57 protein-coding genes, 1 tRNA gene and 1 pseudogene (2 of these 59 only partly in view) are annotated in these 53,685 nt (G+C 72.6%); 23 read left to right on the top strand and 36 right to left on the bottom strand.

Features of this window, described 5'->3' with window-relative positions; all coding sequences use genetic code 11:
- From ACZ7D7_RS31480 to ACZ7D7_RS31455, 6 genes are all read right to left on the bottom strand, one after another.
- Positions 1-595, bottom strand: the 5' portion of a protein-coding gene (locus tag ACZ7D7_RS31480; RefSeq protein WP_470828812.1) for a hypothetical protein. 164 nt of this gene lie to the left of the window's left edge; 595 of the gene's 759 nt are visible here — the first part of the coding sequence; it begins with the start codon at positions 593-595; the stop codon falls past the left edge of the window.
- A 284-nt stretch (positions 596-879) separates the two neighbouring features.
- Positions 880-1,677 (bottom strand): type III pantothenate kinase, encoded by a 798-nt coding sequence (locus ACZ7D7_RS31475; protein ID WP_470828757.1) that lies wholly within the window; start codon positions 1,675-1,677, stop codon positions 880-882.
- Positions 1,678-1,689: 12 nt separating this feature from the next.
- Entirely contained in the window at positions 1,690-2,667 is a 978-nt protein-coding gene (gene nadC, locus ACZ7D7_RS31470; protein WP_470828756.1) for a carboxylating nicotinate-nucleotide diphosphorylase, read from the bottom strand.
- A 5-nt stretch (positions 2,668-2,672) separates the two neighbouring features.
- Positions 2,673-4,394, bottom strand: coding sequence for an L-aspartate oxidase (locus tag ACZ7D7_RS31465; protein ID WP_470828755.1), 1,722 nt, complete (start codon positions 4,392-4,394; stop codon positions 2,673-2,675).
- Positions 4,391-5,383 (bottom strand): pantoate--beta-alanine ligase, encoded by a 993-nt coding sequence (panC, locus tag ACZ7D7_RS31460; RefSeq protein WP_470828754.1) that lies wholly within the window; start codon positions 5,381-5,383, stop codon positions 4,391-4,393. Before panC ends, ACZ7D7_RS31465 begins: the two co-directional genes overlap by 4 nt.
- Positions 5,380-6,357 (bottom strand): Rossmann-like and DUF2520 domain-containing protein, encoded by a 978-nt coding sequence (locus ACZ7D7_RS31455; RefSeq protein ID WP_470828753.1) that lies wholly within the window; start codon positions 6,355-6,357, stop codon positions 5,380-5,382. The genes panC and ACZ7D7_RS31455 overlap by 4 nt, the downstream gene beginning before the upstream one ends.
- A 182-nt stretch (positions 6,358-6,539) precedes the next feature.
- Between ACZ7D7_RS31455 and ACZ7D7_RS31450 the strand changes: the two genes are divergently transcribed.
- On the top strand, positions 6,540-7,781 hold the full coding sequence (locus ACZ7D7_RS31450) for a threonine aldolase family protein (RefSeq protein ID WP_470828752.1): 1,242 nt from the start codon (positions 6,540-6,542) through the stop codon (positions 7,779-7,781).
- Between the two features lie 10 nt (positions 7,782-7,791).
- On the opposite strand, the gene ACZ7D7_RS31445 is transcribed toward ACZ7D7_RS31450, so the two are convergent.
- Entirely contained in the window at positions 7,792-8,016 is a 225-nt protein-coding gene (locus tag ACZ7D7_RS31445; RefSeq protein WP_470828751.1) for a hypothetical protein, read from the bottom strand.
- 245 nt (positions 8,017-8,261) lie between these two features.
- Here ACZ7D7_RS31445 and ACZ7D7_RS31440 point away from each other — a divergent pair, with 245 nt between their 5' ends.
- Positions 8,262-9,368, top strand: a complete 1,107-nt coding sequence (locus ACZ7D7_RS31440) for a DUF5937 family protein (RefSeq protein WP_470828750.1) — start codon at positions 8,262-8,264, stop codon at positions 9,366-9,368.
- 12 nt (positions 9,369-9,380) lie between these two features.
- Here the strand turns inward: ACZ7D7_RS31440 and ACZ7D7_RS31435 are convergent, their stop codons facing one another.
- The 3 genes from ACZ7D7_RS31435 to ACZ7D7_RS31425 form a co-directional block, all read right to left on the bottom strand.
- A complete protein-coding gene (locus tag ACZ7D7_RS31435; protein WP_470828749.1) occupies positions 9,381-10,013 on the bottom strand; it encodes an AAA family ATPase in 633 nt (210 codons plus the stop codon).
- Positions 10,014-10,044: 31 nt separating this feature from the next.
- Positions 10,045-10,716, bottom strand: a complete 672-nt coding sequence (locus ACZ7D7_RS31430) for a response regulator (protein ID WP_470828747.1) — start codon at positions 10,714-10,716, stop codon at positions 10,045-10,047.
- 150 nt (positions 10,717-10,866) lie between these two features.
- Positions 10,867-12,069, bottom strand: a complete 1,203-nt coding sequence (locus tag ACZ7D7_RS31425; protein ID WP_470828746.1) for a sensor histidine kinase — start codon at positions 12,067-12,069, stop codon at positions 10,867-10,869.
- Between the two features lie 175 nt (positions 12,070-12,244).
- Here ACZ7D7_RS31425 and ACZ7D7_RS31420 point away from each other — a divergent pair, with 175 nt between their 5' ends.
- Positions 12,245-13,294 (top strand): SAM-dependent methyltransferase, encoded by a 1,050-nt coding sequence (locus tag ACZ7D7_RS31420; RefSeq protein WP_470828744.1) that lies wholly within the window; start codon positions 12,245-12,247, stop codon positions 13,292-13,294.
- Here ACZ7D7_RS31420 and ACZ7D7_RS31415 read toward each other — a convergent pair.
- Positions 13,259-14,410: an NADH-quinone oxidoreductase subunit D gene (locus ACZ7D7_RS31415; protein WP_470828743.1), complete on the bottom strand. Its 1,152-nt coding sequence runs from the start codon at positions 14,408-14,410 to the stop codon at positions 13,259-13,261. The two genes, ACZ7D7_RS31420 and ACZ7D7_RS31415, sit on opposite strands and share 36 nt — an antisense overlap.
- Positions 14,411-14,441: 31 nt before the next feature.
- Between ACZ7D7_RS31415 and ACZ7D7_RS31410 the strand changes: the two genes are divergently transcribed.
- Positions 14,442-14,963, top strand: coding sequence for a PH domain-containing protein (locus tag ACZ7D7_RS31410; RefSeq protein WP_470828742.1), 522 nt, complete (start codon positions 14,442-14,444; stop codon positions 14,961-14,963).
- A 59-nt stretch (positions 14,964-15,022) separates the two neighbouring features.
- Positions 15,023-16,351 carry a PH domain-containing protein gene (locus ACZ7D7_RS31405; protein ID WP_470828811.1) on the top strand — a complete coding sequence of 443 codons (1,329 nt, stop codon included), beginning with the start codon at positions 15,023-15,025 and terminating at the stop codon, positions 16,349-16,351.
- A gap of 30 nt (positions 16,352-16,381) precedes the next feature.
- Here ACZ7D7_RS31405 and ACZ7D7_RS31400 read toward each other — a convergent pair whose 3' ends face one another.
- Positions 16,382-17,563: a hypothetical protein gene (locus tag ACZ7D7_RS31400; RefSeq protein WP_470828741.1), complete on the bottom strand. Its 1,182-nt coding sequence runs from the start codon at positions 17,561-17,563 to the stop codon at positions 16,382-16,384.
- Between the two features lie 344 nt (positions 17,564-17,907).
- Between ACZ7D7_RS31400 and ACZ7D7_RS31395 the strand changes: the two are divergent.
- The 6 genes and pseudogenes from ACZ7D7_RS31395 to ACZ7D7_RS31370 form a co-directional block, all read left to right on the top strand.
- Positions 17,908-18,975 (top strand): annotated as a pseudogene (locus ACZ7D7_RS31395) (phosphatidylglycerol lysyltransferase domain-containing protein); the annotation flags it as partial.
- 235 nt (positions 18,976-19,210) lie between these two features.
- Entirely contained in the window at positions 19,211-20,128 is a 918-nt protein-coding gene (folP, locus tag ACZ7D7_RS31390; protein ID WP_470828739.1) for a dihydropteroate synthase, read from the top strand.
- Positions 20,125-20,625 (top strand): nuclear transport factor 2 family protein, encoded by a 501-nt coding sequence (locus ACZ7D7_RS31385; RefSeq protein WP_470828738.1) that lies wholly within the window; start codon positions 20,125-20,127, stop codon positions 20,623-20,625. Before folP ends, ACZ7D7_RS31385 begins: the two co-directional genes overlap by 4 nt.
- A gap of 265 nt (positions 20,626-20,890) precedes the next feature.
- The gene (gene folB, locus ACZ7D7_RS31380) at positions 20,891-21,250 is read left to right on the top strand and encodes a dihydroneopterin aldolase (RefSeq protein WP_470828736.1); all 360 of its coding nucleotides are present in this window, start codon (positions 20,891-20,893) and stop codon (positions 21,248-21,250) included.
- On the top strand, positions 21,247-21,858 hold the full coding sequence (folK, locus tag ACZ7D7_RS31375) for a 2-amino-4-hydroxy-6-hydroxymethyldihydropteridine diphosphokinase (RefSeq protein ID WP_470828734.1): 612 nt from the start codon (positions 21,247-21,249) through the stop codon (positions 21,856-21,858). The genes folB and folK overlap by 4 nt, the downstream gene beginning before the upstream one ends.
- 58 nt (positions 21,859-21,916) lie before the next feature.
- Complete coding sequence (locus tag ACZ7D7_RS31370; protein ID WP_470828732.1) at positions 21,917-22,405, top strand: DUF3180 domain-containing protein; 489 nt, start codon at positions 21,917-21,919, stop codon at positions 22,403-22,405.
- A 1-nt stretch (position 22,406) separates the two neighbouring features.
- Here ACZ7D7_RS31370 and ACZ7D7_RS31365 read toward each other — a convergent pair whose 3' ends face one another.
- From ACZ7D7_RS31365 to dacB, 7 genes are all read right to left on the bottom strand, one after another.
- The gene (locus ACZ7D7_RS31365; protein ID WP_470828731.1) at positions 22,407-23,267 is read right to left on the bottom strand and encodes a hypothetical protein; all 861 of its coding nucleotides are present in this window, start codon (positions 23,265-23,267) and stop codon (positions 22,407-22,409) included.
- A 198-nt stretch (positions 23,268-23,465) separates the two neighbouring features.
- Complete coding sequence (gene folE, locus ACZ7D7_RS31360; protein ID WP_470828730.1) at positions 23,466-24,071, bottom strand: GTP cyclohydrolase I FolE; 606 nt, start codon at positions 24,069-24,071, stop codon at positions 23,466-23,468.
- A 98-nt stretch (positions 24,072-24,169) separates the two neighbouring features.
- Positions 24,170-26,206 (bottom strand): ATP-dependent zinc metalloprotease FtsH, encoded by a 2,037-nt coding sequence (ftsH, locus tag ACZ7D7_RS31355; RefSeq protein WP_470828728.1) that lies wholly within the window; start codon positions 26,204-26,206, stop codon positions 24,170-24,172.
- 183 nt (positions 26,207-26,389) lie between these two features.
- Entirely contained in the window at positions 26,390-26,950 is a 561-nt protein-coding gene (gene hpt / locus ACZ7D7_RS31350; RefSeq protein ID WP_470828810.1) for a hypoxanthine phosphoribosyltransferase, read from the bottom strand.
- A 105-nt stretch (positions 26,951-27,055) separates the two neighbouring features.
- Positions 27,056-28,132: a tRNA lysidine(34) synthetase TilS gene (gene tilS, locus ACZ7D7_RS31345; RefSeq protein ID WP_470828727.1), complete on the bottom strand. Its 1,077-nt coding sequence runs from the start codon at positions 28,130-28,132 to the stop codon at positions 27,056-27,058.
- 192 nt (positions 28,133-28,324) lie between these two features.
- Positions 28,325-29,449: a zinc-dependent metalloprotease gene (locus ACZ7D7_RS31340; protein ID WP_470828726.1), complete on the bottom strand. Its 1,125-nt coding sequence runs from the start codon at positions 29,447-29,449 to the stop codon at positions 28,325-28,327.
- 76 nt (positions 29,450-29,525) lie between these two features.
- Positions 29,526-30,953 carry a D-alanyl-D-alanine carboxypeptidase/D-alanyl-D-alanine endopeptidase gene (dacB, locus tag ACZ7D7_RS31335; RefSeq protein WP_470828724.1) on the bottom strand — a complete coding sequence of 476 codons (1,428 nt, stop codon included), beginning with the start codon at positions 30,951-30,953 and terminating at the stop codon, positions 29,526-29,528.
- Positions 30,954-31,184: 231 nt separating this feature from the next.
- Between dacB and ACZ7D7_RS31330 the strand changes: the two genes are divergently transcribed.
- Positions 31,185-31,676: an inorganic diphosphatase gene (locus ACZ7D7_RS31330; RefSeq protein WP_003991985.1), complete on the top strand. Its 492-nt coding sequence runs from the start codon at positions 31,185-31,187 to the stop codon at positions 31,674-31,676.
- A 108-nt stretch (positions 31,677-31,784) separates the two neighbouring features.
- Positions 31,785-33,482: a threonine/serine exporter family protein gene (locus ACZ7D7_RS31325; RefSeq protein ID WP_470828723.1), complete on the top strand. Its 1,698-nt coding sequence runs from the start codon at positions 31,785-31,787 to the stop codon at positions 33,480-33,482.
- Between the two features lie 54 nt (positions 33,483-33,536).
- Here ACZ7D7_RS31325 and ACZ7D7_RS31320 read toward each other — a convergent pair whose 3' ends face one another.
- The 8 genes from ACZ7D7_RS31320 to ACZ7D7_RS31285 all read right to left on the bottom strand — a co-directional run bounded on the left by ACZ7D7_RS31320 (position 33,537) and on the right by ACZ7D7_RS31285 (position 41,134).
- Positions 33,537-34,496 carry a DedA family protein gene (locus ACZ7D7_RS31320; protein WP_470828722.1) on the bottom strand — a complete coding sequence of 320 codons (960 nt, stop codon included), beginning with the start codon at positions 34,494-34,496 and terminating at the stop codon, positions 33,537-33,539.
- A 178-nt stretch (positions 34,497-34,674) separates the two neighbouring features.
- Positions 34,675-35,436 (bottom strand): MerR family transcriptional regulator, encoded by a 762-nt coding sequence (locus ACZ7D7_RS31315; RefSeq protein WP_470828721.1) that lies wholly within the window; start codon positions 35,434-35,436, stop codon positions 34,675-34,677.
- Positions 35,437-35,526: 90 nt separating this feature from the next.
- Positions 35,527-36,288, bottom strand: a complete 762-nt coding sequence (locus ACZ7D7_RS31310) for an ABC transporter permease (RefSeq protein WP_470828719.1) — start codon at positions 36,286-36,288, stop codon at positions 35,527-35,529.
- Positions 36,285-37,310, bottom strand: a complete 1,026-nt coding sequence (locus ACZ7D7_RS31305) for an ATP-binding cassette domain-containing protein (protein ID WP_470828718.1) — start codon at positions 37,308-37,310, stop codon at positions 36,285-36,287. The genes ACZ7D7_RS31310 and ACZ7D7_RS31305 overlap by 4 nt, the downstream gene beginning before the upstream one ends.
- Positions 37,311-37,384: 74 nt before the next feature.
- Positions 37,385-38,026 carry a PadR family transcriptional regulator gene (locus ACZ7D7_RS31300; RefSeq protein ID WP_470828717.1) on the bottom strand — a complete coding sequence of 214 codons (642 nt, stop codon included), beginning with the start codon at positions 38,024-38,026 and terminating at the stop codon, positions 37,385-37,387.
- 57 nt (positions 38,027-38,083) lie between these two features.
- Complete coding sequence (locus ACZ7D7_RS31295) at positions 38,084-38,623, bottom strand: DinB family protein (RefSeq protein ID WP_470828716.1); 540 nt, start codon at positions 38,621-38,623, stop codon at positions 38,084-38,086.
- Between the two features lie 137 nt (positions 38,624-38,760).
- On the bottom strand, positions 38,761-40,221 hold the full coding sequence (locus ACZ7D7_RS31290) for an aldehyde dehydrogenase family protein (protein ID WP_470828715.1): 1,461 nt from the start codon (positions 40,219-40,221) through the stop codon (positions 38,761-38,763).
- Positions 40,222-40,309: 88 nt separating this feature from the next.
- Positions 40,310-41,134, bottom strand: a complete 825-nt coding sequence (locus ACZ7D7_RS31285; protein WP_470828809.1) for a helix-turn-helix domain-containing protein — start codon at positions 41,132-41,134, stop codon at positions 40,310-40,312.
- A 206-nt stretch (positions 41,135-41,340) separates the two neighbouring features.
- Between ACZ7D7_RS31285 and ACZ7D7_RS31280 the strand changes: the two genes are divergently transcribed.
- Positions 41,341-41,475 (top strand): hypothetical protein, encoded by a 135-nt coding sequence (locus ACZ7D7_RS31280; protein WP_470828714.1) that lies wholly within the window; start codon positions 41,341-41,343, stop codon positions 41,473-41,475.
- A gap of 48 nt (positions 41,476-41,523) precedes the next feature.
- Complete coding sequence (locus tag ACZ7D7_RS31275; RefSeq protein ID WP_470828712.1) at positions 41,524-42,003, top strand: ATP-binding protein; 480 nt, start codon at positions 41,524-41,526, stop codon at positions 42,001-42,003.
- A 22-nt stretch (positions 42,004-42,025) separates the two neighbouring features.
- Here the strand turns inward: ACZ7D7_RS31275 and ACZ7D7_RS31270 are convergent, their stop codons facing one another.
- The 5 genes from ACZ7D7_RS31270 to rpmG form a co-directional block, all read right to left on the bottom strand.
- A complete protein-coding gene (locus ACZ7D7_RS31270) occupies positions 42,026-42,295 on the bottom strand; it encodes a DUF397 domain-containing protein (RefSeq protein ID WP_470828711.1) in 270 nt (89 codons plus the stop codon).
- Positions 42,296-42,661: 366 nt separating this feature from the next.
- Positions 42,662-42,895 carry a 30S ribosomal protein S18 gene (rpsR, locus tag ACZ7D7_RS31265; RefSeq protein ID WP_470828710.1) on the bottom strand — a complete coding sequence of 78 codons (234 nt, stop codon included), beginning with the start codon at positions 42,893-42,895 and terminating at the stop codon, positions 42,662-42,664.
- Between the two features lie 7 nt (positions 42,896-42,902).
- Positions 42,903-44,054, bottom strand: coding sequence for a CobW family GTP-binding protein (locus tag ACZ7D7_RS31260; protein WP_470828709.1), 1,152 nt, complete (start codon positions 44,052-44,054; stop codon positions 42,903-42,905).
- Between the two features lie 4 nt (positions 44,055-44,058).
- A complete protein-coding gene (locus tag ACZ7D7_RS31255; protein WP_470828707.1) occupies positions 44,059-44,307 on the bottom strand; it encodes a type B 50S ribosomal protein L31 in 249 nt (82 codons plus the stop codon).
- Positions 44,308-44,316: 9 nt separating this feature from the next.
- Positions 44,317-44,481: a 50S ribosomal protein L33 gene (gene rpmG, locus ACZ7D7_RS31250; protein WP_333932256.1), complete on the bottom strand. Its 165-nt coding sequence runs from the start codon at positions 44,479-44,481 to the stop codon at positions 44,317-44,319.
- Positions 44,482-44,544: 63 nt separating this feature from the next.
- Here rpmG and rpmB point away from each other — a divergent pair, with 63 nt between their 5' ends.
- The 4 genes from rpmB to ACZ7D7_RS31230 all read left to right on the top strand — a co-directional run bounded on the left by rpmB (position 44,545) and on the right by ACZ7D7_RS31230 (position 46,592).
- Positions 44,545-44,781, top strand: coding sequence for a 50S ribosomal protein L28 (gene rpmB / locus ACZ7D7_RS31245; protein ID WP_470828706.1), 237 nt, complete (start codon positions 44,545-44,547; stop codon positions 44,779-44,781).
- Positions 44,781-45,086, top strand: coding sequence for a 30S ribosomal protein S14 (rpsN, locus tag ACZ7D7_RS31240; RefSeq protein WP_470828704.1), 306 nt, complete (start codon positions 44,781-44,783; stop codon positions 45,084-45,086). Before rpmB ends, rpsN begins: the two co-directional genes overlap by 1 nt.
- Positions 45,087-45,384: 298 nt before the next feature.
- Positions 45,385-45,858 (top strand): hypothetical protein, encoded by a 474-nt coding sequence (locus ACZ7D7_RS31235; RefSeq protein WP_470828807.1) that lies wholly within the window; start codon positions 45,385-45,387, stop codon positions 45,856-45,858.
- A gap of 179 nt (positions 45,859-46,037) precedes the next feature.
- Positions 46,038-46,592 carry a DUF4232 domain-containing protein gene (locus ACZ7D7_RS31230; protein ID WP_470828703.1) on the top strand — a complete coding sequence of 185 codons (555 nt, stop codon included), beginning with the start codon at positions 46,038-46,040 and terminating at the stop codon, positions 46,590-46,592.
- A gap of 136 nt (positions 46,593-46,728) precedes the next feature.
- Here the strand turns inward: ACZ7D7_RS31230 and ACZ7D7_RS31225 are convergent, their stop codons facing one another.
- Positions 46,729-47,904 (bottom strand): DUF2786 domain-containing protein, encoded by a 1,176-nt coding sequence (locus ACZ7D7_RS31225; protein WP_470828701.1) that lies wholly within the window; start codon positions 47,902-47,904, stop codon positions 46,729-46,731.
- Between the two features lie 98 nt (positions 47,905-48,002).
- On the opposite strand from ACZ7D7_RS31225, the gene ACZ7D7_RS31220 reads away from it, so the two are divergent.
- A complete protein-coding gene (locus ACZ7D7_RS31220; protein WP_470828699.1) occupies positions 48,003-48,755 on the top strand; it encodes a Clp protease N-terminal domain-containing protein in 753 nt (250 codons plus the stop codon).
- A gap of 186 nt (positions 48,756-48,941) precedes the next feature.
- On the top strand, positions 48,942-50,642 hold the full coding sequence (locus ACZ7D7_RS31215; protein ID WP_470828697.1) for a bifunctional 3'-5' exonuclease/DNA polymerase: 1,701 nt from the start codon (positions 48,942-48,944) through the stop codon (positions 50,640-50,642).
- A gap of 21 nt (positions 50,643-50,663) precedes the next feature.
- On the opposite strand, the gene ACZ7D7_RS31210 is transcribed toward ACZ7D7_RS31215, so the two are convergent.
- Positions 50,664-51,107, bottom strand: a complete 444-nt coding sequence (locus ACZ7D7_RS31210; protein ID WP_470828696.1) for a DUF6223 family protein — start codon at positions 51,105-51,107, stop codon at positions 50,664-50,666.
- A 207-nt stretch (positions 51,108-51,314) separates the two neighbouring features.
- Between ACZ7D7_RS31210 and ACZ7D7_RS31205 the strand changes: the two genes are divergently transcribed.
- Both ACZ7D7_RS31205 and ACZ7D7_RS31200 read left to right on the top strand, forming a co-directional pair.
- Positions 51,315-52,442, top strand: coding sequence for a sensor histidine kinase (locus ACZ7D7_RS31205; protein WP_470828694.1), 1,128 nt, complete (start codon positions 51,315-51,317; stop codon positions 52,440-52,442).
- The gene (locus ACZ7D7_RS31200) at positions 52,439-53,101 is read left to right on the top strand and encodes a response regulator (protein ID WP_470828693.1); all 663 of its coding nucleotides are present in this window, start codon (positions 52,439-52,441) and stop codon (positions 53,099-53,101) included. Before ACZ7D7_RS31205 ends, ACZ7D7_RS31200 begins: the two co-directional genes overlap by 4 nt.
- A 59-nt stretch (positions 53,102-53,160) precedes the next feature.
- On the opposite strand, the gene ACZ7D7_RS31195 is transcribed toward ACZ7D7_RS31200, so the two are convergent.
- Together ACZ7D7_RS31195 and ACZ7D7_RS31190 are read right to left on the bottom strand one after the other, a co-directional pair.
- A tRNA-Thr gene (locus tag ACZ7D7_RS31195) sits at positions 53,161-53,234 on the bottom strand.
- 142 nt (positions 53,235-53,376) lie between these two features.
- On the bottom strand, positions 53,377-53,685 hold the end of the coding sequence (locus ACZ7D7_RS31190; protein ID WP_470828692.1) for an alpha/beta hydrolase. The gene runs 1,281 nt beyond the window's last position; the window shows 309 of its 1,590 coding nt (coding positions 1,282-1,590); the start codon falls outside the window, past its right edge; its stop codon occupies positions 53,377-53,379.

Here is a 53,685-nt window from a genome sequence, read left to right as displayed (position 1 = left end):
TGGCGGGCTCCTGGGCGTCGTCCTGACTCGTGGCGACGGCGACGGCCGGGGCCGGGGCGGGGCCGACGGGCGGAGCCTGCGGGGCGGCGGTCCGTCCGCTCTCCGCCGTGGCGCTCTCCGGGCGGGGCTGGGACAGCCCGCCGGGAATGGCGTGCAGACGGGTGCGGGAGGCGGGCACGACCGCGTCGGAGGCGTCGGCAGCGGCGCCCTCGGCGTCCGCCGCGCGGGCGGCGAGGCGGGCCCGTACGTCCTGCTCGGCGAGGCTCTCGCAGTGGGCGAGGAGGGCGGCCGCGGTGGGGTTGCCGCGCAGGGCGCGCAGGGCGGCGAGGTCGTCGGGGTTCGGGCGGTAGCCGGAGCCCAGGGCCTCCTCCAGGAGGGCGAGGTAGCCGACGGCGGTGCCGGGGAGGGCGGCGCGGTACCGGGCGAGGTCGGCCACCAGGAAGGCGCGCAGCCTGACGCCCTCCCGCATCGCCTCGTCGAGCGAATCGGCGAGCCGGAGGCAGTCCTTGACGTCCTCGGCCGAGGCGGGGGTGGGGTGAACGGCGAGAGCGAGGGCGCGGCGGAGCACACGCAGCTCCTCCACACCGAACGCCATGCCGCCGCGGGATCCGTATGGCGTGGGCATGCTGCGACAATACGCGCTAATCAGACAAACCGGGCGACCGACGCCGGTGTGGCGATCCCTCACTCCCCCAGATGCTGCTCACCGCCGGCCGCGGGCACCGTCCCAGCCGCGGGCAGTCGCGCCGCAGGACGGCACGGGTGGGCGCGGCGGCACCTCACGACGCCGGGCCGCGTGAACGCCGTGAGGCCCACCGCAGCGCCGGGTCACGACCGACCCACCTGCCACCGGCCCACCTGCCCCGGCCGGCGGAGCAGTCACATGCGCGCCACGTTCCGCTCGTACACCAGCCGCAGCCCGATCAACGTCAGCCACGGTTCGTGTTCGTCGATCACCGTCGACTCCCCCAGCACCATCGGCGCAAGCCCGCCCGTCGCGATCACCGTCACGTCGTCCGGGTCGTCGGACAGCTCCCGCACCATGCGGCTCACGACCCCGTCGACCTGCCCGGCGAAGCCGTAGATGATGCCGGCCTGCATCGCCTCCACGGTGTTCTTGCCGATCACGCTGCGCGGCCGGGCCACCTCGATCTTGCGCAGCTGCGCGCCCTTCACGCCGAGCGCCTCGACGGAGATCTCGATGCCGGGCGCGATGACGCCGCCGATGTACTCCCCGCGCGCGGACACCGCGTCGAACGTCGTCGCCGTACCGAAGTCGACGACGATCGCGGGACCGCCGTAGAGGTCGACCGCCGCGACCGCGTTGATGATGCGGTCCGCGCCGACCTCCTTGGGGTTGTCGGTGAGGATCGGCACGCCCGTCTTGACGCCCGGTTCCACCAGGACCGCGGGGACGTCGCCGTAGTAGCGGCGGGTGACCTCGCGCAGCTCGTGCAGCACCGACGGCACGGTCGCGCAGATGGCGATGCCGTCGATGCCGTCGCCCAGCTCGTCGCCGAGCAGGGGGTGCATGCCCATCAGGCCCTGCAGCAGCACCGCCAGCTCGTCGGCGGTGCGGCGCGCGTCCGTGGAGATCCGCCAGTGTTCGACGATGTCGTCGCCGTCGAACAGGCCCAGGACGGTGTGCGTGTTTCCCACGTCGATCGTCAGCAGCACGGCCGTCTCCCCCTACTCCGCCGCTCGCAGGTCCAGGCCGATGTCCAGGATCGGGGAGCTGTGCGTGAGCGCGCCCACCGCCAGGTAGTCGACGCCGGTGTCCGCGTACGCCTTCGCGTTGGCCAGGGTCAGGCGGCCCGACGCCTCCAGCTTGGCGCGGCCGTCGACGAGGGCCACCGCCTCCTCGCACTCGCCGGGCGTGAAGTTGTCCAGCAGGATCAGGTCCGCGCCCGCGTCCAGGACCTCGCGCAGCTGGTGCAGGGTGTCGACCTCGACCTCGATCGGCACGTCCGGGAAGCGTTCGCGCACCGCCTGGAAGGCCTGCGCGACGCCACCCGCGGCGACCACGTGGTTGTCCTTGACCAGGGCCGCGTCGGACAGGGACATGCGGTGGTTCGCGCCCCCGCCGCAGCGGACCGCGAACTTCTCCAGCGAGCGCAGGCCCGGCGTCGTCTTGCGGGTGTCGCGGACCTTCGCCTTGGTGTCCGCGAGGACGTCCGCCCACGCGCGCGTGGCCGTCGCGATGCCCGACAGGCGGCACAGCAGGTTCAGCGCGCTGCGCTCGGCGGTGAGGAGGTCGCGGGTGAGGGTCGTGACGGACAGGAGCTTCTGGCCGGCCTCGACGCGGTCGCCGTCCTCGACGTGGCGCTCCACCTCGAACTCGTCCGTGCAGACGATCGACATCACCGCCTCGGCGACCCTGAGGCCCGCGACCACGCCGGCCTCCCGCGCGGTGAAGTCGGCGGTGGCCACCGCGTCCTCGGGGATGGTCGCCACGGTCGTCACGTCGACGCCGTGCGCGAGGTCCTCCTGGATGGCGACGTTGGCGATGTCCTCGACCTCCACGGGGTCGAGTCCGGCCTCGGTCAGGAGCTGGGCGAGCGCCGGGTCGAGCCCGCACTCCAGGTACTCCTCGCCGGTGCCGGCACCGCAGGCACAGCCGTCACCGCAGCCGTCGGACGGGGCGAGGGGAAGGTCGGGTGAGGTCACTGCTGTCACTGCTCCTGAGGACGTCGCGCGGGGAGGGTCGGGGGGAAGTCTGCGGTGTCGGTGGTGTGCACGGCGAGGGTGCGGTCCGGATTCAGGCGTACGACGATGTGGCGGCGCCAGTTCGCGTCGTCGCGTTCGGCGTGGTCCTCGCGCCAGTGGCAGCCGCGGGTCTCCTCGCGCATCCGGGCCGCCGCCACCAGGACGCGGGCCACGCACAGCAGGTTGGTGGACTCCCACGTGTCGACGCCGGGCTCGGCCGTCTTGCCGTTCTCGGCCAGGGCGTCGCGGGCCTCGCCGTGCAGCCGCTGGAGGTGATCGGCGGCCTTCGCGAGGGAGTCGGCGGAGCGCAGCACGCCCGCGCCCTCGGTCATGATCCGCTGGATCGCGAACCGGGCCTCCGGCGGCAGCAACGGGTACGCCGGTGTCTCCGGGTGCGGGACCGGTGCGGGCACGCGCGCGTGGAGGACGTCGCGGGCGTGGCCCTCGGCGATGTCGGCGGCGATGCGCTCGGCGTAGACCAGGCCCTCCAGGAGGGAGTTGGACGCCAGGCGGTTGGCGCCGTGCACGCCCGTGCAGGCGACCTCGCCGCACGCGTACAGGCCCGGCACCGAGGTGCGGCCCCTGTCGTCGGTGCGGACGCCGCCGGACGCGTAGTGCGCGGCCGGGGCGACCGGGACGGGCTGCGTGACGGGGTCGATGCCGTGCGCGCGGCAGGCGGCGAGGATCGTCGGGAAGCGGTGCTCCCACATGTCGGCGCCGAAGTGCCGGGCGTCCAGGAACATGTGCTCGGCACCCCGCTCCTGCATGCGGCGCATGATGCCCTTGGCGACGATGTCCCGCGGCGCCAGCTCCGCCAGTTCGTGCTGCCCCACCATGAAGCGCACGCCGTCCGCGTCGACCAGGTGGGCGCCCTCGCCGCGTACGGCCTCGGAGACCAGGGGCTGCTGGCCCTCGGCGTCCGGGCCGAGGAACAGCACGGTGGGGTGGAACTGCACGAACTCCAGGTCGCTGACCTCGGCGCCCGCGCGCAGCGCCAGGGCCACGCCGTCGCCGGTCGACACGGACGGGTTGGTGGTCGCCGAGAAGACCTGGCCCATGCCGCCCGTGGCCAGGACCACCGCGGGGGCGTGGACCGCGCCCACGCCGTCGTGCTGGCCCTCGCCCATGACGTGCAGGGTGACGCCGGCGGTGCGGCCGTCGGCGTCCGTGAGGAGGTCCAGGACGAGCGCGTTCTCGATGGTGCGCACCCCACGCGCGCGGACCGCCTCGACGAGAGCCCGGGAGATCTCCGCCCCCGTGGCGTCGCCGCCCGCGTGCGCGATGCGGCGCCGGTGGTGGCCGCCCTCGCGGGTGAGCTCCAGGCCGCCCTCGGCGGACTCGTCGAACTGCGCGCCGGTCTCTATCAGGCGGCGTACGGCGCCCGGTCCCTCGGTGACGAGGAGCCGGACCGCCTCCTCGTCGCACAGGCCGGCGCCCGCGACCAGGGTGTCGTCCAAGTGCTGCTCGGGGCTGTCGCCCTCGCCGAGCGCCGCCGCGATGCCGCCCTGTGCCCAGCGCGTGGAGCCGTCGTCCAGCCGGGCCTTGGTGACGACGACGGTGCGCAGTCCGGCGGCCTCGCAGCGCAGCGCCGCGGTGAGCCCCGCGACGCCGGAGCCGACGACCACGACGTCGGCCGGGATCGACCACCCGGGCGCGGGCGCGTGCAGTCGTATGCCTGTGCTGGTCACGAGGCGGCTCCGAAGGTGAGGGGGATGTTGTCGATCAGCCGCGTGGTGCCCACCCGGGCGGCGACGGCGAGTACGGCCTCGCCCGTGTGGTCGTCGTCGATCTCGGTGAAGTCGGACGGGTCCACCAGGGCCAGGTAGTCCAGGGTGAGCGGCGGGTCGAGGCGGGCGGCGTCGTCCAGGATCAGACGGGCCGCGGCGCGGACGGCCGCCGGGGCGCACGGGGCGGCCTTGGAGACGGCGTGCGCGTCGGCGGCGGCGCGGGACTCGCCTATGGCGCTGAGGGCCTCGGCACGGGCACGCGTGGCGGGCCATTCGCGGGCGCGGGCGCGCAGCGCCTCCTGCGCGGCGTGCCGGTCGCGGCCCGCGAACAGGGCGCGCGACAGGGCGAGCGCGGTGCGCCGCTCCTGGGGCGAGAGGTAGCGGTTGCGGCTGGACAGGGCCAGGCCGTCGTCCTCGCGGACCGTGGGGACGCCGACGATCTCGACGCCGAAGTTCAGGTCGCGCACCATGCGCCGGATCAGGGCGAGCTGCTGGGCGTCCTTCTGCCCGTACAGGGCGACGTCGGGCCGGGTGAGGTGCAGCAGCTTGGCGACGACGGTGAGCATGCCGTCGAAGTGTCCGGGGCGCGAGGCGCCCTCCAGCCGTTCGCCCATGGGGCCCGCGGTGACGCGGACCTGGGGTTCGCCGCCGGGGTAGACCTCGTCGACGGACGGGGCGAACACGACGTCCGCGCCCGCCTCCTCGGCGATCTTGACGTCGGCGTCCAGGGTGCGCGGATAGCGGTCGAGGTCCTCGCCCGCGCCGAACTGGAGCGGGTTGACGAAGACGGTGACGACGACTTCGCCGTCCGGGCCGGCGATGCCGCGCGCCGTGCGGATCAGCGTGCCGTGGCCCTCGTGCAGGGCGCCCATGGTCATCACGACGGCGCGGCGGCCGGTACGCGTGCGTGCGTGCAGTTCGTCGGCGGTGCGCAGCAGGGTGGTGGTCATCGGGCGTCCCCTTCGGTGCCTTCCGTGCCGTCGGTCCCGTCCGGTCGGTGCGTTCCGTGCGTGCCGCGGGCTCCGCCGTTGGCGAGTACCCCGAGGAGGTCCTCGGCGAGCTCCGGCTTGAGCAGGCCGGACGCGAGCGCCCGGCCTGCGGTGGCGCGGGCCATCGCGAGGTAGCCGTCGACGGTGTCCGGGGCGTGCCTGCGCAGCTCCGTCACGTGCGCCGCGACGGTGCCCGCGTCACCGCGCGCCACGGGGCCCGTGAGCGCCGCGTCGCCGGAGCGCAGGGCGTTGTCCAGGGCGGCGCCGAGCAGCGGGCCGAGCATCCGGTCGGGCGCCCCGACGCCGGCCGTGCGCAGCAGTTCCAGCGACTGGGCGACGAGCGTGACGAGGTGGTTGGCACCCAGGGCGAGCGCCGCGTGGTACAGCGGGCGGTTCTGCTCGGCGATCCACTCGGGCTCGCCGCCCATCTCGATGACCAGCGCCTCGGCGGCGAGGCGCAGTTCGTCGGGCGCGGTGACGCCGAAGGAGCAGCCGGCCAGCCGCTGGACGTCGACGGGGGTGCCGGTGAACGTCATCGCGGGGTGCAGCGCCAGCGGCAGCGCGCCCGCGCGCAGGGCGGGGTCGAGGACCTTCGCGCCGTACCGTCCCGAGGTGTGCACCAGCAGCTGGCCCGGCCGTACGGCACCGGTCTCGGCGAGGCCCGCGACCAGGCCGGGCAGCGCGTCGTCGGGCACGGTCAGCAGGACCAGGTCGGCACGCCGGAGGACCTCAGCGGGCGGCACGAGCGGCACGTCCGGGAGCAGTTGTGCGGCGCGCCGGCGGGAGGCGTCGGAGACTCCCGAGGCGGCGACCGGGCGGTGCCCGGCGAGTTGCAGGGACGCGGCGAGCGCCGGGCCCACGCGTCCGGCGCCGACGACGCCGACGGTGAGCCGCGCGGGGCGGTCCCGGGGATCTGGCTGTTGGCTTGTACTCACGCGACGGCGGCCTTCCCGTTCCAGTCCGCTCTGGGTACCGGACGATTTCTCGTCATGTTAACGCGATCGGTTCGAGGGGCGTCCGGTTGTCCACAGGCTGTGGGTTTCTGTGGACGGCTGAGCCGTGCGGCGTGGGGAATTGGGGGTGCCCGTCCAGCGCGGCGCACGGGATGATCCGCTCCATGGAAGCACCTCTCCAGCACCCGCCCGTCCACGACGACACCCACGAGGACGAGCCCGGCGACCACGACGACCACGGCGGCCCCGACACCATCGACGGCCACGACGGCCACGACGACCGCGCGAAGCGCCTGAGGGAGCGCCGCACCGCCGCCCACCGGGGCGCGCGCCGCACCCTCGCGCGCCCCGGTTTTCTCGGCACCCTGAGGGACCGCCTCGCGCTTCTGGAGTCCGCGTCCGGCCTGTACGACCTGGACGAGCCGTCCGACATGTACGGCAACGGCATCGTGGAGGCCCTGGAGGAGCGCGTCGCCGGGCTGCTCGGCACGGAGGCCGCCGCGTTCTTCCCGACGGGCACGATGGCGCAGCAGGTCGCCCTGCGCTGCTGGGCCGGCCGCACCGGCGACCCCACCGTCGCCCTGCACGCCCTGAGCCACCCCGAGGTGCACGAGCGCAACGCGTTCAGCCGGGTCAGCGGCCTGCGGCCGGTCCGCGTGACGGGCGAGCCCCGGCTGCCGACGGCCGCCGAGGTGCGCGACTTCGAGGAGCCCTTCGGCGCGCTGATGCTGGAACTGCCCCTCAGGGACGCCGGTTTCGTGCTGCCGTCCTGGGAGGAGCTCACCGAGGTCGTGGACGCGGCGCGGGAGCGCGACGCGGTGGTGCACTTCGACGGCGCGCGCCTGTGGGAGTCGACCGTCCACTTCGGCCGCCCGCTGGACGAGATCGCGGGCCTCGCCGACAGCGTCTACGTGTCGTTCTACAAGTCCCTCGACGGCTACGGCGGCGCCGCGCTCGCGGGCCCGCAGACGCTCGTGACCGAGGCGAAGGCGTGGCGCCACCGCTACGGCGGGATGCTGTTCCAGCAGTTCCCGACCGTGCTGTCGGCCCTCGCGGGCCTGGAGCGCGAACTGCCCCGGCTGCCGGAGTACGTGCGGCACGCGCGCGTGGTGGCCGCGGCGCTGCGCGAGGGGCTCGCGGCGGCCGGGCTGCCGTGGGCGCGCGTGCACCCCGAGGTGCCGCACACCCACGACTTCCAGGTGTGGCTGCCGTACGACGCCGAGACCTTGTCGGAGACCGCGATCCGCACCGCCGAGGAGACCGGGACGATGCTCTTCGCACACGCCTGGGACCAGAGGGGGCCGGGCCTGGCCTGCACGGAGGTGTACGTCCGCGCGGCCGGCCTGGACTGGACGCCGGACGACGTGACCGAGGCGGTCGCCGAGTTCGCCGCCCGGCTCCCGTAGGACGCGGGAGTCAGCAGGCCGAGCGCGAGCGCGGACGCAGGAGGCGCAGCAGGCGTCCGCGGGTCCACCGCCCCCGGCAAGGGAGGGCGCGCCCCGTGAGAACGGCGTGGAACTCCCGCCGGTCGCGCAGTTCGCGCACGACCTGCCAGTCGTGGGCGCCGGGCGCGGGCGGTACGGGCTCGCCGTGCTGCCGGGCGCGGTAGGTGTCGAGGAGGTACTGCTCGGTGATGCTCATGACGGATCGCCCTCTCGGGACGCAGGAGACGTCGGAGACGTGGGTCGGAGACGTTGTTCGGAGACGTGGGAAAGGTGGGAGACGTGCCGGCCCACCGCGTCCACGACGCGTGTGACCTGTGGTTTCGGGCTCCGCGGCTGCCCCGGTGCCTCCAGGTTGCGCCGTCGTCGCGGCGAAGTCCCGTCGATTGACGGCGGCCGTCAAACGGGGGCCGCGTTGTCAGTGGCGGGGTGCACCATGAGGACATGGGCGTCGACATCGACATCACGGGGCTGCGGCCGGAGAGCGTCACGGTCGCGCCCTCGCCGCTGGCCGAGCTCGGCATGGCGCTGCACGCGCTGTCCGAGCCGGCCCACCATCCCGGCCTGCAGGGCTGGGTCACCGGCGTCACCGCGCGGCTCGACTCGCACCTGGCGGACCGCATGTGCGAGGCGGACTTCCTGTGGCGGACGACGCACTCGGACCTGTTCCTGCCGTGCGCGGGCCTTCCGGGCGGCCACACCCTGCCGGGCACCACGCTCACCGAAGAGCTGGACATACTGGACAAGCTGTCGGACGAGCAATTCGTGGACGCGGCCCTGGAGTTCACGTGCGCGCTGCCCTACAGCTCGCGCGGGCCCGCCGCGCTGGCCGACGCCGAGGTGCGCCGGCGCGCCCTCGACCTCGCGGCGGCGCGCGGTCCGCAGCAGCTGCGCTTCAGCGAGCGGCTGATGGCCGACCCGCCCCGCATCCGGTCCTGGCTGCGGCAGTTCCTGCGGGACTGCGACGAGGCGTTCTTCGCGGAGACCTGGGCGCGGCTGAAGCACCAGCTCGCGGCGGACGCCCGCCTCAAGACGGACCTGCTGCGGCACAAGGGCCTGGCCGGGGCGCTGACCGCGGTGTCCCCGGCGGTGACGGTGGACGAGTCGGCCGACAGGATCACGGTCGACAAACTGGGCGACGGCCACACCGCCACCCGCGGCGTCGGCCTGCTGCTGGTCCCGACGAGCCTCGGCTGGCCGCACCTGATGGTCCTGCACCGGTACGCCTGGCGGCCCGTGCTCCACTACCCGGTCGGCTCACCGGAGCTGGCCGCCCCGCCCTCCGTCGAGCAGCTGGCCCTGCGGATGACGGCCCTGTCCCACCCGGTCCGCATGCGCATGTGCCGCCACCTCGCGCGCAGCGCGTACACCACGGGCGAGCTGGCCCAGGTGCACGGCATGACGGCGCCGGAGATATCCCGGCACCTCGGGGTGCTGAAGAAGGCGGGCCTGATCACGACGCGCCGCCGCGGACGGTACGTGCTGCACCAGCTCGACGTGACGGTGGTGGCCCGGCTCGGCAGCGACTTCCTGGAGGGCATCCTCCGGTAGCTCGGCGGCCGTTCAGTCGAGGCGGATGTGCCGCAGCCCGACCCGGGCCTGCCGCAGCCTGGTGCGCAGCGCGCCCTCCTTGTTGGGCCGCAGCCGCAGCCCGGCCAGGACGGCTATGCGGTCGGCGGTCTTCGGCACGGTCGACTGGTCGGTCCACAGATGCTCGGCGAACTCGTCCCGGCTCAGCCGCTCCAGACAGTGGTCGAGCTGCCGCACGGCCCAATTCTCCTCGCGCGCCCCGGCGTTGCGGCCCGTGACGTGGCGCAGGGCGCGCCCGAGGCCGCGCTCGCGCAGCCGCCGCAGCACGGTCTCACGCTCGGCGAGGAGCGTGAAGTGCCGTACGTCGTGGCCGAGTTCGCGCAGCGCGCCGACCGTCTCGGCGAAGTAGCCGGAGTCGGTGACCGTCATCGGCACGATCACCACACCGTCGTGCTTGGTGAGCGCGAGGTCGAGCACCTCCACGACCCCCTGCCGCCAGGCGGTCAAGTCCTGGAAGTCGCCGCGCAGTTCGGGAGGGAGCATGCGTCGCAGACCGAACCCGGCGTGCTCGGGATCGCAGATGACGCTGCCCGTCAGGCGGCGCTGGATCTCGTGTGCGGTCTGTGTCTTGCCGCCCCCGAAGGGGCCGTTGATCCACAGGAGCATGCGCAGACCCTACCGACGCCCGCGCACCCCGTCAGCCCAGCCCTCCGGCCCGTACGAGACCCGTCTCGTAGGCCAGCACCACGACCTGCACGCGGTCCCGCAGGCCGAGCTTGGTCAGGATGCGGCCGACGTGCGTCTTCACGGTCGCCTCGGACAGCACGAGCCGCGCCGCGATCTCCCCGTTGGACAGGCCCTGCGCCACCAGCACCATCACCTCGCGCTCCCGCTCGGTGAGCCGTTCCAGCTCCTTGTGCCGGGGCCGGCCCCCGGCGCCCGGCAGCATCGGCGCGAACCGGTCCAGCAGGCGGCGGGTGGTGGACGGCGCGACGACCGCGTCGCCGCTGTGCACGGCGCGGATCGCGGTGAGCAGTTCGCCGGGCGGCACGTCCTTGAGCATGAAGCCGGAGGCGCCCGCCTTCAGCCCGGAGAAGGCGTACTCGTCGAGGTCGAAGGTGGTCAGGATCAGCACCTTCGGCGGGTTCGGCCCGGCGCAGATGCGGCGGGTGGCCTCCACGCCGTCCAGCTTCGGCATGCGGACGTCCATCAGCACGACGTCGGCCTCGGCCGAGGCCAGCACCTGGAGGGCCTCGACGCCGTCGCCCGCCTCCGCGACGACCTCCATGTCCGGCTGGGCGTCGAGCACCATCCGGAACCCGGTGCGCAGCAGCACCTGGTCGTCGACGAGCATCACGCGGATCGCCATCGGGGCCTCTTCCGTTTCTCTCTGGGGGTCTCTCGGTCGGTCTGGCTGGTCATCCGGTCGGCTGATTTCCGCCGCTCGGCCGGTAGCCGCTCGGCCGGTCGCTGGTCGGCCGGGGTCGTGACAGGTGTCAACGGAGGGCGTGCGAGAGCGTCAATGCGCGGGTTTGAGCGGGAGCAGCGCACTGATGCGGAATCCTCCGCCTGGACGCGGGCCCGCGTCCAGGGTTCCGCCGACCATGCCGACCCGCTCCCGCATGCCGATCAGCCCGTGGCCCCGGCCGTCGAGGCCGCCGTCCTCGTACAGCTCGTGCGGGGCGCCCTTGCCGTCGTCCTCGACGAGCAGGCCGAGACCGTCGTCGAAGTAGACCAGACGCACGCTCGCGCCCGCGTCGGGACCGCCGTGCTTGCGGGTGTTGGTCAGCGCCTCCTGCACGATCCGGTACGCCGTGAGCTCGACGCCGCTGGGCAGCGGGCGCGGCGTGCCCTCGACCTTGAAGTCGACGGGCAGCCCGGCCCCGCGGCACTGCTCGACCAGGTCCTCTATCTGCTCGACGTCGGGCTGCGGCACGTACTCGCCGGCCTCCTGGTGCTCGCCGGTGCGCAGCACCCCGAGCAGCCGGCGCATCTCGGCGAGGGCCTGGCGGCCGGTGGACGAGATGGTCTCCAGGGCCTTCTTCGCCTGGTCGGGCGCGGCGTCCAGGACGTAGGCGGCGCCGTCGGCCTGCACGACCATCACGGAGACGTTGTGCGCGACGACGTCGTGCAACTCACGCGCGATGCGGGCGCGTTCGGCGGCGACCGCGACCTTGGCCTGCGCCTCGCGCTCCTTCTCCAGCCGGGCGGCGCGCTCCTCGAGCTGCGCGAAGTAGGCGCGGCGGGTGCGGATGGAGTCGCCGAGCACCCAGGCGAGGGCGAACGGCACCGTCAGGAACACCGCCGTCGCGACGTTGCCCGCGACGCCCGTGTAGTCGTTCGGCCAGCGCAGCTGCGCCGCGGACGCGGCGCACAGGCCGGCGCCCAGCGCGAGCCAGGACGCCCAGCGCGCGCCCTCGGCGGCGACCGTGTAGATGATCACGAGCATGCCGAAGTCGGCGGCCATCGTCCCGACGTCCAGCACCAGCTGGCCGAGCCCCACCCCGAGCGCGAGGAGCAGCATCCGCTCCGGCATGCGCCGCCGCAGCGCTATCACCAGGCACAACAGGAGGATGACCGGGGCGATCAGCACCGGCGAATCGGTTCCGTTGGCCTCCTGCCGGGGACTTTCGGCCACCACCGCGATCCCGAGCAGGACGACGGCCCAGAAGGTGTCGACCCCGGTCGGGTGCCTGCGGAGGAAGTCATAGAGGCGCTGCACGTAACCCAGCGTAGGGAAGCGTGGTGCGTGCAGGAGTCAACCGGAGGGTCGATCCGTACCGCCCCGGCATACTCCGCAAGGTGGAGGGACCGGTCCCGGATACGCCCGGGGCCCGTCCGCGGCGTACCCGCGAGACCACCGCACGCAGGCGCCCGGCGGTGTCTAGCCTGGCCCGGTGACGGCGGAGACGAAGGACCGGGCGCGGGACCAGGACGAGTGGCGGGGCTGGCGGGACGCCGCCCTGGAGGCGCTGTACGGACCCGCGGGGTTCTACCGCCGGGCCGAGGGCCCGGCCGGGCACTTCCGGACGTCCGTGCACGCGTCGCCGTTGTTCGCCCGGGCCGTGGCCCGGCTGCTGGGCCGGATCGACGAGGCGCTCGGCGCGCCCGGGGAACTCGCTTTCGTCGACATGGCGGCCGGGCGCGGGGAACTCGTCACCGGCGTCCTCGCGGCCCTGCCCGCCGGCGTGGCGGCGCGCACGCGGGCGTACGCCGTCGAGATCGCCGACCGGCCCGCCGGGCTCGACCACCGGATCGAGTGGCTCCACGAGCCCCCGCGGGGCGTCACCGGCCTGCTGTTCGCCAACGAGTGGCTGGACAACGTGCCCGTGGACGTCGCCGAGGTGGACCCCGCCGGTGTCGTCCGGCGCGTGCTCGTCGGCCGCGACGGCACCGAACGGCTCGGCGAACCGGTCACCGGGCCGGAGGCCGACTGGCTGGCCCGCTGGTGGCCGCTGCCCGCCGAGGCCGGCCTGCGCGCCGAGATCGGGCTGCCCAGGGACGAGGCCTGGGCCACGGCCGTCGGCACGCTCGACCGGGGTCTCGCCGTCGCCGTCGACTACGCGCACCCGGCGCACGCACGCCCGCCGTTCGGCACCCTCACCGGCTTCCGCGAGGGACGCGAGACGGCACCCGTGCCGGACGGGTCGTGCGACATCACCGCGCACGTCGCCCTGGACGCCTGCGCGCTCCCCGGCGCACGCCTGCTCTCCCAGCGCACCGCGCTGCGCGCCCTCGGTATCACCGGCGCACGCCCGGCACTCGCCCTGGCCTCCAGTGACCCCGCCGGGTACGTACGCGCCCTCGCGAGCGCCGGTGAGGCCGCCGAGCTGACCGCGGCGGGCGGCCTCGGCGACTTCGGCTGGCTGATCCAGCCCGTGGGTCTCGGCGGCGAGGCGGATCCGGCGGACCTATTTGTCGATGTCGCCGACGACGAAGAACATTGACCCCAGGATCGCCACCATGTCCGCGACGAGCGTCCCCGGCAGCAGCTCGATGAGCGCCTGGATGTTGTTGAACGACGCCGACCGCAGCTTCAGCCGGTACGGCGTCTTCTCACCCTTGCTGACCAGGTAGTAGCCGTTGATCCCGAGCGGGTTCTCGGTCCACGCGTACGTGTGGCCCTCGGGCGCCTTCAGCACCTTCGGCAGCCGCTGGTTGATCGGTCCGGGCGGCAGCTCGGCGATCCGGTCCAGGCAGGCGTCCGCGAGGTCCAGGGAGTTGTGCGTCTGCTCCAGCAGGCACTCGAAGCGGGCCAGGCAGTCGCCCTCCTGCCGGGTGACGACCTTCAGGACGTCCTGCAGCTCGCCGTAGGCCAGGTACGGCTCGTCGCGGCGCAGGTCGAAGTCGACGCCCGACGCCCGCCCGATCGGCCCGCTGACCCCGTACGCGTGCACCGCCTCCGGCGTCAGGACGCCCACGTCGCGCGTGCGGCCGCGGAAGATCTCGTTGCCGAGCACCAGGTCGTCGATGCGGTCCATGCGCGAGCGCACACCCGCGACGGCGGCACGCGCGCGTGCGGTCCAGCCGGCCGGCAGGTCCTCCTTCAGGCCGCCGACCCGGTTGAACATGTAGTGCATGCGCCCGCCGGAGACCTCCTCCATCACGTTCTGGAGGGTCTCGCGCTCCTGGAACGCGTAGAACACCGGCGTGATCCCGCCCAGCTCCAGCGGGTACGAGCCGAGGAACATCAGGTGGTTGAGCACGCGGTTCAGCTCGGCGAGCAGCGTGCGCGTCCACACCGCGCGCGGGGGGACCTCCATGCCGAGCATGCGTTCCACGCCGAGGACCACGCCGAGCTCGTTGGAGAACGCCGACAGCCAGTCGTGGCGGTTGGCGAGCATGATGATCTGGCGGTAGTCGCGCGCCTCGAACAGCTTCTCCGCGCCCCGGTGCATGTAGCCGATCACCGGCTCGGCGCTCGTGATCCGCTCGCCGTCGAGGACCAGCCGCAGTCGCAGCACACCGTGCGTGGACGGGTGCTGGGGCCCGATGTTCAGCACCATGTCGGTGCTCTCGGCGGCGCCGCCGATACCGACCATGGTCTCCGTCGTAGGAGTCATGAACACAGTCTCTCCTACGTACGCTGGCCTCATGGAGACGGGGAGCCCGCACGACACGGGGACAGCGGGAACGGCACGGCCGGACGACGCCGGGCCGGTGTGGACCGGGCTGCCGCGCGGCCTGCTGCGCATGCGGCGCCTGCTGCTGGTGGTGTGGCTGGGACTGCTGACGCTCGCCGCCGGGCTGCTGCCGGGGCTGTTCGCGGGGCCCGGCTGGGCGGCGTTCGCCCTGCTGCCGCTCGCGCTCATGGCGTGGGGCTGGGTGATGCTCGGCCGCAACTGGCGCTCCTGGCGGTACGCCGAACGCGCTGACGACCTGCTGATCAGCCGGGGCGTGCTGTGGCGCCAGGAGACCGTCGTGCCGTACGGACGCATGCAGCTCGTGGAGGTGACGTCCGGGCCGGTCGAGCGGCACTTCGGGTTGGCCGGTGTGCAGCTGCACACCGCCGCCGCGGCGACCGACGCGACCATCCCCGGCCTCGACCCGGCCGAGGCGGAACGCCTGCGCGACCGCCTCACGGAACTGGGCGAGGCCCGATCGGCGGGGCTGTGACCACGCCCGACGCGGACCGCGAGACGCCCACGGCACCGCAGCCCGGAGACGGCGCCCCCATTGACGGCGCCCCCGGCAACGGCGCCCCCGGAGACGGCGTCACCGAGCGGCGGCTGCACCCCGTCACGCCGCTCAGGCGGGCCTGGGCGCCCATCGCCGTCGTCGCCGGGTGGGCCTTCCACGACCCCGACCAGGCACAGCGCCAGCTCACCAGGATGACCACGGGCACCCTCCTGATCGGCCTCGCCGTGCTCGTGCCGGCCGCCGCCCTGTACGGCTTCATGACCTGGTGGTTCACGCACTTCGCGGTGACCGGCACCGAACTGCGCATCCGCACCGGGCTGCTGTTCCGGCGCACCGCGCACATCCGGCTGGAACGCATCCAGGCCATCGACGTCACACAGCCGCTCCTCGCCCGGGTCGCGGGCGTCGCGAAACTCCGCCTCGACGTCATCGGCACCGACAAGAAGGACGAACTGGCCTTCCTCGGCGCCGGCGAGGCCCGCGCGCTGCGCGCCGAACTCCTCGCGCGCGCGGCCGGTTTCGCGCCGCAGACCGCGCACGAGGTCGGCGAGGCGCCCGCCCGCGAACTGCTGCGCGTGCCACCCGGCGTGCTCGCCGTCTCCCTGCTGCTGACCGGCGCGACCTGGGGCACGCTGGCCGCCGCGCTCGTCGTACCGCCGGTGCTGTGGCTGTTCACGCACAGTGTGTGGACGGTCCTCGCCACCGCCCTGCCCCTGCTCGGCGCGGCGGGCGCGAGCAGCGTGGGCCGCTTCGTCGGCGAGTACGACTGGACGGTGGGCGAGTCGCCCGACGGACTGCGCCTGGACCACGGGCTGCTGGACCGCGCCCACGAGACGGTGCCGCCCGGCCGGGTGCAGACGGTACGGATCGTGCAGCCCCTGCTGTGGCGGCGGCGCGACTGGGTGCGCGTCGAACTGGACGTGGCCGGCTCGTCCAACTCCGTGCTGGTGCCGGTCGCTCCGCGGGAGGCCGCCGGGGCGATCGTCGCGCGCGTGCTGCCCGGCGTGACCGTGCCGCCGCGCGAGGCGCTGTCCCGGCCGCCGCGCCGCGCCGCCCGGTGCGTGCCGGTGTGGTGGCGCGGCTACGGACTCGCCGTCTCCGACGCGGTGTTCGCGGCCCGCTCGGGGCTGCTGCGGCGCAGCCTCGCCCTGGTGCCGCACGCGAAGGTGCAGAGCGTACGGCTCACTCAAGGCCCCTGGGAGCGGCTCTGCGGGCTCGCCGACGTGCACGTGGACACCGGCGCCAACAAGACGGTGACGGCCCGTCTGAGGCCCGCCGACGAGGCCGCGCGACTCCTGCACGCCCAGGCCGAGCGCTCCCGCACGAGCCGCCGGGACGCCCGCCCCGACCGCTGGATGGCCTGAAGGGCCCGCCCCGACTCCGCAGGCGCGGGGTCAGGACGCCGCGCTGCGCAGGCCCTGTACGTCGATCTGCTCGGTCTCGTCGTGGGCCGTCAGGTCGATGACCTGAGGATGGTCACCGGACTCCGCGCCGGCCGGCTTGAAGGCGGCCTCGGTCTCCGCCTTGTGCAGGGCGAGGGCCTCCTGGCCGACGACGTCGGCGAGGTCCTCGTTCTGCACGGCGTCGAGCGCGCTGCCCTGCTCCGGCGCCTGCTTCTTCGTACCGAAGAAGTCGAACCCGCCCTCGGCCGACGGACGCCGCGCCGGCGCCTGGGGCACGACGGCCACCGCGGTCGGCACCGTGAAGTGGCCGGACTCGTGCCGCCCCTGCGGCTGCGCGACCGCGCCGCGGGCGGCCGCCGCCTCGTGCCCGTCGGCCGCCTCGGGCTTCCCCGGCGTCGCGTCCTCGCGCGCGGTGCCGCTGCCGGCGTCGTCCGCCGCCGTGTCCGCCCCGGCCTCCCGGTCCTTGGGCGCACCGCCACCGCCCTTCGGCGAACCGCCGCCGTCCGGGCCCGCGGGACCCTCGGACCGGTCCGCGTCGAACCTGGCCAGCGCCGCCCGCGCCTTCAGGAACAACTGCGAACCCTCGGGCGAGAACACCGCGGGTACGGCCGGCGTCTCCTCGGCGGCGTCGGCCGGGACGCTCTCGGGCTTCTTCTCCTCGACGGGCGGCGCCGCCTGCGCCGGAACGGGGGCGGGGGGCAGCGCGCGGGCCGGCGCCGCCGCCTCGATCTCCAGCAGACGGCGGCCCTCCAAGGCGCTCGCCCGCTCCGTCTCCGCCGTGGCGTACCGCCGCAGCAGCGCGGCGTGTTCGTTGCGCAGACCGGCCAGTTCCGTCCGCTTGGCCCGCAGTTTCTGCTCCAGCTTGCCGCGCAGTTCCCGCGACTCCTCGAGATCCGTCTCGAGTTCGGCGACGCGTTCCTCGTGACGCCATTCGTCGCTCGCACGCGCGCGCGTGAGGTCGGCGACCTGCTTGCCCGCCTGAATGTCCCAACGGCGCATGACGACGGCGCCGGCGACAGCGGTGACCGCCGCCGCGGCGGCCAGGCCGCGCAGCACCACGGCTTCCGCGAACACCCACGGTCCCAGCGCGCAGACGACGGAGACGCCTGCTATCGCCGACGGGGGCAGCAGCCTGTGCAAGGGCGGGGAATGGCGATGACGTCCACGTGGCATGGCCAGAAACTTACCGCGCGTAGGCGATTCTTGGCTCCCCGGGCCGCAAAAACAAAGCCATACCGAAGGCCTCACGGGGAATCAGGAATTCCGCCAAGATCGTTTATCGCTCGGGCGCCGTACGACCGCCCCGCCCGCCGCTTTGCCCGGCCCCGAAGAGCAATGGCGAAAGTGAGTGAACCTCCTCCGCCCAGGCACCGTCCTAGAGGGCGCAATGGCGCCGGAGGCCCCGGACCGGCATCCGGCCCAAGACCCTTCGAGGGACCGGCCCGAGGTCCCCCGACAACCGGCCCGAGGCCTCTCACGGAACCGGGCCGAAGTCTCTCGCCGAACCACGGGATGCGATGTCTGTCAGGAGCGAAGCGGAAAAGCCGAGCGGGGTCCCGCCCCGGCCGCGGCCCCTGCCGCGCGCCCTGCGCGGCCCCCGCCCCGAGGCCCTGCAAGCCCACCTCGGCGGCGCCTGCGCCCTCGCCGGAGTCCTGGACCTCGCCACCGGCGTCTTCCCCCGCCTCCCGCACGGCCCCGGACCCGCCCACCCGCCCGCCCTCGCCCACGCCCACGCCCACGCCACGGAAGCGCTGCCCGACGCGCTCGGCCCATGGGCCTCCGCCTGCGCCCTCACCGTCGGCGTCCTGCTGCTCCTGCTCGCACCCGGCCTCCGACGCGGCACGCGGCGTGCCTGGCGCGCGGCGGTCCTGCTCCTCCCGGCGGGCGCCGTCGCCCAGTTCGGCCACCCGCACGCCGTCGCCGGCGTCCTCGTCTCCCTGACCCTGCTCACGCTCCTGCTGCGCCACCACGGCCGGTTCACCGCCCCGCCCGACCCGCACGGCCACCGGCACGCCCTGGCCAACCTCGTCCTCATGGGCGCCGGTTCGCTCCTCCTCGGCCTGCTCGTCGTCAGCGCCCACCCCGACCGCACGGTCGGCGACCCGAGCCTCGCCGACCGACTCTCCCACGTCCTCCACGGCCTGTGCGGCCTCGAAGGCCCCGTCGCCTACGACGGCGACACCGCCCAGACCGTCGCCCTCTCCCTCGGCGCCCTCGGCCTGCTCACCGTCCTCACCACCGGCCGGCTCGCCCTGCGCTCCGCACACCCCGCCGCCCGCCGCACCCACCAGGACGAGGCCCGCCTGCGCGCCCTGCTCACCGCGCACGGCGCCCACGACTCCCACGGCCACCCCGCCCTGCGCCGCGACCGGGCCGTCGTCTTCTCCCCCAGCGGCAAGGCCGCCGTCACCTACCGCGTCCTCCCCGGCGTGCTGCTGGCCGACGGCGAACCCGTCGGCGACGCCGAGGCCTGGCCCGGTGCCATCGAACGCTTCATGGACGAGGCCCGCGCCCACGCCCGGACCCCCGCCGTCACGGACTGCTCCCAGGCAGCCCGCCGGGCGTGGACCCGCGAGACCGGCCTCACCTTCCGCGGGGAAGACCGCCGGCTCCCCCAGGGACGTGACGGGACAGGCCACCGGACCGCCCCACCACGCGCGCGTACCCGGCCCCGACCACGCCCCCGGCCACACCCCGCGAGCAGCCGCAACGCCGGATAGCCCGCCCCAGGACAGGCCCGGGCGGCAGCCCACCCCCCACCTCGGGGCTCCCGCCCGGGCCGCATCACCCACCCCCCGCCCACGGGCCTACGCTGAACACATGAGCAAGCAGAGCAGCGGACGCGGACGCGTGGCGGGTCTCCCGGACTGGGACCGCTGCGCGGTCATGGGAGTCGTGAACGTCACCCCCGACTCCTTCTCCGACGGCGGCCGCTGGTTCGACACGACCTCCGCCGTCAAGCACGGCCTCGCCCTCGTCGACGAGGGCGCCGACCTCGTGGACGTCGGAGGCGAGTCCACCCGCCCCGGCGCCACCCGCGTCGACGAGGCCGAGGAACTCAGGCGCGTCGTCCCCGTCGTCCGCGGCCTCGCCTCCGAGGGCGTCGTCGTCTCCGTCGACACCATGCGCGCCTCCGTCGCCGAACAGGCACTCGCGGCCGGCGCCGCGCTCGTCAACGACGTCAGCGGCGGCCTCGCCGACCCCGCCATGATCCCCACCGTCGCCGCCGCCGGCGCCCCCTTCGTCGTCATGCACTGGCGCGGCTTCCTGGAGGGCGGCAACGTCCGCGGCGTCTACGACGACGTCGTCACCGAGGTCGTGGACGAACTGCACGCACGCGTGGAGGCCGTCCTCACCGGCGGCATCGCCCCCGACCGCGTCGTCGTCGACCCCGGTCTCGGCTTCTCCAAGGACGCCGAGCACGACCTCGAACTCCTCGCCCACCTCGACCGCCTCCTCGGCCTCGGCCACCCCCTGCTGGTCGCCGCCTCCCGCAAGCGGTTCCTCGGCCGCGTCCTCGCCGGACCCGACGGCGCCCCGCCGCCCGCCCGGGAACGCGACGCCGCCACCGCCGCCGTCTCGGCGCTCGCGGCCCACGCCGGCGCCTGGGCCGTGCGCGTCCACGAGGTCCGCGCCACCGCCGACGCCGTACGCGTCGCGCACGCCGTGACCGAGGCGCGCACCGGAACCGGCACGCCGGGCGCATCCGGCGCCCACGGCGCGGAAGGAGCCCGGTGAGCGCCCCCCACACGGACGTCGAGCAGGTCGAGGCCGCCAACAGGGCCTTCTACGAGGCCCTGGAACGCGGCGATTTCGAGACGCTCACCTCGCTCTGGCTCACCCCCTCCGACCTGGGCGTCGACGAGACCTACCACGACCCCGCCGACACCGGCGTGATCTCCTGCGTGCACCCCGGCTGGCCCGTCCTCACCGGCCGCGGCGAGGTCCTCAGGTCGTACGCGCTGATCATGGCCAACACCGAGTACATCCAGTTCTTCCTCACCGACGTGCACGTGTCCGTCACCGGCGACACCGCCCTGGTGACCTGCACCGAGAACATCCTCAGCGGCGGGCCCGCCCCCGAGGGCAGCGACGAGCCCGGCCCTCTCCTCGGCCAGCTCGTCGTCGCCACGAACGTGTTCCGCCGCACCTCCGACGGCTGGAAACTCTGGTCCCACCACGCCTCCCCCGTCATGGCCGAAACCGACGAGGAAGAAGGCGACGAGACCCCCTGAGCGGGTGCGCGCGAAGACCTGAGCGGGTAGGCGAGTAGTCAGGACGTGGTCGGAATCACCAGCACCCCGGTGCGGTCCGCCACCACACCGTGAGCCACCGGGTTCTCCAGGGGAAACACGCGATGAATCCTCCGGACTCCCACCCCGGCGCCCGCCCCCGCGGCCCGGCCCCGTCAGTGCCCGCAGGTAGATTCGACCGAGGCCACCCGTGCCGCCCGCACACGGCACGGACCGGCCGACACCGACGATTGCAGGAGTGATTCGCGTGGATCGTGTCGCGCTGCGCGGCCTGAAGGCCCGCGGGCACCACGGAGTGTTCCCCAAGGAGCGCGAGGAGGGCCAGACCTTCATCGTGGACCTCGTCCTTGGCCTGGACACCCGCCCGGCCGCTGCCGACGACGACCTGGCGAAGACCGTGCACTACGGAATCGTGGCCGAGGAGGTCGTGGCCGTCGTCGAGGGCGAGCCCGTCAACCTCATCGAGACGCTCGCCGAGCGCATCGCCCGGACGTGCCTGAAGCACGACGGGGTCCACGAGGTCGAGGTCTGCGTCCACAAGCCCGACGCGCCGATCACGGTCCCCTTCGACGACGTGACCGTCACCATCACCCGGAGCCGCGTATGACCAGGCCGTTCACCCCGGGCCACACCGACCCGACCGTGCAGCCCGTCCCCGCCTCCGTCGTCGAACAGGTCGACGCCGCGGACACCACGCTGCACAACCCCAAACGCGCCGTGATCTCCCTCGGCTCGAACCTCGGCAACCGCCTGGAGACCCTCCAGGGCGCCATCGACGCGCTGGAGGACACGCCCGGCGTCCGCGTCAAAGGCGTCTCACCCGTCTACGAGACCGAGCCCTGGGGCGTCGAGCCCGGCAGTCAGCCCTCGTACTTCAACGCCGTCGTGGTCCTCAAGACCACCCTCCCGCCGTCCTCGCTCCTGGAGCGCGCCCAGGCCGTCGAGGAGGCCTTCCACCGCGTACGGGACGAGCGCTGGGGCGCCCGCACCCTCGACGTCGACATCGTCGCCTACGCCGACGAGATCTCCGACGACCCCCGGCTCACCCTCCCCCACCCGCGCGCGCACGAACGCGCCTTCGTCCTCGCCCCCTGGCACGACCTGGACCCCGAGGCCCGGCTCCCCGGCCACGGCGCCGTCGCCGGACTGCTGGCCGCCGTCACCCGCGAGGGCGTCGCGCCCCGCGCCGACCTGGAACTCAGGCTGCCCGAATAGCCGTTAAGGTCGAGACGACCGCGTTTTCGCGGCCGCGGCGGGCAACCGAAGGGACACCGTGAGAGAGCTGCGCATCAGGGTGCTGGCCGGCGTCTTCGCCGTCGCCGGAGTCCTGTCCTGGGCGGGCGCCCGCCTGTGGAACTCGGTCGGGACCCTGCCCAGCGTCCCCCTGGCCGCCCCCGTGGTCCTGGCCCTGATCGCCGTGGTCCTGCTGGCCACGGCGATCTCCCTCCGCGCCCGTCTCAAGGCCCAGCGCGAGCGCCGCCCCGACGCCAAGGGCGTCGACCCCCTGGTGGCGGCCCGCGCGGTCGTCTTCGGCCAGTCCAGCGCCCTGGTCGCCGCCCTTGTCGCCGGCATGTACGGCGGCACGGGCGTCTTCCTCCTGGAGTTCCTGGACATCCCGGCCCGCCGCGACCAGGCCGTCTACGCCGGCTTCTCGGTCCTCGCCGCCATCGCCGTCATAGCGGCGGCCCTCTTCCTGGAACGAGTCTGCAAACTCCCGGAAGACGAAGACAACGACACCCCGGGCACAGCCCCGGCAGCGTGACTCACCAGGCCTGCCGGGCGAGATGCCCGTTGACCAGGAATCCCGGACAGGGCTCCAGTCGGTAGCCGTAAAGGGTGAACGGTTTGTTCCCCTCGGCTCTCCGCAGCCGCACCTCACGGACCTCCGCCCAGCCGGATTCCTTGAGTTGAAGGGGGTGCTGTTCAGGCTTGAACGTGCCGCGCGAGGGCCAACTGTCGGCGACGACGAGGTGGGACCCCCGCCTTTCGGGCCGGGGAGTGAACCGCGCCCCGATGATCTGTGCCAGTTCCGCGAGAAACGCCGGGTTGGCGCTCACCAACAGACGACCGGACCACTGCTTGCTGCGGAAACCGTCACCGTCCGTATAGCCGTCCAGAAATCCCTCGAAGGTCTCCCGGTCCCGAAGCACCACTCGTGGAAACCGCTGCCGCATGTGATGAGCGTCCCCGCCCACGTACTGGCGCATCAGGTCGGCCAGGTATGACGACACCGCACGGACCCGGAAGCCTGGCGCATCGCGCTGGAGATATCCCGACGGGCGAGACACCGCTTCGAGGCGGGCGGACAGCCCCGTCGCCGCAGTGAGGCACTTCGCGAACCGCGCGGCGAAGTCCTCGTCGTTGACGACCAGAGACACATAGTTCCTGCCGACCGTCGCATCAGAGCAGCAGGCCCCGACGAAGTAACCGAACTCGTGGCCCGGCACGATCGTCAACCGCTCCCGGCAGAGCTTGCGCGCATGAGTCCAGGCGAGAACCGTTCCCTCGGCGTCCCTCGCGTGCACCCAACCGTCGGGCGTGCCCAGCAACTGATCGGCGCCGACGGTGAACATCACGCGCTCGGTGACCACCTCCACGACCTCACGGGTCGTGGCAGCGGCCACTTCCACAACCGTGCTCTCGACTGTGCGATCTCCGTCCAGCGCCCAGACTCGGCATCCCACGTACACGTCCCGGGCCCGCAGGCGCCCACCGACCACGTTCACCGTCTGCCTGCTGGGCAAGCCGTTTCCCACCACGATCCCCTTGATCAGCGATCAACTCACCGATCCGGACCGTATCGGGCAGCACTGACAATCAGGTCAACGCGCCAGTATCAGACTCATCGCCTCGGCCCGGGTGGTGGCATCCCGGAGCTGGCCACGCACGGCCGACGTCGTGGTCTTTGCGCCGGGCTTGCGAACACCGCGCATCGACATGCACATGTGCTCGCACTCGATGACGACGATCACGCCTCGCGGCTCGAGGATCTTCATCAGGGAGTCGGCGATCTGGGTGGTGAGCCGCTCCTGCACCTGTGGACGCCGGGCGTAGACGTCCACCAGCCGGGCCAGCTTCGAAAGGCCGGTGATCTTGCCATCGGCCGACGGAATGTACCCAACATGGGCAACTCCGACAAACGGCACCAGATGATGTTCACAGGAACTCAGGACCTCAATGTCCTTCACGAGCACCATCTCGTCGTGCCCCAGGTCGAACGTCGTCGTCAGGACGTCCTCGGGCTTCTGCCACAGCCCCGCGAAGATCTCCTTGTAGGCCCGGGCCACGCGGGAGGGGGTTTCCCTCAGGCCCTCGCGGTCCGGGTCCTCGCCGACCGCGATCAGCAGTTCGCGTACGGCGTTCTCGGCCCGCTTCTCGTCGAAGTCGCCGATCGGGCCCTCGCCGTCCAGCGTCACGGGGTCGGTCATGTGGTGCCTCGTTCCTGTGTCTCTGCCTGCGGTCATGCAGAAATGCCGCGCCCCCCAGGCTAGAACCTGGGGGGCGGGGCATCCATTCCGGGCCGGGGTCAGCTCTCGGAGCGTTCCTCCGGGGTGCGCTCGGCGGACGGAGCGGGCTCCGTCGCCGTGCTCTTGGCGGTGATCGCCGCCGTCGCGCCGTTGGCGCCGTTCGTCAGTGCGAGCTCCTTCGGGGAGAGCACCGGCGGACGGGTGGACGGCGTACGCCGCGAGGAGCCGGTCCAGGCGGGCCGCGGCGGGCGCTTGACGATCGGCGCGAAGATCTCGGCGATCTCCTCCTTGCCCAGCGTCTCCTTCTCCAGGAGGGCCAGCACGAGGTTGTCGAGCACGTCGCGGTTCTCGACCAGGATCTCCCACGCCTCGTTGTGCGCGGTCTCGATGAGCTTCTTGACCTCTTCGTCGACCAGCGCGGCGACCTCTTCCGAGTAGTCGCGCTGGTGAGCCATCTCACGTCCGAGGAACGGCTCGGTGTTGTCCCCGCCGAACTTGATCGCGCCGAGACGCTCGGTCATGCCGTACTGCGTGACCATCGCGCGGGCCAGGTTGGTGGCCTTCTCGATGTCGTTGGCGGCACCCGTCGTCGGGTCGTGGAAGACGAGCTCCTCCGCCGCGCGACCGCCGAGCATGTAGGCCAGCTGGTCCAGCATCTCGTTGCGCGTGGTGGAGTACTTGTCCTCGTCCGGCAGCACCATCGTGTAGCCGAGGGCGCGACCTCTCGACAGGATGGTGATCTTGTGGACGGGGTCGGAGTTCGGTGAGGCCGCCGCGACCAGGGCGTGTCCGCCCTCGTGGTACGCGGTGATCTTCTTCTCCTTGTCCGACATGATCCGGGTCCGCTTCTGCGGGCCGGCCACGACGCGGTCGATCGCCTCGTCCAGCATGTGGTTGTCGATCAGCTTCTGGTCGCTGCGGGCCGTGAGCAGGGCGGCCTCGTTCAGGACGTTGGCCAGGTCGGCACCCGTCATGCCGGGCGTGCGGCGGGCGACGGCGGACAGGTCGACGTCGGGCGCGACCGGCTTGCCCTTCTGGTGGACCTTGAGGATCTCCAGGCGGCCCTGCATGTCGGGCCGGTCGACGGCGATCTGCCGGTCGAAGCGGCCGGGACGCAGCAGCGCCGGGTCCAGGATGTCGGGGCGGTTCGTCGCGGCGATGAGGATCACGCCGCCCTTGACGTCGAAGCCGTCCATCTCGACGAGCAGCTGGTTCAGCGTCTGCTCGCGCTCGTCGTGTCCGCCGCCGAGGCCGGCGCCGCGGTGGCGGCCGACCGCGTCGATCTCGTCGACGAAGACGATCGCGGGGGCGTTGGCCTTGGCCTGCTCGAACAGGTCACGGACACGGGAGGCGCCGACGCCGACGAACATCTCGACGAAGTCGGAGCCGGAGATCGAGTAGAACGGGACGCCGGCCTCGCCCGCGACGGCACGCGCGAGCAGGGTCTTGCCGGTGCCGGGCGGGCCGTAGAGCAGCACGCCCTTGGGGATCTTGGCGCCGACGGCCTGGAACTTGGCGGGCTCCTGGAGGAATTCCTTGATCTCGTGCAGTTCCTCGACGGCCTCGTCGGAACCCGCGACGTCCGAGAACGTGGTCTTCGGGGTGTCCTTGGTGATGAGCTTGGCCTTCGACTTGCCGAAGTTCATCACCCGGGAGCCGCCGCCCTGCATCTGATTCATCAGGAACAGGAAGACGACGACGATGAGGACGAAGGGAAGCAGGGAGAGCAGGATGCCGACGAACGGGTTCTGCTTGGACGGCGAGACGGTGTAGCCGTCCGGGATCTGCTTTTCCTGGAACTTGTTCTGCAGCGTGTTGGCGATGTCGACGCCCTGGTCGCCGATGTAGCTCGCCTGGATCTTCGAGCTGTCCTCGACCTTTACGCCGTCCTTGAGCTGGACCTTGATGGTCTGCTCGTCGCCGGTGGTCAGCTTGGCCGACTCGACCTTGTTGTCATTGATCGCCTGGACGACCTGGCCGGTGTCCACCGTCTTGTAGCCGCCGGACGAGCCGACGACCTGCATCAACACGACCACGGCAAGGACGGCCAGCACGATCCACATGACCGGCCCACGGAAGTATCGCTTCACGTCCATCCATACGGAGCGGTGCCGCCCCGTCCCTCCTGCCATAGTGAGTTTGATAAGACAGTTCTTCTGACGGTACCCCAGCATTGTCGCCCGAAGCCGCACAGGAAGACTGGCGAGCCCGTCTGCATGCTCCAACGGCGCGAGGGCCGCCGGGGTTCCCGATCGTCCTACATGGGCCGTCCCGGGGGCTCAGCCGCCGTAGACGTGGGGCGCGAGAGTACCGACGAACGGGAGGTTGCGGTACTTCTCGGCGTAGTCGAGGCCGTAGCCGACGACGAACTCGTTGGGAATGTCGAAGCCGACCCATTCCACGTCGATGGCGACCTTTGCGGCCTCGGGCTTGCGCAGCAGGGTGCACACCTTGAGGGTGGCGGGCTCGCGCGAGCCGAGGTTGGAGATCAGCCAGGACAGGGTCAGGCCGGAGTCGATGATGTCCTCGACGATCAGGACGTGCTTGCCCTTGATGTCGGTGTCGAGGTCCTTGAGGATCCGCACGACGCCGGAGGACTGGGTGCCCGCCCCGTAGGACGACACGGCCATCCAGTCCATCGTGACGGGGGTGGACAGCGCTCGGGCGAGGTCGGCCATGACCATCACCGCGCCCTTGAGGACGCCGACGATGAGGAGGTCCTTGCCCGCGTATTCCGCGTCGATCTTCGCGGCCAGCTCGGCCAGCTTCGCGTCGATCTCTTCCTTGGTGATGAGTACCTGCTTGAGGTCGGCACCCATGTCTTTCGCGTCCACCCGCATCACTTTCGGTCGGTCGTACCGCATTGAATGGCTCGTTCGCCTCCGGGGCGACGGGCCCCTTTGCGCCGCCGGCCGTCCCTCCGCTGGGGTACTGGAGGTCCCGACTCAGCCTTGCCGAATCACCAGTCTGCCACCCTGCCGCCGGGCGACGACTTTGCCGGGGAGGTTGATGGCTCCCTGGCCGCGCCAGCCGGTGATCAGCCGGTCGACTTCCTCGATGTGCCGGGCGAACAGCGAACCGGCCGGGGCGCCCGCGTCGATGGCGGCGCTGCGCAGGACGCGGCGGCGTACGGCGGGGGGCAGGGCGTAGAGCTTGGCGCACTCGAGGCGGCCGGTGGCGTCCCGGACGGAGGCCTCGGCCTGGCGGGCCCAGGTGTCGAGGGCGTCGGCGTCGTCGCGGGAGAGCCGGGCGGTGCGGGCGAGGGCCTCGACGACGCCCTTGCCGAGAGCTTTCTCCAGGGCGGGCAGGCCTTCGTGGCGGAGCCGGGAGCGGGTGTAGGCGGGGTCGGCGTTGTGCGGGTCGTCCCAGACGGGGAGGGACTGGACCATGCAGGCCTTGCGGGCGGTCTGCCGGTCGAGTTCGAGGAAGGGGCGCCGGTAGCGGCCGTCGGCCCCCGAGACCGCGGCCATGCCGGACAGCGAGCGGATGCCGGAGCCGCGGGCGAGGCCGAGCAGGACGGTTTCGGCCTGGTCGTCGCGGGTGTGGCCGAGGAGGACGGCGGCGGCGCCGTGGCGTTCGGCGGCGGCGTCGAGGGCGGCGTAGCGGGCGTCGCGGGCGGCGGCTTCGGGGCCTCCCTCGCGGCCGACGGTGACGGCGACGGCGTCCACGGGGTCGAGTCCGAGGCCGCGCAGGCGCAGGACGACTTCGTCGGCGCGCAGGTCGGAGCCGGGCTGGAGGCCGTGGTCGACGGTGACGCCGCCGGCGCGGATGCCGAGTTTGGGGGCTTCGAAGGCGAGGGCCGAGGCGAGCGCCATGGAGTCGGCGCCGCCGGAGCAGGCGACGAGCACGAGCGGGGACGGCGGGCGCTCGTGGGGCGGGGTGAGGGGGCCGCCGTCGGCGGCCGTGGGGCCGGTGCCGGGGGCGGCGGCGCTGTCAGTGGTGCGGTGGTGTTCGGTCAGGAGGTCGTGGAGCACGCGGCGGACCGCCAGGCGTATCGCCGCAACCGCAGGATGGGGACCCATGTCCGGTTCCCTTCAAGAAAGTTTTCGGGGGTGAGCCCGAGGCCGGTCACTCAGAGTGTGTAGATGGTGACAGAACCGGGCCGTTCCCCGAGCATTGCACGCCTACCCATCGCTCACGGTCCCTCGGACGGGTGATTGGAGGGGCGTTCGCCTGCCGTCGGCCGGTTTCGTTTCACGACCGCTCCGGGGTGTTCATGCCTCGGGCCTGCCGTGCATCCGCGCGACCCAGTCCGCCGGTTTGGCGATCTCCGCCTTGGTGGGGAGGGTGTTCGGGGAGGTCCACACGCGGTTGAAGCCGTCCATGCCGACCTGGTCGACGACGGCCCGGACGAAGCGTTCGCCGTCGCGGTACTGGCGGAGTTTGGCGTCGAGGCCGAGCAGTTTGCGCAGGGCCAGGTCGAGGCGTGAGGCTCCCTTGGCGCGGCGCTGCTGGAACTTCTCGCGGATCTCGGCGACGGTCGGCACGACCTCGGGTCCGACGCCGTCCATGACGAAGTCGGCGTGGCCCTCCAGCAGGGACATCACGGCGGTGAGGCGGCCGAGGATCTCGCGCTGGGCGGGGGTCTGCACGATCTCCACGAGGGACCGTCCCTCGTCGCCCTCCTCGCCCTCGGGGCGGCCGCCGGCGAGGGTCTGGGCGGCCTCGCGGACGCGTTCGAGGACGGTCATGGGGTCGACGTCGGTCTCGCTCAAAAACGACTGGATTTCGCCCTCGAGGTGGTCGCGCAGCCACGGCACGGAGGAGAACTGCGTGCGGTGGGTCTCCTCGTGCAGGCAGACCCAGAGCCTGAAGTCGTGGGGCTGGACGTCGAGTTCGCGCTCGACGTGCACGATGTTCGGGGCGACGAGCAGCAGGCGTCCGGCGCCGTTCTCCCCGGCGGGCAGTTCGCGGGTGGGCGGGGCGAAGGTCTCGTACTGGCCGAGGACGCGGGAGGCGAGGAACGACAGCAGCATGCCGAGTTCCACGCCGGTGACCTTGCCGCCGACGGCGCCGAGGACCGCGCCGCCGGGGCCGCCGCCGCGCCGTTCCTGCATCTTGTCGAGGAGGGGCTTGAGGAGTTCCCGGAAGCCCGCGACGTTCGCCCGGACCCAGCCGGGGCGGTCGACGACGAGGATCGGGGTGTCGTGGGTGTCCTCGGTGCCCATCCGGGTGAAGCCCCGGACGTGTTCCTCGGAGGCCTTGGCGTGCCGGCGGAGTTCCGCGACGACGGCCCTGGCCTCGTCGCGGCTCACTTCCGGGCCAGGCCGCACGAGCCGGGTCGCGGTCGCCACCGCGAGATTCCAGTCGACCATCTCCGCACCACGGATGCTCGTCATGCGTCAACCGTACGTGAGCGTTCCCCCTTGGGGCAGGCGGCGCGGGGCGCCGGGGGCGGGCGCGGGGGCGGGCAGGTCAGCGGCAGCCGCACGTCGACAGGGTGGTCGCCGCGGTGTCCAGGGCCTTCTGGGCCGCGGCGGGGTCGGTCGTGCCCGAGGCCAGGAAGGCGAAGGCCAGGACGCGGCCGCCGCGGTCGACGACCGTGCCCGCGAGGGCGTTGACGCCCGTCAGGGTGCCGGTCTTGGCGCGGACGAGGCCGGCCGCGCCGTCGGCGTAGCGGCCGCTGAGGGTGCCGGTGAAGCCGGCGACGGGCAGGCCGGTGAGGGCGGGGCGCAGTTCGGGGTGGTCGGGGTCGGCGGCGGCGACGAGGAGGGCGGTGAGGAGGTCGGCGGTGAGGCGGCCGGTGCGGTCGAGGCCGCTGCCGTCCTTGATGTCGGCGCCGGCGACGGGCAGGCCGAGGCGGTCCAGCCGGGCGCGGATCGCGTCGCCCGCGCCGGCGAGGTCGGCGCGTGCGCCGGTCGCGACGGCGGTGTGGCGGGCGAGGGCCTCGGCGATGTCGTTGTCGCTGTTGGTCAGCATGCGTTCGACGAGGGCGGCGACCGGGGGCGAGGAGACCGTGGCGAGGGTTTCGGCGCGGCCGGTGGCCTTGGAGGGGCCGGGCGGCGTGGTCGTGATGCCGTGGTCCTCCAGAAGGTCGCCGAAGCGGCGGGCGGCGTCGGCGGCGGGGTCGGGGACGCGGGGTGCGGGGCCGCGGGTGGAGTCGTCGGTGCGGGCCTCGTCGACCATGAGGGCGGTGACGGGGGCGAGGTTGTCGTTGACCCCGATCGAGTGGAGTTCGGGGCCGGCGTACAGGGTGGTGTCGTAGGACAGGGTGACTTCGCGCAGGCCGCGTTCGGTGAGGGCGGCGGCGGTGCGGTCGGCGAGGGCGCGCAGGTCGGCGTTGCCGTCGGTCTTCTCGCGGGCGGTGAGGGTGGGGTCGCCGCCGCCGACGAGGACGAGTTCCTTCGTGTCGGGTTCGAGGGCGGTGCGGGTGGTGAGGCGGTGGTCGGGGCCCAGCGCGGAGAGCGCGGCGACGGCGGTGGCGATCTTGGTGGTGGAGGCGGGGGTGAGGGCCTCGCCGGCGCCGAGGCCGTGGAGCCGCTCGCCGGTGGTGACGTCGACGACGGCGGCGGAGCGGCGCGGGCCGAGCGCCGGGTCCTTCAGCAGCGGCGCCAGGGCGTCCGCGATCTTCTTGGCGTCGGGGGCGTCCGGGGCGGCCTGGACGGTGGTGCCGGCGCCGAGGCCGGTCAGGACGGACGCGGCGCTGGGCGCGGGCTCCGGTTCCCGGGACGCGGGGTCGCGACCGTGATCTGCGCCACCCGTGGCTTCCCACGCGGCCGCCCGGTCCCGCTCGGCCGTACGCTGACCCGAGGAGTCCCAGGGGCCGGCGGCGGTCACCACACCGGCGGCGAGCGCCAGTCCGGCGGTGGCGGCGCCCGCGGTGTACTGCCAGGTCCTCGTCATCCGCTTGAGCTGCGGTTTCGTGGTCGTCGCAAGCCGTGCGAGCCGCGGCCCGGCGGCTGCGGCGGCCCGGGCGAGACGCGGCCGTACGGCGCCCACGAGACGCGTCACATGCGGTCTCGCGGATCGCCAAGGTCTCAGCTCTGGCACGACACCAGCCCCTTTCGCGATCACACACCTGCGTGAGGGACACTTAACCACCAGAACTATGTGCTGATCATGGAGGAGCCACCGGTGGAGTTCGACGTCACGATCGAGATTCCGAAGGGTTCGCGGAACAAGTACGAGGTGGACCACGAGACCGGTCGTATCCGCCTGGACCGCCGACTCTTCACCTCGACCAGCTACCCGGCCGACTACGGCTTCGTCGAGAACACCCTCGGCGAGGACGGCGACCCGCTGGACGCGCTGGTCATCCTGGACGAGCCGACCTTCCCCGGCTGCCTCATCCAGTGCCGCGCGATCGGCATGTTCCGCATGACGGACGAGGCGGGCGGCGACGACAAGCTGCTGTGCGTCCCGGCGCACGACCCGCGTGTGGAGCACCTGCGCGACATCCACCACGTGTCCGAGTTCGACCGCCTGGAGATCCAGCACTTCTTCGAGGTCTACAAGGACCTGGAGCCCGGCAAGTCGGTCGAGGGCGCCAACTGGGTGGGCCGTACGGACGCCGAGGCGGAGATCGAGCGGTCCTACAAGCGCTTCAAGGAGCAGGGCGGCCACTGAGCCTCCGGTTCCTGCCGAACGGGTCGTACGCGTGCGCGTGCGACCCGTTCGTCTTTGTGTGCGCATACTTGGGCGTACCGGAGGTGTCGTTCAGGGAGCGCTACGCAAGTGACGGACGCGGAGGACCGCAAGCCGCAGTCGGACGAGGCCAGGAGCGCGTTCCTGCCTCCTGCCGGGCTGGCGGTGCCACCGGTCGACAGCGAGTCGTCGACGACCTCGGAGTTCGCGCTGCCGGACGGGCTGGCCGTCCCGAAGGGCGGTTCGGAGTCGGAGACGACGTCGGAGTTCGCCGTGCCGGACGGGCTCGACGTGTCAGCGCCGGCCGAGTCGGAGGGCTCGGCGTTCAGCACGCCGCGCACGTACAGCGCGCGGCAGGCCCCGCCCGCGTTCACGCCGCCGAGCGGGATACCGATCGTCGACCTGACCAAGGACGTGCCGTGGCAGGACCGCATGCGCACGATGCTGCGCATGCCGGTGGCCGAGCGGCCCGCGCCGGAGCTGGTGCACAAGACGGAGGACGAGACCGGTCCGGCCGTCCCGCGCGTGCTCGACCTGACGCTGCGTATCGGGGAGTTGCTGCTGGCGGGCGGCGAGGGCGCCGAGGACGTGGAGGCGGCGATGTTCGCCGTGTGCCGCTCCTACGGCCTGGACCGCTGCGAGCCGAACGTCACGTTCACGCTGCTGTCGATCTCGCACCAGCCGTCGCTGGTGGACGACCCGGTGACGGCGTCGCGCACGGTGCGCCGCCGGGGCACGGACTACACGCGGCTCGCGGCCGTGTACCAGCTGGTGGACGACCTGTCCGACGCGGACACGCACATCTCGCTGGAGGAGGCCTACCGGCGGCTGGCGGAGATCCGCCGCAACCGGCACCCCTATCCGACGTGGGTGCTGACGTCGGCGAGCGGGCTGCTCGCGGGCGCGGCCTCGGTGCTCGTCGGCGGTGACCTGATCGTGTTCGTCGCGGCCGTGATCGGCGCGATGCTCGGCGACCGGCTGGCGTGGCTGTGCGCGGGGCGCGGGCTGCCGGAGTTCTACCAGTTCACGGTGGCCGCGATGCCGCCGGCCGCGATGGGCATCGCGCTGACGCTAGCGCACGTGGACGTGAAGGCGTCCGCGGTGATCACCGGTGGGCTGTTCGCGCTGCTGCCGGGGCGGGCGCTGGTGGCGGGTGTGCAGGACGGTCTGACGGGCTTCTACATCACCGCGGCGGCGCGGCTGCTGGAGGTCATGTACTTCTTCGTCGGCATCGTCGTCGGCGTGCTGGTGGTGCTGTACTTCGGGGTGAAGCTGGGCGCCGAGCTCAATCCGGACGCGGCGCTGAGCGCCACGGAGCGGCCGCTGGTGCAGATCGGCGCGTCGATGCTGCTGTCGCTGACGTTCGCGGTGCTGTTGCAGCAGGAGCGGGCCACGGTGCTGCTGGTGACGCTCAACGGCGGTGTCGCGTGGACGGTGTACGGCGCGATGCACTACGCGGGCGGGATCTCGCCGGTGGCGTCCACGGCGGCGGCGGCCGGTCTGGTGGGGCTGTTCGGGCAGTTGCTGTCCCGCTACCGGTTCGCGTCCGCGCTGCCGTACACGACGGCGGCGATCGGGCCGCTGCTGCCGGGTTCCGCGACGTACTTCGGTCTGCTGGCGATCTCGCAGAACGAGCTGGACGCGGGGCTGTTGTCGATCACGAAGGCCGTGGCGCTGGCCATGGCCATCGCGATCGGGGTGAACCTCGGGTCGGAGATCTCCCGGCTGTTCCTGCGGGTGGGCTCGGCGGGCCAGCGGCGGGCCGCGAAGCGGACCCGAGGATTCTGACGCGGGGCGCCGAGCGTCCCTGGCCGCCCCGCGCCCTCCGTCGTTCCGTCTCGGTCAGTAGCCCTCGTTGTAGGGCTGCTGGGGGTTCTGGTGCCCGTAGCCCTGGGGGTACTGGGGCGCCTGCGGGGCGTACGGCTGCTGGGGCTGGGGCTCCCGGCCGTAGTACTGCTGGTCGTACGGCTGCTGCGGGTGCTGGGGCTGCTGCGGGTGCTGGGGCCGGTGCTGCTGCGGCTGGTGCTGCTGGGGGTACTGGTCCTGGGCGTACGGGTCGGCGTACGGGTCCTGGTGGGCCGGGGGAACGCGGCGGAGCTGGGTCGTGGCGTCGTCCATCATCGAGGGCTGCTGCTGGGCCGCCGGGTACGGGGCCGCGGCGGCCGGGGCCTCGGCGGCGGCGCGCTTCTTCTTGGCACGCTCGCGCAGGTACTCGACGATGATCGGGACGACCGAGAGCACGACGATCAGGATGAGGATCGACTCGACGTTCTTCCGAATGAACTCGATCTGGCCGAGCCAGTAGCCCGCCACGGTGACGCCCGTGCCCCAGGCGATGCCGCCGATGATGTTGTACGTGACGAACGTGCGGTACTTCATGCGGCCGGCGCCCGCCACGATCGGCGCGAAGGTGCGCACGATGGGGACGAAGCGGGCCAGCACGATGGCCTTCGGGCCGTACTTCTCCATGAACTCGTGGGCCTTCTCCAGGTTCTCCTGTTTGAAGAGCTTGGAGTTGGGGCGGTTGAAGAGCCTCGGCCCGAAGAACTTCCCGATCATGTACCCCACCTGGTCGCCGACGACGGCGGCGATCACGATCAGGGTGCAGACCAGCCACAAGGGCTGGCTGATGTAGTTCCCCTCGGCCACGAAGAGGCCCGCGGTGAACAGCAGCGAGTCACCGGGCAGGAAGGCGAAGAGACCCGACTCGGCGAAGACGATCAGCAGGATGCCGGGGAGGCTGAAGGTCGAGATCAGGTAGTCGGGGCTGAGCCACTCGGGGCCGAGCGCAAGCGTGGTCACGGGAATGTGGCTCCTGCTGCTGAGGTACGGGGGTACGGGCTGGGGGGCTGGCTGCCCAAAAGTATCAACGCAACCGTCGTGGCCCAGGTTCCACGGGCGTTCCCAGCATGCCCTGTGCCCGGCCGGGGCCAAAGTCGTGCTGGTCCCGGCCGGGCGGTGGGTGCCCCCGGCGTGCGGCCTAGGCGGTGCGCCGGGCGGCGTTGGCGGCGATCGCGTCCCTCAGGTAGACCGCGAGGCCGGGGCGGATCTTGTCGTAGGTCGCGGTGAACCGGGGGTCCGCGACGTACATGTCGCCGAGGCAGGTGTGCATCTCGTGCGAGCAGTCGTAGGCGGTGCTGGAGATGACCAGGCGGTGCTCCTCGGCCGCGTCCATGGCCTCCTCGGAGTCCGCCGGGGTGCCGGCCGCCATCAGATCGGCGATGCGGCGGTGGACCGCGTCGAACTGCTCGGTGGCGCGTTTCCAGTCCTCCTTGGTGGCCGAGGCGGCCCGCTCCTGCGACTGGCGGTAGGCCTCGGTGTGGCCCCAGCGTTCGCGCACCTCGTCCTGGTACTGGTCCGGGTCGAAGTCCCCGAACACCTCGAACTTCTCCTCGGGCGTGAGGTTGATCCCCATCTTGCGTGCCTCCATGGCCTGCTCCACGGCCTCCGCCATCTTGCGCAGCTTCTCGATCCGGGCGGTCAGCAGCTCGTGCTGGCGGCGCAGGTGCGCGCGCGGGTCCGCGTCCGGGTCGTCGAGCAGGGCGGCGACCTCGTCGAGCGGGAAGCCGAGCTCGCGGTAGAACAGGATCTGCTGCAGCCGGTCGAGGTCGGCGTCGCTGTAGCGCCGGTGCCCCGCGTGGCTGCGCTCGCTCGGGACGAGCAGGCCGATGCCGTCGTAGTGGTGCAGCGTGCGCACGGTCACGCCGGCGAAACCGGCCACCTGGCCCACCGAGTAGCTCACCTTCCGCTCCTTTCGGGTTGACGCCCTCAAGGCTGGGTCCTCACGCGGCGTGAGGTGCAAGCCGGAATGGTCCCGGGACCGGAACGGCCCTCAACGGCTCAGGCGGGCGAACCGCCGTACCGCCAGTGGGAGGAACACGGCCAGCAGGGCGAGCGGCCACGCGATCGCCGCCCAGACGTGACCCGATTCTCCCCCGGGGCTGCCGAACAGGTCGCGCACGGCCGTCGCGGTCTGGGACATCGGGTTCCACTGGACGGCCGTGCCGAGCCAGCCGGGCATGGACTCGGGCGCGGCGAACGCGTTGGACAGGAAGCCGACCGGCCAGACGAGGATCTGCACGGCCTGGACCAGTTCGGGCCGGCCCGCCACCAGGGCCAGGTGGATGCCGATCCACAGCATGGCGAACCGGAACAGCAGCAGGAGGCCAACGGCGCCGAGGAAGCCCGCGAGGGTGCCGGTCGCGCGCCAGCCGATCGCGTACCCGACGGCGATCAGCACCAGCAGGCCGATCGCGGACTGGAGCATGTCGGCCGCCGAACGGCCCACCAGGACGGCCCCGTCGGTCATCGGCATGGAGCGGAACCGGTCGATCACGCCCTTGTTGAGGTCCTGGGTGACCGCCAGCATGGTCCCTTCGAGTCCGAACGCCATGGTCAGCGCGAGCATGCCGGGCACCAGGTAGTCGACGTAGTCGCCGTCGACGCCGCGTCCGCCGCCGACGAGGTAGCCGAACATCAGCAGCAGCATCACGGGGAAGACGAGGCCGACGAGGACCTGCACCGGCTGCCGTGCCCAGTGGGCGAGTTCGCGGCGGGTCATGGTCCAGGAGTCGGTCAGGGCGTGTGTGGTCATGCGGTCCCCCTCACGCGCGCGTGCGCGTCGCTGCTCTTCGCGCGCGCGTGCGCGTCATCACTCGTCCCGCGCGCGTGCGCGTCGTTTCCGGTCAGCCGCAGGAACACCTCGTCCAGCGTCGGCCTGCGCAGGGCGATGTCCTCGGCGTGGATGCCGGCCTCCTCCAGGGCGCGCACCACGCCGGCGAGCGCCGTCATGCGGTCGGTGACGGGGGCGCTGAGCAGACGGCGGTCGGCGTCCACGGTCACCTCGTCCTTGGGTACGGGCAGCAGGGCGACGGCGGCGCCGAGCTGTCCCGCGTCGCGCAGGACGACGTCGATGCGGTCGGCGCCGACGCGGGCCTTGAGGCCGTCCGCCGTGCCCTCGGCGACGACTTGGCCGGCGTCGACGAGCGAGATGCGGTCGGCGAGCTGGTCGGCCTCCTCCAGGTACTGCGTGGTGAGCAGGACCGTCGTACCGCCGCCGACCAGGGAGCGGACCGCGGCCCACACCTCGGCGCGGCCGCGCGGGTCGAGGCCGGTCGTGGGTTCGTCCAGGAACAGCACCTCCGGTTCGGTGATGAGGGACGCGGCCAGGTCGAGGCGGCGCCGCATGCCGCCGCTGTACTGCTTGACGGGTTTGCGCCCGGTGTCGGAGAGGCCGAAGCGCTCCAGCAGTTCGCCGGCCCGCACGCGCGCGTGGCGGGCGCCCAGGTGGTGGAGGCGGCCGAACAGCTCCAGGTTCTGCCGGCCGCCGAGCTCCTCGTCGAGCGCGGCGTGCTGGCCGAGCAGCCCGATCCTCAGGCGGACGGCGTAGGCGTCGGTCACGACGTCGTGCCCCGCCACCTCCACCCGGCCCGCGTCGGGCCGCAGCAGGGTGGCCAGGACCCGGACCAGGGTCGTCTTGCCCGCGCCGTTGGGCCCCAGCACGCCGTGCACCGTGCCGCGCGCGACACGCAGGTCGAGGCCGTCCAGCGCGTCCCTGTCCGCTTTGCCGCCGTATCTCTTGCGTGCCCCTTCGACGGTGATCGCCGCGTCGGCCACAGACCCTCCCTCATTAGTCAAACTTGACTACTTGCGTCGAAGGTATCTCCACTCCCGCGATTGGTCAAACTTGATTAGCGGTCGTCCCCGGGATGCCGCTCCGGTGTCGCGTAGGGGTTCTTCTCGCCCTCGCGGAGCACTCCGACGAACGGCTCGCCCTCCCCGGCGAAGGTGTACGCGCCGCCCTCGATCCGCTCGATCAGGCCGCGGGCCCACTCGGCCTCGGCGTCGGCCGTGCGGACCCAGAAGTTCATGATCTCCCCGATGTGGCCCAGTTGTTCGGGGCCGTCCTCGGGCACGTAGTGCTCGGTGACGGCGCCCCGCCACTCCTCGATGCGCCGGGTGCGCTCCTTGAGGAGGGCCACCGCCTCGTCCCTCGGCAGGTACACGACGAAGCCGATGGCCGCGGACTTCATGTCCATCTTCTGGTCGTGGGCGACGAGGGCCTCGCGCAGCAGCGCGAAGAACTCCTCGTCGCCCGCCGGCGTGATCTCGTACTCGGTGCGCGGCGGCCCGCCCGCGGTGGACGGCGCGATCTCGTGCGCGTGCAGCAGGCCCTGCTTCGCCATCTGCTTCAGGGCGTGGTAGATCGAGCCGGGCTTGGCGTTGGACCACTCGTGCGCGCCCCAGTACTCCAGGTCGTTGCGCACCTGGTAGCCGTGGGCCCGCCCGTGCTGACGCACGGCGCCGAGCACGAGGAGACGGATCGCTGACATGTGCTCAGCCTAGGCCGCGCGACGCCCCCGGCCGGGGGCACCCCCAGCGGGCGCCTGTCAAGCGGCCCGCTCCATCGCGACCAGTTCGAAGGCCGTCCTGCCGTCCAGGGACTCGCGGACGATGTCGGCGTGACCGGCGTGCCGGGCCGTCTCGCGGATCAGGTGCAGCACCAGCCAGCGCACCGAGACACGGCCCTCGGGCGGGAACCACGGCTCGTCCGGCAGGGCGAAGGTGTCGTCGAGACTCGGCACCGAGCGGACGTACGCCTCGGTCTCCGCGGCGACCTTCTCCCAGTACGCGAGCCGGTCCTGGAGCGTCTCGCCCTCGACCAGCCGGAAGCACTCGTGCCAGTTCGACGCGTCGCGGTGCACCGCCGGCTCCTCGCCCTTGGCGCGGGCCAGCCAGCCCTGCTCGACCTCCGTGAGGTGCTTGACCAGCCCGCCCAGGGACAGCTCGCTCGCGCTGGGCGTGGCCGAGGCCTGCTCGTCGGTCAGGCCCAGCACCGCCCGGCGGACACCGCCGCGCTGCTCGGCGAGGAAGGAGAGGAGCGCGCCGCGCTCGTCGCCGTGCGCCTCCGCGGGAACGTGAGTGACCATGACCGGCCTGCCTTTCGTCGGGATCGGCATCTCTGCCTGACACCGACGAAGCTACGGGCCCTTGAGGACAGATCCTGTCCTCAAGGGCCCGTGATGACGAAGTCCCCGGTGGCCGTCGCGCCGACCGGCCGGGGCGATCAGAAGGGGAAGGCGCTCCGGCCGTGCTGGACCGAGATCCACTTCAGCGTCGTGAACGCCTCCAGCGTCGTCTCGCCGTTGAGGCGGCCGAGGCCGGAGTGCTTCTCGCCGCCGAACGGCACGATCGGCTCGTCGTGCACGGTGGCGTCGTTCACGTGGAACATGCCGGTGTCGATCCGCTTGGCGAAGTTCACGCCGCGCTCGATGTCGCCGGTGTGCACGGCGCCGCTCAGGCCGTACCGCGTGTCGTTGACGAGGCGCACCGCCTCCTCCTCGCCGTCGAACGGGATGAGGAAGGCGACCGGCCCGAAGACCTCCTGCTGGAGCAGTGCCGAGTCGGCGGGGACGCCGGTGAGGACGGACGGCTCCACCAGGTTGTCGGTGGTGGTGCCGTGCACCAGGGCGGTCGCGCCCTCGGCGAGCGCCTGCGCGACCACGCCCGAAACGGCGTCCGCCTGCGAGGAGTTGATCACCGGCCCGATGATCGTCTCCGGGTCGCGCGGGTCACCGGTCTTGAGGGACTTGACCTTGGCGACGAACTTCTCGGTGAACTCGTCGGCGATCGAGGCGTCCACGAGGATCCGGTTGGCGGCCATGCAGACCTGCCCCTGGTGCAGGTACCGGCTGAAGACGGCCGCGTCGACCGCGTAGTCGACGTCCGCGTCGTCGAGCACCACCAGGGCGCTGTTGCCGCCCAGTTCGAGCACGGAGCGCTTGAAGTTCTTGGCGCAGACGGTGGCGACGTGCCGGCCGACGCCGTCGGAGCCGGTGAAGGAGATGACCTTGGGGACGGGGTGCTCCAGGAAGGCGTCGCCTATCTCGGCGATGTCCGTGACGACAACGTTGAGCAGACCGGCGGGCAGGCCCGCGTCCTCGAAGATCTTCGCGAGCAGGGTGCCGCCGGCGATCGGGGTGTTCTGGTGCGGCTTCAGCACGACCGCGTTGCCGAGGGCGAGCGCCGGGGCGACCGACTTCAGCGACAGCAGGAACGGCACGTTGAACGGGCTGATGACGCCGACGACACCGACCGGGACGCGGTAGACGCGGTTCTCCTTGCCGTCGATCGGCGAGGGGATGATCCGGCCCTCGGGCCGCAGCGCCACGTGGATCGCCTCGCGCATGAACTCCTTGGCGAGGTGCAGCTCGAAGTAGGCCTTGCCGATCGTGCTGCCCAGCTCGGCGACGAGCACCTCGGCGATGTCCTGCTCGCGCTCCTCGATCAGCCGCAGCGCCTTCTCGAACACCGCGCGCCGGGCGTACGGGTTGACCTCCGCCCACTCCTTCTGGGCGCGGGCCGCGACGCGGTACGCCTCGTCGACCTCGTCGACCGTGGCTATCGTGATCGACGCGAGCTTCTCGTCGTCGTACGGGTTGAAGTCGATGATGTCCCAGGAGCCGGTGCCCGGGCGCCACTCACCGTCGATGTACTGCTGAGCCAGGTCGGTGAAGTACGACGACATGTGATCCCTCAATCCCTTGCTGCCGAGGCCGACGGCGCCGGCGCCTGAGCAACTTCACGGTCTGATCACATGTCATCGTACTGATGTCTCAAGAGAGTTGAAGGAGTCCCCGGAGAAGGTCGCGGCTCTCGTCCGGGCCCGGACTGTCGTGCTGGAGCTCCTTGAGCGCGTTCTCGTACTGGGCGACGTCCTCGGCCTTGTCGAGGTAGAGCGCGCTGGTGAGCTGCTCCAGGTACACGACGTCCGACAGGTCCGACTCGGGGAAGCTGAGGATCGTGAAGGCGCCGCTCTCGCCGGAGTGCCCGCCGAAGCCGAACGGCATGACCTGGAGCCGCACGTTGGGCCGCTCGGAGAACTCGATCAGGTGCTGCAACTGGCCGCGCATCACCTCGCGGTCGCCGTAGGGGCGGCGCAGGGCGGCCTCGTCCAGGACCACGTGGAACTCGGGCGCGTTCTCGTCGACGAGGTACTTCTGACGCTCCATGCGCAGCGCCACGCGCCGGTCCACGTCGGCGTCGCTCGCGCCCTTCATGCCGCGCCGCACGACCGCGCGGGCGTACTCCTGCGTCTGCAACAGGCCGTGCACGAACTGCACTTCGTACGCGCGGATGAGGGAGGCGGCACCCTCGAGACCCACGTAGGTGGGGAACCAGCTGGGCAGCACGTCGGAGTAACTGTGCCACCAGCCCGCGACGTTGGCCTCCTTGGCGAGGGACAGCAGCGACGCGCGCTCCTGCTCGTCCGTGATGCCGTACAGCGTCAGCAGGTCCTCGACGTCCCTCGTCTTGAAGCTCACCCGGCCCAGCTCCATCCGGCTGATCTTCGATTCCGAGGCGCGGATCGAGTAGCCCGCCGCCTCGCGCGTGATCCCCCGAGCCTCACGCAGTCGCCTGAGTTGTGATCCGAGCAGCATGCGCCGCACCACCGATCCCGGCTCTCCCGCGCTCACCTTCGCCAGCCTCCCCAACCGTCTTCAGGTGCCGAAGTCTGCCACTAAAACACTCCGAGCAGTACTCGCTCGGTTACGGAAACGGAATCGCGCCAAAGAATTGACACAGGAGGCGACAGGCCGGGGCACTCAACAGAGGGAAGTCGGACAACATCCGCCACGAAGAAGCCGTGAAGATGACGGAAAAATTGGCCAAGAAGCGGTACGGGCAGGTCCATTTCGGTCACGTGCACGTGCATCTGCCCTTGCATCTGCTGTTCGCATCCGAAAGCATGGTCCCGCACCACCGCGCCGCCTCGCTATGACCGCGAACTCCCGGGGGAGTGCCTCGCATGGGGACGAATGGATCGACCATGCTCGAGCCGTTACGGCAGGGCCTTCCGCCGCTGGACCCCGCGGCCGTGTCCAACGCCGCCTCCTGCGCCCTGCCCGCACGCTACGAAGCGGTGCGCGAGGCACGTCACTTCACCCGCCGGACCCTCGCCCAGTGGGACGCCGCCGACCGTTACGACGACGTGTGCCTGGTGGTCTCCGAACTCGTGACCAACGCCCTGCGGCACGGCCTGCCGTCGGACACCCCCCGGGTGCCGGAGCAGACCCCGCCCGTACGGCTGCACCTGCTGCGCTGGACCGAGCGGCTGGTGTGCGCGGTGCGCGACCCCAGCATCGACAGCCCGGTGGCCCGCGACTCCGGCGACTTCTCGGCGGAGTCCGGCCGCGGGCTGTTCCTCGTCGAGTCCTTCAGCGACAGCTGGGGCTGGCACCCGCTGGCGGGCACCCTCAACGGCAAGGTGGTCTGGGCGCTGTTCCGTCTGAACCGGCCGCTGGACTGACGCGGTACCGTCCGGCGTACTCTCAGCCCCGGACGAGGTGGTCGAACTCGCCGTCCTTCACGCCCAGGAGCATCGCCTCGATCTCCGCGCGCGTGTAGACGAGGGCGGGCCCGTCGGGGAAGCGCGAGTTGCGCACCGCCACGTCTCCGCCGGGCAGCCGCGCGAACTCCACGCAGGAACCCTGAGAGTTGCTGTGCCGGCTCTTCTGCCAGGCCACGCCGTGCAGCTGCGTGGCGGCGATGCCGTTGTACACGCCGGACGCGTCGTGGGCGTGGTGCACGTCGTGGTCCACAGGTCGCTCCCCGGTGATGCACTGGCTGGTGAGGCCATAGATGCAGTGGTCAACTGTCCCGGATCATAGCTGTGTTTCAAGTGCAGTTGCATGAGCAGATGCACGTGCACGCGGGGTTATCCCGCGATTACACCTGCGGGCGGCACGGCACGTCTCGTGTTGCTGCGTCTGCCCTGGCCTCCCGATTCGAATCCCTCGCGCACGAGGAAAGACGCACGGCAGCGCGTTGGTGTTCCCTCCACCGACTGATCGTCCGGCCTCGGCCGCACCCATCCTCACCTGTGGACAACACGAAGGCGGAAGCCTCCCATACGTCACTACGCAGGGAGGCTCCCGCCCGTTCAATCGGCTCAGCGATGAATCGGATCAGCGATCGGCGTACGGCAACAGCGCCATCTCGCGCGCGTTCTTGATCGCCCGCGCCAACTGCCGCTGCTGCTGCGCCGACACGCGCGTGACGCGCCGGCTGCGGATCTTGCCGCGGTCGGAGATGAACCTCCGCAGCAGATCGGTGTCCTTGTAGTCGATGTACGTGATGCCTGCCGCGTCCAGGGGGTTGGGCCGGGGCTTTGCGGGCTTGCGGTCGCTCTTGCGGGGCATGGCGGGGTCAGACCTCCAGGAGGGTGTCGAAGGCGGGCGGCAGCCGCTTCCAGGCGTCGCGCCCGGCGGCGTACTCGGCGTCGGTCAGCAGGCAGGACTCCAGCAAGTGGGTCAGCCCGTCGCGGTCGAGGCCGGGGGACGTGAAGACGAGGTGCTGGCAGCGGTCGCCGTGCTCGGGGTGCCAGTCCAGTGCGGCGGCGGCACGGCGCACCGGCGGCACCATCTCCCAGGCGGCGTCCGGCAGCGAGGCGAGCCAGGGCCCGGCGCTCTCCACGCACAGCGCGCCGCCGGCCGCGTCCCAGTGCAGCAGCACGTCCGGCTTGTCGGCGAGCCAGAACCGGCCCCGGCTGCGGGCCGCGGCGCACGTCAGGTCCTCCAGCGCCTCGTACAGCCGCCCCGGGTGGAAGGGGCGGCGCCGGTGCCAGACCAGGGTGGCGACGCCGTGCGCGTCGGCGTCGGCGGGCAGCAGGGCGCACGCCGGGTGCTGGGCGGCGGCGGCCGCCTCCACGTCGAAACCGGCGAGGGCGGCGCGGGCCAACGGCGCGCCCTCGCCCGCCGGTTCGCCGTCGCCGATCGGCACCGTGCGGGCCGTCGGGTGCAGTTGCGCCAGCAGTTCCCGGTCCTCGTCGTCGGCCTCCGGGGAGTCGAGGACGGCGAGGACGGGCGCGTACTCCAGCTGGCGCGCGAAGGTGTCGGCGACCGTGCGCTGGTCGGTGGCCGCGGCGGCGAGACCGCCCTCGGCGAGGTCGTCGCCGTTGCCGAGGTACGGCAGCACCAGCGCCGGGTCGACGGCCGTGATCACGCCGGTGACGGTGAGCCCGCCCGCCGCGACCACCTCGGCCATGGCCTTCGGCTCGACGGAGTCCCACAGCTCGACGACCGCGAGCCGGGTGTCGCCCGCGTCCCGGAGCCGGACCAGCTCCGGCACCAGGTCCTCGCGCAGGGCGCAGCAGGCGCAGTCGTTGACGAGGGGTGCCTCGCCGGCGCCGACGACGCCGTGCGCGTCGCGGACGGTCCGTACGACCGTGCCCGCGGCGGCCGTCGCCAGGTCGTGGTGGAGGACGACGCTGCCGGGCACGTCGGCGAGCAGCCGCGCCACGACCGCCTTGCGGGCGTCGACGTGCAGACCGCCGACGATGACGACGGAGAGCTCGGGCACGGGATCAGCCCTGCTTCCCGTACCGGCGCTCGAAGCGCTCGACGCGGCCCGCGGTGTCCAGGACGCGCGCGGTGCCCGTGTAGAAGGGGTGGCTGACGTTCGAGATCTCGACGTCGACGACCGGGTAGGTGGTGCCGTCCTCCCACTCGACGGTGCGGTCGCTGGTCATGGTCGACCGGGTGAGGAAGGCGTAGTCGGCCGCCTTGTCGCGGAAGACGACGGGACGGTAGTCCGGGTGGATTCCCTTGCGCATGGCGGCTGTTCAGCGCTCCTCTCGGAAGTCGACGTGCCGGCCGGCGACCGGGTCGAACTTGCGCAGGGTCAGGCGGTCCGGGTCGTTGCGGCGGTTCTTGCGGGTCACGTAGGTGTAGCCGGTCCCGGCCGTGGACCGGAGTTTGATGACCGGACGGAGTTCGTTGCGTGCCATGCTGCTACCTTACTGAAAATGAATTCCATTTACACAACCTGAGGCAGAGAGGTACGTCACCACATGTCCGCGCACTGCATGCTGACCGGGGCCCGGCCGGGTTTCGGCAACCGCATCTCGCACTCCCACCGGCGCACGTCACGCCGGTTCGACCCGAACATCCAGACCAAGCGCTACTGGCTGCCGGGGGAAGGCCGGTACGTGCGGCTCCGGTTGAGCGCGAGGGGCATCAAGACCGTCGACACGATCGGCGTCGAGGCCGCCGTCGCCCGCATCCGCGCGCGGGGGGTGAAGGTCTGATGGCCAAGAAGAGCAAGATCGCGAAGAACGGGAAGCGGCAGGAGATCGTCGCGCGGTACGCCGCGCGCCGGGCCGAGCTGAAGGAGATCATCCGGCGCCCGTCGACGCCGGAGGCCGAACGCCTCGCCGCGCAGGCCGAGTTGCGCAGGCAGCCGCGCGACGCGAGCGCCACGCGCGTGCGCAACCGCGACCAGGTCGACGGGAGGCCGCGCGGATACTTCCGCACCTTCGGCCTGTCCCGCGTCTCGCTGCGCTCGCAGGCGCATGCGGGGTATTTGCCGGGGGTGCGGAAGTCGTCTTGGTGAAGCGCTCCCGATGAGGGAGTCCCGTTGAGGGGGGGCTCGGCGTGAGGGGTGGGGCTCTGTGTGAGGGGTGGGGCTCTGTGTGAGGTCGGCGTCGGGTCAGCGGGGCGGTTCGGTGGGCCCGGGAGGGCCGTGGAGATGGCTGGTAGCTTGCGGCCAGCGGGCCGACGGGCTCGATCCGGGCGGGTCCACGGGCTCGCCCCGGACCACCGGCTACAGCTTGGGAGTTCCAGTGACCTCGCCGACCTTCTCGCGTCCCTCACGCCCTGCACGCCGCACGCGCGCGTTGTCACGCCGACCACTGCGGGTCGTGGCCGCCGTCGCGGGGCTGGCCGGGGCCCTCGCGCTGACCGCGTGCAGCGACGGCGGTGACGCCGCCGGCAAGGCGTCGGACACACCCTCCGCCTCCGCGCCGGCCAGTGGTGGCGGCGACGGCGACGCGAGTGACGGCGCGTCGGCGTCCGCCTCCCCCGGCGGGCTGGAGGGCAGCTGGCTCACGACGACCGACGGCAAGGCCGTGGCCCTGGTGATCAACGGCACGCAGGCCGGCCTGTTCGCGACGGGCGGCACGGTGTGCAGCGGCACCGCCGAGGGCGAGTCGATCCGGCTCAAGTGCACCGACGGCAGCGACGACCGGGCGAACGGCACGGTCGGCACCGTGAACGGCAAGTCGATGACGGTGACCTGGGAGGGCACCCTCGGCGAGGAGACGTACACCAAGTCCGAGGGCGGCAAGATGCCGACGGGGCTGCCGACGGCGGGACTGGGGTCGTAACGCGCGGGGCCAGGGTCGCAACACGCGGCCCGGGTCGTAAACGCGCGAGGCTGAGGTCCCCACGCGCGCGTGGGTCATCACGCGCGCGGGGCGTTTTCGGTGGCCCGGGCGGCGGGACCACCGTGTCGTGCGTGATGATCCACGGGCAGCGTCAACGACCGAGCACCCTGGGGACCTTCATGCGCACCACACCGATCGCCGTCACCGCCCTCACCGCGGCCCTGTTCCTGACCGCCTGCGGCAGCGGAGGTGACGGCGACGACGGCAAGGCCGGCGCCGGGGCGACCGCCTCGGCCAAGAGCGGTACGGCCTCTTCGGAGGGCGGCGCGGCCTGCCGGATCGGCGACGTCGCCGTCGACGTCGGCCCCGCGAACGCCGCCCCCGCCGCCGGCGACACCGGCAACATCCCCGTCACCGTCACCAACCAGGGCGGCCCCTGCACCCTGGACGGCCTGCCCGGCGTCGACGTCTCGGCCGGCGGCGAGTCCGTCGAGGTCCCGGCCCAGGAGGGCGCCAAGGCGGAGCCCTTGACGCTCACCGAGGGTCAGTCGGTGTCCTTCACGATCACGTACGTGCGCGGCGAGGAGGGCGCCGCGGACGGCGTCGACGCCGACGGCCTGAAGGTCAGGCTCCCCGGCCACTCCGACGACCGCGACTTCCCGTGGACGTACGGCCCGATCGCCGGGACGAGCGCCGACATCTCCGTCGGCGCCTTCCAGCCGGCCGGTGACTGAGACCCGGACGGCCACGTGAGCCCGGCAGGCGGCCGGGGCGGGGCAGGTGCGGGCGCCTCGCGGCGGGGCAGGGCAGGGCAGGGCAGGTGAGCCCGGCAGGCGCGGGGCAGGGCAGGTGAGCCCGGCAGGCGCCGGGTCAGGGCAGGTGTGGGCGGGCCCTGACCTCGGCGTCGTCGGCCGCACGCGCGCCCTCCGTCCAGCCCGCCTCGTCGCGTACGCCGCGCAGCCGGGTCGTGGTCGTCTCCGGGAACATGCTGTCCAGCCGCCCGGTGACGGCGACGTCGCGGGAGGCGAGCACGGGCAGCAGGTCGTCGGTCACCTGCGTCTCCGCGGCGGCCCGCAGCCGGGTGCCCACGCGATGGGCGTACGCGGCGAGGAAGGCCTGCCGGAAGGACTTGGTCCGCTTGCGGCCGCCGGCCCGCTGCGCGGCCTCCGCCCGGGTCATCGCGGTCTGCGCCTGCACGAGCAGTGAGGTGTAGAGGAGTTCGACGACCTCCAGGTCGGCCTCGAAGCCGACGACCGTGGAGAAGCCGAAGGCCTCGTTCCACACGGCACGGCAGTGGTTCGCGTCGGCGACCGCGTCCAGCAGCACCGCCTTGGCCTGCTCGTACGGCGGCTCCACGCCGATCCGGCAGGCGCCGGGCGCGTCGGGCGAGGGCGCCTCGGCGGACAGCAGCGCGGCGTCGATGCTGTGCCGGGCCATCAGCTCCTGCGCCTTGGCGCTGAGCGCCTCCGCCTCCTCCGGGTATCCGGTCGCCTCCGCCTTGGCGAGCAGGGCGCGGATGCGGGTGAGTGCGCGGGACTCCGGGTGGCGCCCGCCGTCCCGGTCCCCGGCCCGCCCCTCGGCTCGCTCCCCGGCCCGTCCTCTTATTCGCTCCCCGGCGCGCCTCCGCGTGGGTTCCTCGAGCGGTTCGAGCGCGGGCAACCGCAGCAGCAGCCGGTACAGCTCCAGCACCGCCGTGGCGTGCGTGAAACGGTCGGTGCGGGGCGGCGGCGCCTCGGCGGCCAGCTCCTCGACCTGGGCGGCCCAGCGACGCCCCCGCGGCCGGTCGTGCGGCGCCTGCGCCCGGATCAGCGCGGACACCACGCGTACGTGTACGTCGTCCAGGTCGCGGCGCACGACGCGTACGACGTCGGCGGGCTGCCAGCCGCGCCGCCAGGCCGCCGCCACGAACTCCTCGCCGCGCCGGGCGAGTTCGGCGTCGGCGTCCTTGTCGGCCGCGAGCAGGGACGCGGCGGTGTCCAGGGACGCGTCGGCGGAGTCGTAGAGGGCGGCCCGCAGGGCGCGCTCGACGGTGCTGGTGGTGCTCACCGGGCGATGGTGCCACGTGGCCGGTGCGGACGGCGTCCCGCGTGATCACTGTCAACTCACGGTTGACACTTCGGATGGCGTCAACCTACGGTTGACACATGACGACGAACTCATCCATCACGTCATCCGTACGACTCGACGACCTCATCGCGGCCATCAAGAAGGTCCACACCGAGCCCCTCGAACAACTCCAGGACGCGGTCATCGCCGCCGACCACCTCGGCGAGGTCGCCGACCACCTCATCGGCCACTTCGTCGACCAGGCCCGCCGCTCGGGCGCCTCCTGGACCGACATCGGCAAGAGCATGGGCGTCACGCGGCAGGCGGCGCAGAAGCGGTTCGTGCCGAAGGAGTCGGCCGACCTCGACCCGAGCCAGGGCTTCAGCCGCTACACGCCCCGCGCCCGCGAGGCGGTCATGGCCGCCCACGCCGCCGCCAGGACCGCCGGCAACGCCGAGGGCGTCCCCGAGCACCTCGTCCTCGGCCTGCTCGCGGACCCCGACGGGCTCGCCGCCAAGACGCTCGTCGCCCTGGGCGTGAGCCTGGACTCGGTGCGCGAGGCCGCGACCGCCGCGCTGCCGCCCGCCGTCGAGGAGGTCCCGGAGCTGGTGCCGTACGGCTCCGCGGCCAAGAAGGTCCTGGAGCTGACGTTCCGCGAGGCCCTGCGCCTCGGCCACAACTACATCGGCACCGAGCACATCCTGCTGGCCCTTCTGGAGCACGAGAACGGCGAGGGCGTCCTGGCGGGCGTCGGCGTCACCAAGCAGGCGGTGGAGGACCACGTCACCGCGCTGCTGTCGCAGTTCCTGAAGACGGAGGGCGAGGACGAGGGCGGCGCCGGCAAGGACTGAGTCCACGCGGCCGACGGGCGCTCGGCGGGGTGACGCGGGCAGGTGGGCCCACGGGGGTGGCGGGGGCCCACCGTGGGCCACGGGGTGGGCGCGTCACCGGCAGGCCACCGTGGCCCACGAGTGGGCTCGCGGTCGTCGGACTCCACAAGCGGGGCCGTTGTCAGACCCCCCTGCGACACTCGCGGCATGACCGGTCGGTGGGTGCTCGCTCCGACCGAGGGTGGCGGCGCCGAGCTCGCCCCCCTCGGTCCGGACGGGCTGCCCGTCGGCCCCGTGCTGCGCGAGCCGGACCTCGTGGCGGCCGTCCGCGCGCGCCCGGACGTCACCCGCTGGGTGTGGCGCTCGACGCCCGAGGTGTACCCGCGCCTGCTCTCCGCGGGCGTACGGCCGGAGCGGTGCTACGACATCGAGGACGCCGAGACCCTGCTGCTCGGCCACGAGGGGCGGTACGGCGAACCCCGCTCGGCGGCTGCCGCCCTGGCCCGGCTGCGCGGCGGCCCCGTACCGCAGGACCCACCCCAGCGGTCCGCCGAACCGGGCGCGCAGTCCCCGCTGTTCGAGCCGCAGGGCGTCCACCTGCCGCTGACCGACCTCGCCGAGGTGTACGCCGAGCAGCAGCGGCGGCACGACCGGGCCGAGCACCCGGACCGGATGCGGCTGCTGACCGCCGCCGAGTCGGCGGGGATGCTGGTGGCCGCGGAGATGAACCACGCCGGGCTGCCGTGGAGCGCCGAGGTGCACCGCGACCTGCTGCACGACCTGCTCGGCGAGCGGTACGCGGGCGGCGGTGAGCCGCGCCGGCTCGCCGAGTTCGCGGAGGAGGTGTCGGCCGCGTTCGGGCGCCGGGTGCGGCCGGACCTGCCGGCCGACGTGATCAAGGCCTTCGCGCAGGCCGGAATCAAGGTCGCCTCCACCCGCCGCTGGGAACTGGAGTCGGTCGACCACCCGGCCGTGAAACCGCTCGTCGAGTACAAGAAGCTGTACCGCATCTGGGTGGCGCACGGCTGGTCCTGGCTCCAGGACTGGGTGCGCGACGGCCGGTTCCGCCCGGAGTTCCTCGCCGGCGGCACGGTCACCGGCCGCTGGGTCACCAACGGCGGGGGCGGCCTGCAGATCCCCAAGGTGATCCGGCGCGCCGTCGTCGCCGACCCCGGCTGGCGGCTGGTCGTCGCCGACGCCGACCAGATGGAGCCGCGCGTGCTCGCGGCGATCTCCCGCGACCCCGGCCTCATGGAGGTCGCGGGCCGCGAGACCGACCTCTACCAGTCGGTCTCGGACCGCGCGTTCTCCGGCGACCGCACCCAGGCCAAGCTCGCCGTGCTCGGCGCGGTCTACGGCCAGACGTCCGGCGACGGCCTGAAGAACCTCGCCGCGCTCAGACGCCGCTTCCCCAAGGCGGTGGCGTACGTGGACGACGCGGCGCGGGCCGGCGAGGAGGGCCGGCTGGTGCGGACCTGGCTCGGCCGGACCTGTCCGCCCGCCGCCCGCGCCGCCGGCGACGCGGAGGAGGCCGGCATCCCGGTCCCCGAGGCGGTCCCCGAGGAAGAGGCCGGGGCCGAGGCCCAGCAGTGGGTGCCGGGCTACGCCTCCACCAACTCCCGCGCGCGGGGCCGCTTCGCGCGCAACTTCGTCGTACAGGGCAGCGCCGCCGACTGGGCCCTGCTGCTGCTCGCGGCACTGCGGCGGACGTGCGCGTCCATGGCGGCGGAGCTGGTCTTCTTCCAGCACGACGAGGTGATCGTGCACTGCCCGGCGGAGGAGGCCGAGACCGTCGCCGCGGCCATCCGTGAGGCGGCCGACCTGGCGGGCCGCCTCACCTTCGGGGAGACACCGGTCCGCTTCCCGTTCACGACGGCGGTGGTGGAGTGTTACGCGGACGCGAAGTGAGGGAGTGGGCGCTCCTCTCCCTCACAGGAGCGCGCGCTCTTGACCGGGCCGGTCGCTCGTCGAACCGGTGCGGCGCAGGCGGGCCAGTGCGAGCAGGCCGACGACCGTGGCAGCCGACCCCAGTACGAGGGCGATGACACCCCCGGCCACGCCGTTGCCGGTGCCGAGACCTCCGTCGGCCACGGCCAGATTGACCGCGCCGGCGACCATGCCGACGAGGCCCGCCACGACGGCGGCGACGGCCCCCCGCCACCCACGGCCGCCACCACAGACAGACCGGGACCGCGACCGGGCCAGGGCCCGCACGCCGACGACCACTCCGGCCAGTGCGACCAACGCGGCCAGCGTGCCCACGAGGCGCCCGGAGGTCAGGTCGTAGGCACCGGCCGCGACCGACTGGACCGACGCGTGAGTGGCCGGTGCGGCAAGCGAGGCGGGTGCGGCGAGCACAGTTCCGACTGACATGTCTCCTCCTGCGACTGGACGTGGTCCGAGCATGTCTGCCGCACCCCCGCCGGTCGTCCCGCGAGCGGACGCACTTCGCACTGCCGCGAACGGCGCACCCGGCTACCGCGGACGCGGCAGTCGGAGTCGACGTACCGCAGCCGCGGTAGTCGACGCCTCGTCCGTGAGCGGGACTCCCGCCGGACGCCGCGCGGCTAGGGTGCGCCCATGAGGACGGGACTCTCGGGTGTCCGGGCTACGGTCACCGACTGGGCGATCGCCGTCGGCGTGGCGGCGACACTGCTGGTCACCGGGTTGTCCGGGCAGCACTCGGGCACACAACTGGACCCGCTCGGCCATGCGTTGCTGGCCGCCGGGGGCCTGGCACTGGCCGCACGCCGCCGCGCTCCGGTCACCGTCCTGGCCGTCACCGGGCTGAGCGCGGTGGGCTACCAAGCGGCCGGGTTCGACGTGCCGGCCGTCGCCTACCTGTTCGCGGTCTACGCCGCCGTACGAGCCGGTCGGCGCACCCCCACCATCGCGGCGAGCGTGAGCATGCTGGCCCTGCTGCCCCTCGCCGCCCTGGTGTCGGGCCTGCACGACACCGGCGAGGCGTTCGCGCAGGCCAGGGGCGCCCTGGAGATCGCCTGGCTGATCGCGGCGGGCGCCGCCGGCGAGGCGCTGCGACAGGCCGAGCGGCGGGCGGACGAGGCCGAGCGCACCCGCGAGGAGACCGCCCGGCGCCGTGCCGACGACGAGAGGCTCCGCATCGCCCGCGAGCTCCACGACTCGCTGACCCACCAGATCTCGATCATCAAGCTCCAGGCGGAGGTCGCCGTCCACGTGGCCCGCAGACGCGGCGAGCAGGTGCCGGAAACCCTGCTCGCCATCCAGGAGGCGGGCCGCGAGGCGAGCCGGGAGCTGCGCGCGACCCTTCAGGCGCTCCGCGACGACGACACGACCCCGCCGCGCGGACTCGACGACGTGAAGGAACTGGTGGAACGGGCCCGCACGTTGGGCCTCGACGCAACTCTGACGTTCGAGGGACAACACTGCGACGTACCCGCGGCGGTGGACCGGACCGCCTACCGGATCGTCCAGGAATCCCTCACCAACATCGCCCGCCACGCCGCCGCGACGACGGCGTCGGTCCGCATCGACTGCCGCCCGGACGCCCTCGCGATACGCGTCGACGACAACGGCAGGGCCACCCCGGGCACCACCCCCGTACCCGGAGTCGGACTCCTGGGCATGCGCGAGCGCGTGACCGCTCTCGGCGGCCGGCTGAGCGCCGCACCCCGCGACGAGGGCGGCTTCACCGTCCAGGCCGAACTCCCCGTGGACGCAACCTCATGATCCGTGTCCTGCTGGTCGACGACCAGCCGCTGATCCGCAGCGGATTCCGCGCGCTCCTCGACCTGGAGGAGGACATCGAGGTCGTCGCCGAGGCCGCCGACGGCGAGGAGGGCCTGGCCCTGGCCCGCGAACACCTGCCGGACGTCTCGCTCGTCGACATCCAGATGCCGGTCATGGACGGCATCGAGGTCACCCGCCGCATCGCCGCGGACCCGGCCCTGGACGAGGTGCACGTCGTCATCCTGACCAACTACGGCATGGACGAGTACGTCTTCGAAGCACTGCGCGCCGGCGCCGCCGGGTTCCTCGTCAAGGACATCCTCCCGGAGGACCTCCTCCACGCCGTCCGCGTAGCGGCCCGTGGCGACGCCCTCCTCGCCCCCTCGATCACCCGCAAACTCATCCACCGCTACCTCACCCAGCCGCTCAACACCGGTGCCGGCAAAGGCCTCCGGGAACTGACCAGCCGCGAACGCGAGGCCGTCGCCCTGGTCGCCCAGGGCCTGTCCAACGATCAGATCGCCGACCACATGGTGATCAGCCCGATGACGGTGAAAACCCACATCAACCGAGCCATGACCAAACTCCACGCCCGCGACCGAGCCCACCTCGTGGTCCTGGCCTACGAATCGGGCCTGGTGACACCGCGCACCGCGTGACACCACTCGCGCACACACAAAAGGCCAGGTCACACCTGGGTGACCTGGCCTTTTACCGGAGCCGCCTTCGGGATTCGAACCCGAGACCTACGCATTACGAGTGCGTTGCTCTGGCCATCTGAGCTAAGGCGGCGTGCTGCCCGCACCCATGGTGCGATCGGCAACGTCGGTAAGTCTACACAGTTTCCGGGGGTGCTTCGTACCAGCCCCGGAGGCCTCTGGTCCGGGGCCGGTACGAAGGTCGGGACAAGGTGGGAGCAGTCGGGCGAGAGGCCCTATGAGCAGCGCTTTCCGTCCTTCGGCGGGGTTCCGCGGAGCAGGTACGCGTTGATCGCAGAGTCGACGCAGGCGCTCCCCCGGCCGTAGGCCGTGTGGCCGTCGCCGTCGTACGTCAGGAGGCGCGCCGAGGACAGCTGGGCGGCCAGGGACTTCGCCCAGCGGTACGGCGTCGCCGGGTCCCGGGTGGTGCCGACCACGACGATCGGCGAGGCGCCCCGTGCCTTGATGCGGTGCGGTTCGCCGGAGGGCGCCACCGGCCAGTACGCGCAGTTCAGGGAGGCCCACGCCAGGCCCTCGCCGAACAC

The sequence above is a fragment of the Streptomyces sp. NPDC037054 genome, from assembly GCF_055606745.1.
Note: the sequence above shows the minus strand (reverse complement) of the source record. Positions and strands in the feature narration are given on the sequence as shown.

What these genes read in the sequence shown, in the direction of transcription:
- rpmG (WP_333932256.1), bottom strand. Translation starts at nt 44,481, where the DNA reads ATGGCACGCAACGAACTCCGTCCGGTCATCAAACTCCGGTCCACGGCC.
- ACZ7D7_RS31205 (WP_470828694.1), top strand. Translation starts at nt 51,315, where the DNA reads ATGAGGACGGGACTCTCGGGTGTCCGGGCTACGGTCACCGACTGGGCG.
- folK (WP_470828734.1), top strand. Translation starts at nt 21,247, where the DNA reads ATGACCAGGCCGTTCACCCCGGGCCACACCGACCCGACCGTGCAGCCC.
- ftsH (WP_470828728.1), bottom strand. Translation starts at nt 26,206, where the DNA reads ATGGACGTGAAGCGATACTTCCGTGGGCCGGTCATGTGGATCGTGCTG.
- folP (WP_470828739.1), top strand. Translation starts at nt 19,211, where the DNA reads ATGAGCAAGCAGAGCAGCGGACGCGGACGCGTGGCGGGTCTCCCGGAC.
- ACZ7D7_RS31200 (WP_470828693.1), top strand. Translation starts at nt 52,439, where the DNA reads ATGATCCGTGTCCTGCTGGTCGACGACCAGCCGCTGATCCGCAGCGGA.
- ACZ7D7_RS31430 (WP_470828747.1), bottom strand. Translation starts at nt 10,716, where the DNA reads ATGGCGATCCGCGTGATGCTCGTCGACGACCAGGTGCTGCTGCGCACC.
- rpsR (WP_470828710.1), bottom strand. Translation starts at nt 42,895, where the DNA reads ATGCCCCGCAAGAGCGACCGCAAGCCCGCAAAGCCCCGGCCCAACCCC.
- ACZ7D7_RS31300 (WP_470828717.1), bottom strand. Translation starts at nt 38,026, where the DNA reads ATGTCAGCGATCCGTCTCCTCGTGCTCGGCGCCGTGCGTCAGCACGGG.
- ACZ7D7_RS31295 (WP_470828716.1), bottom strand. Translation starts at nt 38,623, where the DNA reads ATGGTCACTCACGTTCCCGCGGAGGCGCACGGCGACGAGCGCGGCGCG.
- ACZ7D7_RS31310 (WP_470828719.1), bottom strand. Translation starts at nt 36,288, where the DNA reads ATGACCACACACGCCCTGACCGACTCCTGGACCATGACCCGCCGCGAA.
- dacB (WP_470828724.1), bottom strand. Translation starts at nt 30,953, where the DNA reads ATGACGAGGACCTGGCAGTACACCGCGGGCGCCGCCACCGCCGGACTG.
- ACZ7D7_RS31450 (WP_470828752.1), top strand. Translation starts at nt 6,540, where the DNA reads ATGGAAGCACCTCTCCAGCACCCGCCCGTCCACGACGACACCCACGAG.
- ACZ7D7_RS31275 (WP_470828712.1), top strand. Translation starts at nt 41,524, where the DNA reads ATGCTCGAGCCGTTACGGCAGGGCCTTCCGCCGCTGGACCCCGCGGCC.
- ACZ7D7_RS31220 (WP_470828699.1), top strand. Translation starts at nt 48,003, where the DNA reads ATGACGACGAACTCATCCATCACGTCATCCGTACGACTCGACGACCTC.
- ACZ7D7_RS31255 (WP_470828707.1), bottom strand. Translation starts at nt 44,307, where the DNA reads ATGCGCAAGGGAATCCACCCGGACTACCGTCCCGTCGTCTTCCGCGAC.
- ACZ7D7_RS31285 (WP_470828809.1), bottom strand. Translation starts at nt 41,134, where the DNA reads ATGCTGCTCGGATCACAACTCAGGCGACTGCGTGAGGCTCGGGGGATC.
- ACZ7D7_RS31440 (WP_470828750.1), top strand. Translation starts at nt 8,262, where the DNA reads ATGGGCGTCGACATCGACATCACGGGGCTGCGGCCGGAGAGCGTCACG.
- ACZ7D7_RS31290 (WP_470828715.1), bottom strand. Translation starts at nt 40,221, where the DNA reads ATGTCGTCGTACTTCACCGACCTGGCTCAGCAGTACATCGACGGTGAG.
- ACZ7D7_RS31410 (WP_470828742.1), top strand. Translation starts at nt 14,442, where the DNA reads ATGGAGACGGGGAGCCCGCACGACACGGGGACAGCGGGAACGGCACGG.
- tilS (WP_470828727.1), bottom strand. Translation starts at nt 28,132, where the DNA reads ATGGGTCCCCATCCTGCGGTTGCGGCGATACGCCTGGCGGTCCGCCGC.
- ACZ7D7_RS31210 (WP_470828696.1), bottom strand. Translation starts at nt 51,107, where the DNA reads ATGTCAGTCGGAACTGTGCTCGCCGCACCCGCCTCGCTTGCCGCACCG.
- ACZ7D7_RS31445 (WP_470828751.1), bottom strand. Translation starts at nt 8,016, where the DNA reads ATGAGCATCACCGAGCAGTACCTCCTCGACACCTACCGCGCCCGGCAG.
- rpsN (WP_470828704.1), top strand. Translation starts at nt 44,781, where the DNA reads ATGGCCAAGAAGAGCAAGATCGCGAAGAACGGGAAGCGGCAGGAGATC.
- ACZ7D7_RS31435 (WP_470828749.1), bottom strand. Translation starts at nt 10,013, where the DNA reads ATGCTCCTGTGGATCAACGGCCCCTTCGGGGGCGGCAAGACACAGACC.
- rpmB (WP_470828706.1), top strand. Translation starts at nt 44,545, where the DNA reads ATGTCCGCGCACTGCATGCTGACCGGGGCCCGGCCGGGTTTCGGCAAC.
- ACZ7D7_RS31230 (WP_470828703.1), top strand. Translation starts at nt 46,038, where the DNA reads ATGCGCACCACACCGATCGCCGTCACCGCCCTCACCGCGGCCCTGTTC.
- hpt (WP_470828810.1), bottom strand. Translation starts at nt 26,950, where the DNA reads ATGCGGGTGGACGCGAAAGACATGGGTGCCGACCTCAAGCAGGTACTC.
- ACZ7D7_RS31415 (WP_470828743.1), bottom strand. Translation starts at nt 14,410, where the DNA reads ATGACTCCTACGACGGAGACCATGGTCGGTATCGGCGGCGCCGCCGAG.
- folE (WP_470828730.1), bottom strand. Translation starts at nt 24,071, where the DNA reads ATGACCGACCCCGTGACGCTGGACGGCGAGGGCCCGATCGGCGACTTC.
- ACZ7D7_RS31215 (WP_470828697.1), top strand. Translation starts at nt 48,942, where the DNA reads ATGACCGGTCGGTGGGTGCTCGCTCCGACCGAGGGTGGCGGCGCCGAG.
- panC (WP_470828754.1), bottom strand. Translation starts at nt 5,383, where the DNA reads ATGACCACCACCCTGCTGCGCACCGCCGACGAACTGCACGCACGCACG.
- ACZ7D7_RS31400 (WP_470828741.1), bottom strand. Translation starts at nt 17,563, where the DNA reads ATGCCACGTGGACGTCATCGCCATTCCCCGCCCTTGCACAGGCTGCTG.
- ACZ7D7_RS31340 (WP_470828726.1), bottom strand. Translation starts at nt 29,449, where the DNA reads ATGACGAGCATCCGTGGTGCGGAGATGGTCGACTGGAATCTCGCGGTG.